The following is a 57671-nucleotide window of genomic DNA, read 5'->3' as shown; positions in this document are numbered from 1 at the left end:
CGGGCGACCCGATCTACGGTATCCGTTCCAGCCCAGGCGTGCGGCGGGAAAAGTGTCCGGGGCGCTGCCCCGGAGGAGGTGCCGCTCCCTGATGGTCACCCATCCGAACGCCAGTCGCGGCGGCCCCACTCTAGCAAGGGGGCAGAGTGGCGCGGGAGACGCGCCACTCTGACGAGGGCCGCTCGGGTCCGTGCGACGATCCCTCGGTCGGCGCCGGTGCGGGGCCGGTGAGGAGGGCGCCGCAGTGGCATCTCGACACGGCTCCGAGCGCATCGATGATCGGAGCGACAGCGAGCTCCTCGCGCTGGTCCGGAAGGGCCGCACGGACGCCGTGTCCGAGCTCTGGCGCCGGCACTCCGCGGCCGGCCGCACCGTGGCCCGGGCGTGGGCGAGCAGCTCCGATCCCGACGACCTGGTGTCGGAGGCGTTCCTCCGCGTCCTCCGGGCCGTCGAGAGCGGCGGCGGACCCGAGGGCGCCTTCCGCCCGTACTTCTTCACCGCCGTCCGCAACGTCGCGGGGTCCTGGGCCCGGCGGGGCAGGCACGAGCGGCCGTTCGACGAGGCCGACCGCGCCCTCCCCTCCGCGGGCCCCGATCCCGAGGCGCACGCCCTCGCCGCCCTCGAGCGGGACCTGGGCGCGCGCGCGTTCCGGACGCTGCCGCCGCGCTGGCAGGAGGTGCTCTGGTACACGGAGGTGGAGGGCCTGTCCCCCGCCGCCGCCGCGCCGCTGATGGGGCTGCGGCCCAACGCGGTCGCAGCGCTCGGGGTCCGGGCGCGGGAGGGGCTGCGCTCCGCGTGGATCCGGGAGCACGTGGCGGACGCTTCGGCGACGGGCGAGTGCGAGTGGGTGCTCGAGCGGGCGGGGACGCACGCGCGAGGACGCGTGCCGGCCCGCGACAGGCGCCGCATCGACCGGCACCTGGAGGGGTGTCTCGCCTGCCGCGAGGCGCTGTCGGAGGCCGAGAGCACCGCGCGCCGCCTCGCCTCGGTGCTGCTGCCGCTGACCGCCGGAGTGAGCGGTGCGGCCGCCTGGGCGGCGGGCGGAGGCTCCGGCGCGGCCGCCGGTCCGCTGCCGAGCGCGGTCCGGGCGTCGAGAGCTGTCCGGGCCTCGGGAGCGGGCAGCGGAACGGGAGTGGTCGTCGCCGCGTCCGCTGCGGCGGCACTCGCGGTCGCGGGAGTCGTCGGGACGGCACTGCTGCTGTCGGGGAGCGGGAACGGGGCGGTCGTGGCGGCGATGGACGCCGCCACCCGGGAGGACGAGGGCGGAACGGCCGAGACACCTGCGCCGACGGCGAGCGGAGGAGCGACGGCGAGCGGAGGAGCGACGGCGAGCGCCGACGGGTCGGAGACCGGCCCGTCGGCCGCGGACCGCGCGAGTGCAGGAGCGGACGGCGTTCCGGCGGGGCGGTCCAGCGACTCCGGCTCCGCTCCGAGGAGCACGGTGCCGGCCGGGGACGGAGGGAACGATGCCGGAGCGACGCGCGCGACCCTCGGGAGGACGGGACGCCCGCCGCAGCGGGAGTCGTCCCCCGATCCTGTCGGCGCACCGGCGTCGAGTGGGATCGAGGCGGACGCCTCACCGGCTCCTGCCGCGGACCCGGATCGCCCTGCCGCGATCGGCAGCGCGGCACCGGCGCCCTCCCCCGCCGTCACCGCGGCTCCGACACCCTCCGGGTCGCCGGGGGTCGCGACCGGGAGCTCCGCGCCGAGCCCGGTCGGCACCGGCCCGAGCCTGCCCTCCGGTCCGGTCCGGCCCTCCGTCCCGAACACGACTCCCGCACCGGGCACTCCGGCTCCGGCACCGGGCACTCCGACTCCGGTCGCGACCCGGGCGCCGAGCACATCCGGTCCGGTCGCGACTCCTGCGCCGAGCGCTCCGACACCGGTCGCGACTCCGGCTCCGGGCACTCCGGCTCCGGTCACCACTCCCGCACCGAGCACCCCGACACCGGCGCCGACGACTCCGCGGACCCCCGCGGCTCCCGACGGAACTCCGGCGCCCGCACCGACCGCGACACCTGCACCACCCGCCGCGGCCGCGCCGACCCTCGCACTCGACACCGACGGCCGGCTGCTGCCCGATGCCCGGGGCACCGCCGCGCCCGGCGCCGAGATGATCCTCGAGGACGCCTCCGACGGACGCCGCTGGGGATCCGCCACCGCCGACGCCGCCGGCTCCTGGACAGTGCCGGCGCTCCCCCTGCCCGCCGGCACGACCGCGGTGCTGGCGCGCACCGCCGCAGGAGTCAGCGCCCCCGAGACGGTCGACCTGCGCGCTCCGGTGCTCCTCGCCCGGGCCGCATCGAGCGGGGGCGCGGTCGGCGTGCTCGTGCTCGCCGATCCCGACGCGGACGGCCTCGACCTCCTGGTCGACGGCGAGCAGGTGCGATCCCTCGCTCCCGGTGCCCCCGTCCTCGCTGCGACCCTGCAGGTCGGCCCCGGGAGGCACGCGATCGGGGTCCGCTACTCCTCCCCGGCCGGGCGGACGGGACCCGTCGCCGCCGTGTCGGTCGACGCGGGCTGAGGCGCGCCGACCGCCCCGTGCCCCACCGTTATCCTGGGCGGATGCAGCCCGAACCCGCCGCGTCCGCGACTCCCCGGCCCGCCTCCGCGAGCACCCGTCCGACGGGCAGCGACGCCGCGTGGTCCGGCACCCGGCCCACGGGCAACCACTGGACCCTCACGTTCGCCTGCCCCGACCAGCCCGGCATCGTGCACGCCGTGTCCGGCGCCGTCGTCCAGGCCCGCGGCAACATCACCGAGAGCCAGCAGTTCTCGAGCGCCGACACCGGCCGCTTCTTCATGCGACTGCAGGTGGAGTCGCCGATCAGCCGCGAGGAGTTCGCGGCCGCGCTGCTGCCGATCACCGAGCACTACGGGATGACCTGGCGCCTCGATGTCGTCGGCCGACCGCTGCGCACCCTCGTCCTCGCCTCCACCGCCGCGCACTGCGTCAACGACCTGCTCTTCCGCCAGCGCGCCGGGCAGCTCGCGGTGGACATCCCGATGATCCTGTCCAACCACGGCAGCCTCCGCGACCTCGCCGAGTTCTACGGCGTGCCCTTCGAGTCGCGACCCGTGGTCTCGCCGGAGTCGAAGCGCGGGTTCGAGGAGCGCGTGCTGGAGGTCGTCGAGGAGCACGACGTCGAGCTCGTGGTCCTGGCGCGCTACATGCAGATCCTCTCCCCCGAGCTCTGCGCGCGCCTGGCCGGCCGCGCCATCAACATCCACCACTCGTTCCTGCCGGGCTTCAAGGGCGCGAACCCCTACAAGCAGGCGCACGCCCGCGGCGTCAAGCTGATCGGCGCGACCGCGCACTTCGTCACCAGCGATCTCGACGAGGGGCCGATCATCGAGCAGAACGTGGTGCGCGTGGACCACTCGCACTCGGTCGCCCAGCTCGTGGCGATCGGGCAGGACGAGGAGAGCCGCACGCTCACGCAGGCGGTCAAGTGGTTCGCGGAGGACCGGGTGCTCCTCGACGGGGCCCGCACCATCATCTTCCGCTGACCTCCGGCGGCTAGCATGGTCGGCGTGAATCGAGCAGGAGCGGACACCGCGGGCACCGACATCAGGATCGGCCCGAACGCGATCCTCCGCTTCCTCCTGGAGCTCGTCGCGCTGGCGACCTTCGCCCTCTGGGGCTTCGCGTCGTGGGACCTCCCGTGGAACATCGTCCTCGGCATCGGCGCTCCGGTGGTCGCCGCGCTGATCTGGGCGCTCTTCCTCTCGCCGCGCGCTGTCCTCGCGATCGACGTCTACGGCCGTTCGCTGATCGAGCTGCTCGTGATGGGCGCCGCCGCGCTGGCGTGGCTGGACCTCGGCCAGCCGGTCGTCGCGATCGTCTTCGGCGTCCTCGCCGTCGTCTCCGGCGTCATCGCGGGACGCCGCTCCCTCTGAGCCGGACGTCGGCCGCCCAGGCCGAGGAAGCGCTCGCCCGGAGCCGGGCACCGCTGTCGTCGAGCGGGCATCGCGGGCTCTGAGCGGAACCGACCGAGTCGGTGCGGGCACTGCCCCGAGCCCTGCCCCCGCGCGTGGCTCGCGCGCTCCTGATCCCGACCGCATCGCGAGCCGACCCGTCTCCGCCTCCCCTGCCCGGGAACGGCGAACGGCCGCCCCCGCCGCTCCAGGAGGAGCAGGGGGACGGCCGTTCGCGGCGGTCGCGGAGGACTACTCCGCGGCGCCCGCCTCACGCTGCGCCAGGGCGCGGCGTCGGAGGCCGGTGATCACAGCACCCGCACCGAGGAGGGCGAGGGCGGCGGCTCCGAGGAGACCACCGTCGAAGCCCGTCGACGGGAGGCCGCCGGCGCCGTGGCCGGGCGCGCCCGGTCCGGCGGTCGGCGTGGAGGTGGGCTCCCCCGGTCCGGCGGTGGGGCCGGCCGTCGGCGTCGCGGTCGGCTCCGGGGTGCCCGTGGGCTCCGGAGTCGCGGTCGGCGTCGGGGTGGAAGTGACCGCCTCGGTGACGTCGACGCTCACGAGCGTCGCGAGTCCCGAGTCGGTGTAGGCGACACGGCCGAGGTAGCGGGCCGGGCCCGCCAGGTTCGACCAGGAGACCGCGTACGCGATCGGCTCGCCCTGCACCGCGTCGACCACGGCGGGGTCGGCGCTCAGCGAGCCGAGACCGTTCTCCGGAGTGATGACGAAGCTGCGGAAGTCGAACGTGACGGTCGGGGACCCCGGAGCGGTCGAGTAGACATCGGCCTGGACCGTGTACTCGCCCGGGGCGGGGTCGGCGATGTCGACGCGCTCGTCGGCCGAGCCGGTCGCCGAGGTGAAGACCGTGTCGGTGCTCTCACTGGTGACGGTGAGGTCGAGGTCGGCCGCGTCGTCGAGCGAGTCGAGGTCGAAGCGGGCGAACTCGGCGCCCTCCGGCACGACGACGGTGGTCGTCAGCGACTTCCCCGTGGGGAGCGTCGCCGAGTGTCCGTCGGCGGCGGTGGCGTCCTCGGCGAGGACTCCCTCGGCGAGACCGCTCGCGGTGAGCGGCAGCGCGCCGGTGATGCCGGGCGTGACCGTCACCGTGCCGGTGCCGGTCGAGCCGGTGCCGGAGACCTCGTAGGGCGCGTCCAGGAGGACGGGGCGCACCGCGATCGGGCTGCGGACGTCGTGCTCCGCGCTCGCCCAGGTCAGGTAGCCGGTGGCGAACTGGTTGAGCGCCGCCGAGCCGGTGGTGAAGGAGACCGTGTACTCCGCCGTCTGGCCCGCACCCGTGAAGGAGAGGGTCGAGGGCGAGACGACGGTGTCGATGCCGGCGAGGCCGTCGACCGAGGCGGTGTAGGTGCCTGCGCCGGTCGAGGTGACCGTGCGGGTCACGGTCTGCGTGCCCGCGAGGGCGCCGATCGCGATCGAGGCCTGGTTGAGGTCGGACGGGTCGATCGCGGCGATCGGGTCGATCACCGGGTTCGAGGTGAAGACGTAGCCGGCGCCCTTGAGGAAGGCGATCCAGTCCTCGGTGCCGCTCTGGTAGAGCAGTCCGGGGTCGAGGAACGCGGCCGGGTCGACGTGTCCGGCACCCTGGGCGAAGACGTCCTCGGACGCGGCGCCCGACTGGTCGACGCTGTCGTAGGCGGAGGTCATCATGGCCGACTTCACCGCGGACGGCGTGGCCTTCGGGGTCGCGCCGAGGATCAGCGCGCCGAGGCCCGCCACGTGCGGCGACGACATCGAGGTGCCGGACTCGAACGCGAAGGCGGGGTCGTCGCCCTCGGCGTTGAAGCTGTCGGCCAGGATCGCGACGCCGGGCGCCGTGAGGTCGGGCTTCAGCACGTCGGCGCCGTCCGCCTCAGCGGGTCCGCGCGACGAGAAGCCGGCGACCTGCGGGACGGGGATGGAGGCACCGGACGAGTTGCCCTCGGAGAGGTTCACGGTCGCACCGGCGGTGCCGGCGTAGGTCGTGATCGCCTGGTAGGCCTGCGAGTCGATCTGGATGCTGGGGACCGAGTGGTCGTCGACGTGCAGGGCGTTCGGGGTCGGGTTGAGCAGCAGCATGCCGATGCCGCCGGCCCGCTCGACCTCGGCCGACTTGGAGACGCGCGCGGTGACGCCCGCGGTGCAGGCGACGACCTTGCCCTTCACCTTGTCGGGGTCGAGGGTGCCGGTCTCGCAGATGGCGGGGTTCTCGGTGCCCGAGCGGACGACGTCGGCGCTGTTCACCAGCGGTCCGGTGACGTCCTCGTGGACCGAGATGGATCCTCCGACGAACTTCTGGCCGTCACCGAGGGTGGCGGTGGCCGTGTAGGTCGGGATCGAGGACGCGGCGACCGTGGTGTACCAGGGCGACGCGTGGTCGAGCGTGGAGGCGCCCGCACCGGAGTTGCCGGCCGAGGCCGCGACGAAGACGCCGGCGGCGGCGGCGTTGAGGAACGCCTCGTCGATCGCGGTCAGGGTCGAGGTGGCCGAGCCGCCGCCGATGGAGAAGTTGATGACGTCGACGCCGTCCTTGGTCGCGGCGTCGATGGCCGCGAGGATGCCCGCTCCGGAGCAGAAGTCGTCGTCGTCGGTGCCCTCGTCGGGTCCGTTCCAGCAGACCTTGTACGCGGCGACCTTGGCGGCCGGGGCGACTCCGGAGATCTTCCCGTAGTCGTAGCCGTCGACGCTCGCCTCGACGCCGTTGTTGCCGGCTGCCGTGCTCGCGGTGTGCGAGCCGTGTCCGTCGGCGTCGCGCGGGGAGCGGTACTCGGGGTTGTCCGTCGAGCCGACCTCCTCGTCCGCGAGGAACCAGCGTGCGCCGATGAGCTTCTGGTTGCACTCGTCGCCGTCCCACTGCTCGGAGGCGGGGAGCCCCGGCGAGCAGGAGCCGACGAAGGTTCCGCCGTCCGACTTCACGAAGGAGGTGGTGGTGCCGTCCGTGTAGGGGGCCGCTCCGGGCGAGGTCGCCAGGGGCGCGCCCGCGAAGGAGGGGTTCTCGGGCGCGATGCCGGAGTCGATGACGCCGACGACGACGCCTTCGCCCGCCTTGTCGATGCCGCCCAGCTTCTGCCAGACGCCGTTCTCGCCCTCGAGGCCGAGGAAGTCGGTGGAGCGCTGCTGTCCGGTGTCGGGCACCGGGATGCCGGCGGCGGCCGCGGCGAGCGGCGAGGCCTGCGCGGCGCGGTCGACCTTCAGGTTCTCGACCTTGCGCACCTGGGCGACGTCGCGGCGGCTCGCGAGCTCGCCCGCCTGCTCGCCCGAGAGGGTCGCGGAGAAGCCGTTGAGGGCGACGGTGTAGTGGTAGCCGATGGCGGCGTCGACCGCGGAGGCGACGTCCTCCTGGCGCTGCTCCAGGTGGGCGGAGTAGTCCTCCACCGGAGCCGAGGCGGCCTGCAGCTGCGCACCGTCGACGGGCGCGGTGCGCGCGAAGCGGGCGTCGCTGCCCTGGTAGGTGGCCGCGGAGGGCTCGACGAGGGTGACGACGTAATCGCCGTCGTCGAAGCTCTGGCCGACGGAGAGCCCGCCGACGAGCGAGGCGCTGCCGGCGAGAGGGGCGGCACTGGCGCCGGTGGTGGCGAAGGCCGCGGTCGCGGCCACTCCGAGGACGGCGAGGCCCGCGAGGATGCGCCTCTCAGCGCGGCGGACGGGTGGTCGGTGGGACAGGTGGATCGGCAATCGATGTCCTTACTCACATTCGCTGGGAACCGGATCGGTTTCCACACAGAAACGACCCTACGAACTCGATTGCCCAGCTTTGTTACGAACAGGTAACGAAGTTGACGCCGAGGCGGCCCGCGGCAGTGGCACTCCCGCCCCCCGAGTGCTGATCTGCTGGCGTTGAGCCGGGTCGGCTCGACTCTTGGAACTCTTCGTTGCACGACTGAACGGAGTGATCTCATGGTTGTCACCTACGACCCCGTCCGCGAGCTGGACCGCCTCGCCACCGCCCTCCTCGGCTCCGGCCAGGGCCCCGCTGGATGCCGATCGACCTGTACCGGGACGGCGACCACGACGTCCTCACCGCCGACCTCCCCGGCATCGACCCGGGATCCGTCGACGTCGACGGTCAGCTCCTCACCATCCGCGCCCAGCGCACCGTCGCGAGCGGCGACGACGTCACCTGGATCACCCGGGAGCGCCAGTCGGCGACCTTCGTCCGCCAGCTGAGCCCCGGCCAGGGCGTCGACACCGAGCGCATCGCCGCGTCCTACGACAACGGCGTGCTCTCGGTGACCATCCCGGTCAGCGAGAAGGCGCGCCCCCGCCGCATCGAGGTCGTCTCGACCGCCCGCCCCGAGCAGGTGCGGATCGGCGAGGCGGCGGCCGAGTAGGACGACGACGGAGGGCCCGTCCGCGGTCGTGCGGGCGGGCCCTCCGCCTGCCCGCACGCCCTACGCTGGCCGGATGCGCGCCTCCTCCTCAGACACAGCCGTCGGCGTCCTGCTCCCCCGCGATCTCCCCGCCTCCGAGGTGCTCGGCTACGCCCGCCGCGCCGAGGAGCTCGGCTTCGACGAGCTCTGGGTGGTCGAGGACCTCGGCTTCCGCGGCGGCATCGCCCAGGCCGGCGCGGTGCTCGCCGCCACCGAGCGGATCGTCGTCGGCATCGGCATCCTGCCCGCCGCCGTCCGCACGGCGGCCTTCACCGCGATGGAGCTGGGCACCCTCGCCGAGCTGTTCCCCGGCCGCGTCCACGCCGGCATCGGGCACGGGATGCCGCACTGGATGCGCGGCCTCGGAGTCTGGCCGCGCAGCCCGCTCTCCCTGCTCGAGGAGCAGTTCGACGCGATCCGCTCGCTGCTCTCCGGCGAGCGCACCGACCGCTCCGGCCGCTACGTGCACGTGGACGCCCTCGTCCTGGAGTCGCCGCCCGCCGTCGTGCCGCCGCTGCTGGCCGGCGTCCGCGGACCGAAGTCGCTGGCGCTCGCCGGCCGGATCGCCGACGGGGCCGTCCTGGCCGAGCCCGTCACTCCGGAGTACCTCGCGGCGGCCCGCGGCCACCTCGGCGGCACCGGGCGGATCGTCGCCTACAACGTGGCCGCCGTGGACGACGACGCGGCCGCCGCGCGCGACGCGGTCCGGCCCGGACTCGAGTGGATCGGCGAGCCGGACTGGGCGCCGCACATCGAGCCGCTCCCCTTCGCCGAGGACTTCGCCCGCCTGCGGGCTGCGAGCGCCGACCGCGCCGCGTTCGTCCGCGACCTGCCCGACGCCTGGGTCGACCAGCTGGCCGTCGTGGGCACTCCCGAGGACGCTCGTCGCCGCATCGGGCTGCTGCACAAGGCCGGCGCCTCGAGCGTCGTGCTGATGCCGTCGGGGCCCGATCCGCTCCACGCGATGGAGGAGCTCGCCCGGGCGCTCTGACGCGCTCGGCCCCGACCCGGCGCCGCCCGCCGGGCCCGGAGACGCGTCCGGCCCGCAGGATCCGAGGATCGTGCGGGCCGGACGGTCTGCTGGAGCCGGAGGTCAGGCCGACATGCGGGCCTTCAGGTTCTCGTCGAGGGTGGCGAGGAACTCCTCGGTCGTCTGCCAGCCCTGCTCGGGGCCGACGAGCAGAGCGAGGTCCTTCGTCATCTTCCCGGACTCGACGGTCTTGATGACGACGTCCTCCAGGGTGAGCGAGAAGTCGATGAGCTCCTGGTTGCCGTCGAGCTTGCCGCGGTGCGCGAGGCCGCGCGTCCAGGCGTAGATCGAGGCGATCGGGTTGGTCGAGGTGGGCTTGCCGGCCTGGTGCTGGCGGTAGTGGCGCGTGACGGTGCCGTGCGCCGCCTCCGCCTCGACGACGCTGCCGTCGGGCGTGGAGAGCACGGAGGTCATCAGGCCCAGCGAGCCGAAGCCCTGCGCGACGGTGTCGGACTGGACGTCGCCGTCGTAGTTCTTGCAGGCCCAGACGTAGCCGCCCTCCCACTTCATGGCCGAGGCGACCATGTCGTCGATGAGGCGGTGCTCGTAGGTGAGTCCCGCGGCGTCGAAGCGCTCCTTGAACTCGGTCTCGAAGATCTCCTCGAAGATGTCCTTGAAGCGGCCGTCGTAGGCCTTGAGGATCGTGTTCTTGGTGGAGAGGTAGACCGGGTAGTTGCGCGAGAGGCCGTAGTTGAGCGACGAGCGGGCGAAGTCGCGGATCGACGCGTCCTGGTTGTACTGGACCTGCGCGATGCCGTCGTCCGGGGCCTTGTAGACCTCGAACCTCATCGGCTCGGAGCCGTCCTCGGGCGTGAACTCGACGGTCAGCGTGCCCTTGCCCTTGAAGACGAAGTCGGTGGCGCGGTACTGGTCGCCGAACGCGTGGCGGCCGATGATGATCGGCTTGTTCCAGCCGGGGACCAGGCGCGGGATGTTCGAGATGATGATGGGCTCGCGGAAGATCACGCCGCCGAGGATGTTGCGGATCGTGCCGTTGGGCGACTTCCACATCTTCTTCAGGCCGAACTCCTCGACGCGGGCCTCGTCAGGGGTGATGGTCGCGCACTTCACGCCGACGCCGTGCTTCTGGATGGCGTGCGCCGCGTCGATCGTGACCTGGTCGTCCGTCTCGTCGCGGTACTCGATGCCGAGGTCGTAGTACTCGAGGTTCACGTCGAGGTACGGGTGGATGAGGGTGTCCTTGATCTTCTGCCAGATGATGCGCGTCATCTCGTCGCCGTCGAGCTCGACGACCGTTCCCTCAACCTTGATCTTGGACATTGCTCTCCCATGGTGTCGATGACCCCGCACCTGTGCGGGACGGGCGGCTCTGCACCGCTCCGGATGGCCTCCGCCAGCCTACCCGAGGCCCGAACTGTCTCGATGTCGAGACACTTCTCCGCCGTCGGCCCGACGGCCCGTCCGCGTCGCCCGACAGGAGGATGCCCGCCGCCGCACGCCGCCGGTACAGTGACGGCATGAGTGACCTCCGCCTGGAAGAGCTGTCCGCCTCGAACATCTCCGCCGTCAACGGGCTGAGCCTCAAACCCGGCCAGGAGCAGTTCATCGCCCCGGTCTCCTACTCCGCCGCCGCCGCCGTGATCGACCCGGGCGCCTCCTGGCAGCGGGCCGTGATGGACGGCGACGAGCTCGTCGGCTTCATCCACGCGCACTTCGACCCCGAGGCGGCGGAGGAGTTCCGCAGCTGCATCTGGCGCATCAACATCGACGCGGCGAAGCAGGGCCGAGGCGTCGGAACCTTCGCGGTCCGCGCCACCGCGGACGAGGCCCGCGCCCGCGGCTTCGACACCCTCACGGTGATCTGGGAGTCCGGCGAGGACGGCCCCGAGCAGTTCTTCCGCTGGATCGGCTTCGAGGTCGTCGGCGAGACGCAGTACGGCGAGAACATCGGGGCGCTGACGCTCTGAGCGCGGAGGGTGCGCGGGGCGCGCGTGCTCGGGGGGACTCCGTCGCACCGGGGCCGACCACGGCGGTGCCGGACGCGCCGGAGCGTGCCGACTTCGTCTCCGCGGTCCTCGACGTGGTCGCCTCCATCCCGCCCGGGCAGGTGATGGCCTACGGCGAGATCGCCGCGCTCCTCGGCTCGCGTGCGTCGCGCGCGGTCGGCATGGTGATGGCCCGCTACGGCTCGGAGACGGCCTGGTGGCGCGTCGTGCGCTCCGGTGGCGCGCCTCCGCTCGGCCACGAGGAGCGCGCCCGCCGCGAGTACGAGCGCGAGGGCACGCCCCTCGTCGTCACTCCGACCGGCTACCGAGTAGACGTGCGCACCGCCCGCTGGCGCCCCTGATCCTCAGCGCTTCCCCGCGACTCCCGCCGCCGTCTCGTGCGATCTGCAGGCTCCAGTGCGATCTGCAGGAGTTCGCCGTGCCGTCTGCAGGCTCCGGTGCGATGTGCAGGAGTTCGCCGTGCCGTCTGCAGGCTCCGGGGCGATCTGCAGGAGTTCGCCGTGCCGTCTGCAGGCTCCCGTGCGATGTGCAGGCTCCGGGGCCGTCTGCAGGGGATCGCCGTGCCGTCTGCAGGAGATGCTCGACTTTCCGGCCGACTTCCGCGGCGGAATCGGCCTTCTTGCCGAAATCCCCTGCAGATCGCACCCAGCCCTGCAGACGGCACGGGTGCCTGCAGATCGCACGGGTGCCTGCAGACGGCACGAACGCCTGCAGACCGCACCCGCCCCGCGCCGTCCGACTAGACCAGCGAGTCCCGCCAGGCGGCGTGCAGGGTCGCGAAGCGGCCCTCGCCGGCGATGAGCGCCTCCGGGGTGCCGTCCTCGACGATGCGGCCGTGCTCCATCACCAGCACCCGGTCGGCGATCGCGACCGTCGAGAGGCGGTGCGCGATGATGACCGCCGTGCGGTCGGCCAGGAGCGTCTGCAGGCCCTGCTGCACCAGGCGCTCGCTCGGGATGTCGAGGGAGGAGGTCGCCTCGTCCAGGATCAGCACCGCCGGGTCGGCCAGGAACGCGCGGGCGAACGAGATCAGCTGGCGCTGACCGGCCGAGACGCGGCCGCCGCGCTTGTTCACGTCGGTGTCGTAGCCGTCCGGCAGCGCCTGGATGAACTCGTGCGCGCCGACCGCCTGCGCCGCCCGGACGATCTCGTCGTAGGACGCGGTCGGCCGCCCGATCGCGATGTTGTCGGCGACGGATCCGGAGAAGAGGTACGCCTCCTGGGTGACCATCACGATCGCGCGCCGCAGGTCCTTCGGGTGCAGCTGCCGCAGGTCCACGCCGTCGAGGGTCACCACGCCGTCGCTCGGGTCGTAGAAGCGCGAGATCAGCTTGGCGAGCGTCGTCTTGCCGGCGCCCGTGGACCCGACGAGGGCGATGGTCTGCCCCGCGGGGATGTCGAGGTCGAAGCGGGGCAGCACCTCGCGGTCGGCGGTGTAGGCGAAGCGGACGCCCTCGAAGCCGAGGCGGCCCCGCGCCTGGCGCAGGTCGACCGGGCGCGCCGGATCCGGGACGCTCGGCTCCTCGGCCAGCACGCCCGAGATCTTCTCGAGCGCGGCGGCCGCCGACTGGTAGGAGTTGTAGAACATCGCCATCTCCTGCACCGGGTCGAAGAAGCGCCGGGTGTAGAGCAGGACCGCCAGCAGCGCGCCGATCTCGAGCCCGCCGTCGAGCACGCGGACGCCGCCGATGAACAGCACCACGGCGACCGTGACGTTGCCGATCAGCACGAGCCCGGGGTCGAAGGTGCCGAACACCCCGAAGACGCGCTTGTAGGCGAGCCGGTACTGCTCGACGACCCCGCCGAACACGGACTCGTTGCGCTTCTGCGTGCGGAAGGTCTGCACGGCGCGGATGCCGGTCATCGACTCCACGAACTGCACGATCAGCCGCGACGAGGCGACGCGGGTGCCGCGGAACAGCGCCTGCGAGCGCTTCTGGAACCAGCGGGTGAGCAGCGCGAGCGGCACCAGGGCGCAGGCGAGCACGATGCCGCTCACGCCGTCCAGGGAGACGAGGGCGATCGCGACGAAGCCCATGTAGAGCCCGCCCTGCACCAGCTGGTTGATGCCGGAGTCGAGCAGCTCGCGGATGGAGTCGAGGTCGCTGGTCTGACGCGAGATGATCCGGCCGGAGGTGTAGTTCTCGTGGAACTCCAGGCTCAGCTTCTGGGTGTGCAGGAAGACCCGCTTGCGCAGGTCGATCAAGATCGCCTGGCTCACCCGCGCGGAGAGCACGGTGTACCAGGCGACCAGGAGCGCGCCGACGAGCCCGGTGAGGATGTACGCGCCGACCGTGACCGCCAGCGGGACCGCGTTCCCCGCGAGGACCGCGGGCAGGCCGTTGTCGATGCCCGCCGCGATCAGCGCCGGTCCGGCGACCTGGGCAGCGGTCGCGACGACGACCACGACCGCGGTGAGCACCAGCCGCAGCCGGAGCGGCCGCAGCAGGGAGCCGAGCAGCCGCAGCGAGCGCCGGCGCAGGGCCGCCGACTCCGCTCTGCTGAGGTCGTCGCGCTCCTCGGAGGAACCGAGCGTGCTCATGATCGCGTCTCCTGGTGGGTCGTCGTGGGGCGGGAGCCGATGCGCTCGGTCCCGGCGGGCCGGGTCAGCTCGTCCTCCTCGAGGCTCGAGATGACGAAGCGGTAGTGCGGGCTGCTCGCGAGCAGCTCGCTGTGGGTGCCGACCGCGGTGATGCGGCCCTCCTCCATCAGGGCCACGCGATCGGCGAGCGCCACCGTCGAGGGGCGGTGGGCGACGATGATCGCCGTGGTGTCGCCGAGCACGCGGCGCAGCCCGGCCTCGACGCGCGCCTCCGTGTCGACGTCGAGCGCCGAGAGCGGGTCGTCGAGGACGAGCACCGCCGGACGCGCGGCCACCGCGCGGGCGAGGGCGAGGCGCTGGCGCTGGCCGCCGGAGAGGCTCATCCCCTCCTCGCCGACCTTCGTGTCCAGGCCCTCGGGGAGGCGGTGGACGAAGTCGGCCTGCGCGATCTCGAGGGCCTCGAGCAGCTCCTCCTCGGTCGCATCGGGTCGGCCGAGGAGGACGTTCTCGCGCACGCTGGTGGAGAAGAGCGTCGCGTCCTCGAACGCCATGCCGATGTGCGTGCGCAGCTCGTCGCGGCGCAGGCGGCGGATGTCGACGCCGTCGAGCTCGATGGCTCCGCCGGTCACGTCGTACAGGCGCGGGAGCAGAGCGGTGAGCGTCGTCTTCCCGGAGCCGGTGATGCCGACCAGCGCCATCGTCTCGCCCGGCTCGACCTCGAGGTCGACGCCGTCGAGGAGATCGCGGTAGCGCTCGGGGGCGTCCTGGTAGCGGAAGTGGACGTCGCGGAAGCGCACCCGACCGCGCGGCTCGGCGATCGTCTCGGGGTCCTCCGGGTCGGTGATGGTGTTCCGGCTGTCCATCACCTCGAAGTAGCGGTCGACCGCGGTGCGGGTGTCGAAGGTCATCGAGAGGAGGAAGCCGATCGACTCGACCGGCCAGCGCAGCACGGTCGCGGTGGCGAAGAAGGCGAACAGCTCGCCGACGCTCAGCTGGCCGGCCGCGGCGAGCCAGACCCCGCCGAGCAGGCAGAGCGCGAACGCGATGTCCGGCACCAGCAGCAGGACGAGCCAGATCCCAGCGATGGCGCGGGCCTTGTCGATCTCGGTGCCGCGGAGCTTCTCGGCCTGGCCGGCGAAGTTCTCCAGCGCGTGCTGGTGGCGGCCGAAGGCCTTGAGGACGCGGATGCCGTGCACCGACTGCTCGACGGTCGTGGCGAGGTCGCCGGCCTGGTCCTGGCTGCGGCGCGCGATGCTCGAGTAGCGCTTCTCGAACGCGAACCCGTAGATCCAGACCGGGATCGAGCACACGACGAAGAGCACGCCGAGGATCGGGTTCCAGTAGACGAGGACCCCGAAGCCGACGACGATCGTCAGCGCATTGACCACGAGCAGGACGAAGCCGAAGGCGATCCAGCGGCGGATGAGGCTGAGGTCGCTCATCGCCCGCGACAGGAGCTGCCCGCTCTGCCAGCGGTCGTGGAACGAGACGGGGAGGTCCTGCAGCCGGCTGTAGAGCGACGAGCGCATGCGCGCCTCGATCCGCGTGCTGGGGGTGAGGACCATCCGGCGCCGCAGCGCGATGGCACCGGCCTCGACGACGCCGAGCACGAGGATGACGGCGACCGGCCCGATCAGCGGTCCGAGGTCGCCGGAGCCGACGGACGCCGCTCCGTCCCCCAGCGGCCCGTCGACGAGCTGCTGCAGGACGATCGGGATGACCAGCGACACCAGGCTCGCCACGAGCGCGACCGCGATGCCGCCGACCAGCCGGGGCAGGGAGTCGCCGACGAAGGGGACGAGGCGCAGCAGGGTCTGCAGCGTGCTCGGGCGCTTCTGCGCGGGAGCGCCGGGAGACGGGAGGGCGGGAGCGGACACGGCGGAGGGCTTTCGCGACGAGTGCGGAGCCTCTCCTGCCGGGTGAGCGGGGAGGCGGGAGGTGCCACCGGGCCGGAGAGCTCCGGGCAGCCTTGAAGGCTATACCCCGGCTCAGCGCTCCGTCCAGCGGCCGCCGCGATCCGGCGGCTCCCCCGCCTCGGCCGTCAGCGGACGCGGACCGAGAGGCAGGTGACGCAGCCCTCGAGCTTCTCGAACTCCGAGATGTCCACGGTGAGGACGCGGTAGCCCAGGCTCCGCAGCAGCTCGGCGCTCCGGGGAGCGGAGGCCGCCATCAGGAGGGTGTCGTCGTCGAGGACGACCACGTGGGCGCCCGGCTCCTCCGGCATCGGCAGGAAGGAGGGGAACAGGCGCGGCTCGTCGACGACCGGCTCCCAGCCGATGACCGTGCCGTCGGGCAGAGCGGTCACGGCGCTCTTGAGGTGCAGCACCTTCGTCAGCGGCACCGCGACGACGTCGTACCCGCGGGGGCGGAGGATCGTCCGCAGCTGGGCGACCCCCGCTGCGTCGGTGCGGCCTCCCCGGCCGACGTAGACCGTCGATCCGACCTTCAGCACGTCGCCGCCGTCGAGGGTGGCCGGCTCCTGGATGCGGTCGACCGTGAGGCCGAGGGCGCGGACGGCCTCCTCCGCACCCTCGGTCTCGTCGCGGCGGGACTCCGCTCCGGAGCGGGTGATCACGGCGTGGTCGCCGAACACGACGACCGCGTCCTCGAGGAAGACGGAGTCGGCGAGGCCGGGCGCCGGCGCGGCCTCGACCGTCTCCCAGCCGGCCCGCTCGAGCAGGTCGACGTACGCCTCCCACTGCTGCTGCGCGCGCTGCTGGTCGACGGGGACGCGTTCGAGGTGGGTGAGCTCGCCCGACGAGAGGTCGGCGGCCGGGGCCCGGACGATCGCGATGCGGCGGTCGGGGACGACGACGGCCGGCGCGTCCGTGGTGCGGAGGCGGTTCCAGAGCGCGCGGCCGACGCTCGCCGCCGAGACGGTGAACGCGAGCAGGAAGACGAGGTTGAGCCCGGCGAAGGTCTGGAAGATGGAGGCCCAGACGGCGCCCGTGACGGCCTCGCCGGTGGCGCTCGCCTGGACGAGCGTGCCGAACACGGCTCCGACCACGCCCGCGACGAGTCCGGCGAGGGCGGCGGTCCAGGTGCGGCCGAGCGTCCCCGCGACGGCGAGGGCGAGGACGACCACGAAGCCGAGCACGCTCGAGAGCAGGAAGTAGGCGTTGACCTGCGGGATGGAGCCGGGCTGCAGCTGGTTGCCGATGAAGAAGGCCAGCAGGTTGGCGAGGTGCGCCACGAGCGCGGTCGCCGCGGCGGCGAGCAGCGCGACGAGGATCCGGCGGCCCGTCCCGGGCGCGCGGCCCCGGTCAGGAGCGATCGCGGTCGCAGCGGTCGGGGTGTCGGGAGTGGACGCGGGCGTCGAGTCGGAAGGCACCCGGTGACCCTACGCGCCCCCGTCCGCGCCCCGCCTGTCGATCTCCTAGCAGCCGCCTAAGAGCCGCCCCCACGAGGCAGAGGGCTCAGCGTGGATCGCGTGCCCAGCGATTCCCGCGACCGGCGACGCGACCCGCTCCATGGAACGCACCCCGTCGCGAAGCCGACCGCGCCCCGCCGCGCAGGGAGCGGCCGGGAAGACGCCCACCGCACGGCAGAGCCGGTTCAGCGGGAATCGCGTGCCCAGCGATTCCCGCGACCCGCGACGCGACCCGCTCCATGGAACGCACCCCGTCGCGAAGCCGACCGCGCCCGGCCGCGCGGGGAGCGGCCGGGAAGACGCCCACCGCACGGCAGAGCCGGTTCAGCGGGAATCGCGTGCCCAGCGATTCCTGCGACCCGCGACGCGACCCGCTCCATGGAACGCACCCCGTCGCGAAGCCGACCGCGCCCGGCCGCGCGGGGAGCGGCCGGGAAGACAAGCACCCACTGAGTGACGGGCGCTTCGCGCCCGTCACTCAGTGAAAGAAGTGCCGCTCCCCCGTCGTGTACATCGTGACGCCGGCGCGGGCGGCCGCGTCGATGACCTCGGCGTCGCGGACGGAGCCGCCGGGCTGGACGACGGCCTTCACGCCGGCGGCGAGGAGCACCTCGAGGCCGTCGGCGAAGGGGAAGAACGCGTCGGAGGCGGCGACGGAGCCGGGGGCGCGGTCGCCGGCCCGGGTGACGGCGAGGTGGCAGGAGTCGACGCGGTTGACCTGGCCCATGCCGACGCCGACGGAGGCGCCGCCCTTGGCGAGGAGGATCGCGTTCGACTTGACGGCGCGGCACGCCTTCCACGCGAACTCGAGGTCGAGCATCGTGTCGGCGTCGGCGGGCTCGCCGGCGACGAGCTGCCAGCCGGAGCTCACCTCGCCGGGTCCGCCGACGAAGCGGTCCGGCTCCTGCAGCAGCAGGCCGCCGGAGATCTGCTTGAACTCGCGCTCGACGGGGGCGTAGAAGTCGGGGAGCTGCAAAAGGCGCAGGTTCTTCTTCGTCTTCAGCACCTCGAGCGCCTCGGGCTCGAAGCCGGGGGCGACGAGCACCTCGGTGAAGATCTCCTTCACCGTCTCGGCCATGGCGAGGGTGACGGGCCGGTTCGCGGCGATCACGCCTCCGAACGCGGACACCGGGTCGCACTCGTGGGCCCGGCGGTGGGCGGAGGCGATGGGGTCGATCGCCTTCGAGCTCGCGATCGCGATGCCGCAGGGGTTCGCGTGCTTGATGATCGCCACGGCGGGCAGCACGAAGTCGTAGGCCGCGCGGACGGCCGCGTCGGCGTCGACGTAGTTGTTGTAGGACATCTCCTTGCCGTGCAGCTGTGTCGCCTGCGCGATGCCGGTGCCGTCGGGCGAGACGTAGAGGGCCGCCTTCTGGTGCGAGTTCTCGCCGTAGCGGAGGACCTGCTGCAGGGTCCCGCGGATCTCGACGGAGCCCTCGACGCCCTCGGCCGCCTCCTGCCCGGCGAACCAGGCGGCGACGGCGGAGTCGTAGGAGGCCGTGTGCGCGAAGGCGCGGGCCGCCAGGGTGCGTCGCGCGGCCAGCGTCGTGCCACCGTCGGCGAGGGCGGTCGCGATCCCGGAGTAGTCGGCCGGGTCGACGACGATCGCGACGTTCGCGTGGTTCTTCGCGGAGGCGCGGACGAGGGCCGGGCCCCCGATGTCGATGTTCTCGACCACGGTCGCCGCGTCGGCGCCGCCTGCGACGGTCTCGCGGAACGGGTACAGGTTCACCACGACCAGCTCGAACGCGGCGATGTCGAGCTCCTCCAGCTGCTCGCGGTGCGAGGCGAGCCGCAGGTCGGCGAGGATGCCCGCGTGCACGGCCGGGTGCAGCGTCTTCACGCGGCCGTCGAGCGACTCGGGGAACCCGGTGACGGCCGAGACGTCGGTGACCTCGTGGCCGGCGCCGCGGAGGGTGGCGGCGGTCGAGCCGGTGGAGACGAGCTCGACGCCGGCCGCGGCGAGCGCCGCTCCGAGCTCGAGCAGGCCGGTCTTGTCGCTGACCGAGATGAGCGCCCGGCGGACGGGGACCCGGTCGCGGTCGTCGTAGCTGCTGGGGTCGTGGGCGGTGATGCTCATGCGCGGGCGAGCTCCTCGAGGTCGACGGTTCCGTGGGCGATGTCGAGCACCGTCTGCACCAGCAGGCGACGCTCGATGGTCTTGATGCGCTCGTGCAGCGCGTCCTCGCTCTCGCCGGGGAGCACGGCGAGGCTCTCCTGGGCGATGACCGGGCCCGTGTCGACGCCGGTGTCGATCACGTGCACGGTGACGCCGGTCTCGGTCGCGCCGGCGGCGAGGGCGTCGCGGACGGCGTGGGCGCCGGGGAAGAGGGGCAGCAGGGCGGGGTGGGTGTTGATCATCCGCGGGCTGAGCGCGTCGACCACGACGGGCGGCAGGATGCGCATGAAGCCCGCGCAGACGACGAGGTCGGGCTCCCACTCCTGGATGCGGTCGAGCAGGGCGGCGCCCCACTCGTCGCGGGAGGCGAAGTCGCGCGGCGCGACCGTGAAGGCGGGCACCCCGCGCTCCTCGGCGTGGCGGAAGCCCTCGGCGGCCGTGTCGCTGCCGACCGCGACGATGCGGGCGGGGAAGCCCTCGTCGCCGGTGGCGTCCAGCAGGGCGCGGAGGTTCGATCCGCCGCCGGAGAGGAGCACGACCAACTTCAGCACTGCGCAAGTCTAGGGGGACGCCTCCGCCGGCGTCAGCCGCGTCGGCTGCGGCCCGCGGCGAGGCCCAGGCCCGCGGCCAGAGCGAGCTCGAGCGCGGCGACCGCCCCGACCACCAGCGGGTCCGGGCCCACCTGCGCGAGTCGGCCCGGACCTGCGGCGCCCGCCGAGAACCAGGCGAGGAGCCCGAGCAGCAGGCCGCCGACCACGCCGATCCCGCCGGCCGCGGCGGCGCCCCAGCGCAGCAGCGGGCGGCCGTCGAGCACCTCGATCACGCTGCGGCGCAGCCGCCATCCCGCGGCGAACCCGGCGAGCAGCGGCACGAGCAGTCCGAGGAACCCGAAGGCCGAGTCCCCTGCGGGCAGTGCGGCGAGGACCGGGATCGACGGGATCGGTCCGAGCAGGGTCCCTGCCGCGCTCACGGACGAGCCGGTGCCGAGGGCGAAGCCCGGGCCGATCAGCCAGCTCGCCGCCCAGATCACCAGGTTCGGGAGGAACGCCAGCTGCCCGAGGGTGAGGGCCAGCCCGCCGAGCGCTTCGGCGCCGAGGCTCTCGTAGAGCGCGACGACCGAGGTGTAGTGCACGACCAGCAGCACGGCGACGAGCACCGCCGCCGCTCCGACCACTCCGGCCGCGGCGAGCGCTCCCCCGCGCAGTGAAGCGAGGACGAGCCCGGGCCCCGGCGCGGGGACGCGGTCGAGCGCGGAGGCGGCCAGCTCGCCGAGGGGGTCGGCCTCGTCGCTGCGGGCGGAGTGGAGCGCTGCTCCGACGAGCACCCCCAGCGCGAAGACGAGCGGCGGCAGCAGCGTCCCCTGCAAAGGATCGACGGCGGCGGCCGGGTCCGCGGACCCCAGGGAGACCAGGAGGGCGATCGCCAGGTAGGTCGCGATCGCGACGAGAACGCCGATGGCCCGGAACGGCGACTCCTGGGCGCGGCGGCCGGTGCGCGCACCGAGCAGCACGGTGAGGAGCGCGAACGCCAGCGGGGCGATCGTCACCGGGAAGGCGTCAGCGCCTCCGGGCAGCGCGACGGCGAGAGCGGAGTCGGGGGCCAGCGCCGCCTGCAGGTCGGCCCCGTGGCCGAGCAGCCAGGCGTCGGCGGCGACCCGCCAGAACACGCCGAAGTCGACCGTCGTGTCGTACTGCACGGCCCAGAGGACGGTCAGCGGGACGAGCGGGATCGCGATCCCGATCAGCGCCGACAGCGCGGCGTCGAAGGCGGCGAGGAGGGCGACGGTGATCCGGTTCATGGGCCTGACGAGCCTAGCGGCGGCGCGCTCGGAGGCGGGTCAGGGGCGCGCCGCCCGGCCCTCTAGTGTCGGAGCCATGACGCGGACCTCGGACGCACGGACGGAGCGCGGCCTGGACCGCCTCGTGAACTTCTCCGACGCCGTCGTCGCCATCGCCATCACGTTCCTCGTCCTCCCCCTGGTCGACGTGGTCGAGGAGGGACGCGCGGCGGATCTGGGGGCCCTGCTCACCGGGCACTACGGCACCCTCTCCGCCTTCTTCATCACGTTCGCCGTGATCGGGCGGCTCTGGACGGTCCACCACTCCGTCTTCGAGGGCGTGGCCCGCTACTCGCCCGCGCTCGTCGTCGCGAACTTCGTCTGGCTGGCCGCGGTCGTCCTGCTCCCCTTCGCGGCGAACCTGATCTCGAACGTGCTCGACACCGACGGCAGCGTCATCGCGCTCTACATCGGCACGATGATCGCGGCGAGCGCGGCGACCCTGGCGATGCAGCTCATCGTGCGCCGCGATCCTGATCTCCTGGCCCCGGGGGCGGAGCCGCGGCGCTCCCTCTCGAGATCGCTGATCGTGATCGGCGTCCTCCTCGCGGCCCTCGTGCTCGCCGTCGCGGTGCCGGCCGTCAACATGTTCGCGCTCCTGCTGCTCCTGCTCTCGGGTCCGATCGAGCGCCTGGTGCACCGCGGGCACCTCGGGGCACGAGCGGCCCACCGCCGGACGGAGCGCGGGCTCGACCGGCTCGTCAACTTCTCGGACGCGACCGCCGCCATCGCCATCACCGTCCTCGTCCTGCCGCTGGTGCAGCTGGCTCCCGAGATCGCCCGGGAGGGCGGCGGAGTCCCGGCGCTGCTCGCGGAGCACCTGGACTCGGTCCTCGCCTTCGCGCTCTCCTTCGCGATCATCGCCGTCTTCTGGATCCCCCATCACCGCGTCTTCGAGATCGCCGGGGACTACGACGGCGCTCTGGTGTGGCTGGACCTGCTCTGGCTGGCCGCGCTGGCGTTCTTCCCGTTCTCGACGAGCGCGCTGGCGCTCTTCCCGGACTCCCGGGCGACGATCGGGCTCTACATCGGCACGATGGCGGCGATGAGCGGAGCGCTGGTCCTGATCGAGCTGCGCCTCTCCCGGCACCCGGAGCTGAGGCGGCCCGGCGCGGGACCTCTGCCGCTCGCGCCCGCTCTGCTGCCCTTCGCGCTGCTCCTCGTCGCGCTGGCGCTGGCGCTGCTGATCCCGTCCGTCGGGCTCTGGTGGCTGCTCCTGCTCCTGCTGCAGCGGCCCGTCCTGGTGCTGCTCGCGCGGCGCTGATCCTCAGGCCCCGGGCGTCCAGCCCAGCTGCGGGGCGATGCGCTCGGCGACGGCGCGCAAAATGCGCCGGTGCGACTCCACTCCGCCGACCGCCGGGAGCGTCACCGTGAGCGCGTCCGCTTCGGCGAGCGCGGGATCCGCGGCGAGCGACGCGACGATCTGCTCCGGGCTCCCGCTGTGGAGGGGGCTGAAGCGCATCGGGGCGGCGATGATCGACCGGTCGGCCGTGCGGGGGCGGCCCTCGTCGTCCATCCGCGCGAGGTAGCCCTCGATGAAGGGGCGGTGCGCCTCCTCGTCGGCGGTGTCCAGCAGCGGCAGCACGATGCGGCCCGCCGTCACCCTCGATGTGCGCCCCGGGTGCGCGGCGGCGAAGGCCTCGCGGTAGGCGCGGATCTGCACGGCCTGCTGCTCGGCGAACGGCAGGCCCGTCTCCTCCGTGTTGAGCGTGGACACCTGCAGGTGCATGCCCTGCTCGCCCGCCCGGACCGCGGAGGACACCGTTCCCGCCCCGTACCAGAGCCGGTCGGCCAGGCCTGGAGCATGCGGCTGCTGGATGAGCGGAGCGCCGACCGGGACCGACATCAGCGCCGACTCCGCGACACCGAGCACGGCGCCCGAGAGCGCCTCGCGGAGCCGTGCGATGCGCTCCTGCGCCTCCTCGCGGAAGTCGCGCTCGGCCTGACCGAACACCCCGTCGAACACGGAGGCGAGGTGCGCGAAGCCGCTGCTGACACCGAGGTCGAGGCGTCCGCCCGAGAGCAGGTCCACGGTCGCGGCGTCCTCGGCGAGGCGCACGGGCGACTCGTACCGGGCGCCGATGACCGCGGTCCCGAGGCGGAGGCGGCGGGTCCGCTGGGAGGCGGCCGCGAAGAAGGTCAGCGGAGACGCCAGGTAGCGCTCGAAGTGCCGCACGCGGACCCAGCCGGTGCCGTAGCCGAGCTCCTCGGCGAGCTCGAGCAGGGCGAGCCCGTCCTCGAGGCTCCGCGCGGCGTCGCCCGGCTGCTCGGGGCCCTCCGGGTACGGCACGAAGGTCAGCAGGTCCAGTCCGAGGCGGCGGGTCACGCTGCGACGCTACTCCGGCCGGACCCGCCCCGACGACGGAACGGACGGCGCCGCCCGCCGGAGCAGGGGCGCCGTCCGTTCCGACGGTGGTGCGGGGAGGACGGGCGCTAGAGCGCCGCGTAGACCTCGCGGAGCAGGGCGGCCGTCTCGGACGGCGTCTTGCCGACCTTCACGCCCGCGGCCTCGAGGGCCTCCTTCTTGGCCTGCGCGGTCCCGGCCGAGCCGGAGACGATGGCGCCGGCGTGGCCCATCGTCTTGCCCTCGGGGGCGGTGAAGCCCGCGACGTAGCCGACGACGGGCTTCGTGACGTTCGCCTTGATGAAGTCCGCGGCGCGCTCCTCGGCGTCGCCGCCGATCTCGCCGATCATCACGATCGCCTTCGTCTCGGGGTCGGCCTCGAACGCGGCGAGCGCGTCGATGTGCGTCGTGCCGATGATCGGGTCGCCGCCGATGCCGATGGCGGTCGAGAAGCCGAGGTCGCGGAGCTCGTACATCATCTGGTAGGTCAGGGTGCCCGACTTGGAGACGAGACCGATGGGGCCCTTGCCGGTGATCGTCGCGGGCGTGATGCCCACGAGCGACTCGCCCGGCGTGATGATGCCGGGGCAGTTCGGGCCGATGATCCGGGTCTTGTTCCCCTTCTCCTGCGCGTACGCCCAGAACTCCGCGGAGTCCTGCACCGGGATGCCCTCGGTGATGACGACGAGGAGGCCGATCTCGGCGTCGATCGCCTCGATGACGGCGTCCTTCGAGAAGGCGGGCGGCACGAACGCGATGGAGACGTCGGCGCCGGTGGCCTCCATCGCCTCCTTCACGGTGCCGAAGACGGGGAGCTCGACGTCGCCGTGGGTGACGGTCGTGCCGGCCTTGCGGGCGTTGACGCCGCCGACCACGTTCGTGCCGGCCTTGAGCATCAGCGCGGTGTGCTTGGTGCCCTCGCCGCCGGTGATGCCCTGGACGATGACCTTGGAGTCCTTGGTGAGGAAGATCGACATGCTTGTTCTCTGATTCCTTGAGTCGTCGGGTCCGTTACGCGGCGGCGAGGGCGGCGGCCTTGTCGGCGCCCTCGTCCATGGTCGCGGCGAGCGTGATGAGCGGGTTGGCGGCGGCCTGGAGGATCGCGCGGCCCTCCTCGACCTTGTTGCCGTCGAGGCGGACGACGAGCGGCTTGGTGGCCGAGTCGCCGAGGATCTCGAGCGCCTGGAGGATGCCGTTGGCGACCGCGTCGCACGCGGTGATGCCGCCGAAGACGTTGACGAAGACGCTCTTGACCTGCTCGTCGCCGAGGATCACGTCGAGGCCGTTCGCCATCACCTGGGCGGAGGCTCCACCGCCGATGTCGAGGAAGTTGGCCGGCTTCACGCCGTTGTGCCTCTCTCCGGCGTAGGCGACGACGTCGAGGGTCGACATGACAAGGCCCGCGCCGTTGCCGATGATGCCGACCTCGCCGTCGAGCTTCACGTAGTTGAGGTCGTTCTCCTTGGCCTTCGCCTCGAGCGGGTCGGCGGCGTCCTTGTCCTCGAGCGCGGCGTGGTCCGCGTGGCGGAAGCCGGCGTTCTCGTCGAGCGAGACCTTGCCGTCGAGCGCGACGATGTCGCCCTCCTCGGTGAGCACGAGCGGGTTCACCTCGACGAGCGTGGCGTCCTCGCCGGTGTAGACGTCGTAGAGCTTCACCAGGACGGGCGCGACCTTGGCGATCAGCTCCTCCGGGAACTTCGCCGCGCGGGCGATCTCCTCGGCCTTGGCCTGGTCGATGCCCTGGCCGGGGACGACCTCGACGCGCGCGAGGGCGTCGGGGCGCTCGACGGCGAGCTGCTCGATCTCCATGCCGCCCTCGTAGGAGGTGAGCGAGAGGTAGGAGCGGTTGGCCCGGTCGAGCAGCACCGAGAAGTAGAACTCGCGGTCGATGCGCGCACCACCGGCGACCATGACGCGCTTGACGACGTGGCCCTTGATGTCGAGGCCGAGGATCGACTGCGCCGCGGCGAACGCGTCCTCGGGGGTCTTCGCGACCTTCACGCCGCCCGCCTTGCCGCGGCCGCCGATCTTGACCTGCGCCTTGACGACGGTGACGCCGCCGAGCTTCTCCGCCGCGGCGCGCACCTCCTCCGGCGTGTCGGCGACGATGCCCGGGAGCACGGGGACGCCGTACTTCTCGAACAGATCACGGGCCTGGTATTCGAAGAGATCCACGCTGCATTCCCATTCCGCGCCGAGCGCGCTTGCGTTTCGAGTTCGAGGTGGCCCGGACGACGCCGGAGTCTCGGCACTGTCCCTGGGCCGCGCCGAGTCTACTCCGCACCCGCCGGGGGCTTCCCGTGCGCCCGCTCCGCGCCCGTCGGACGCCCGCCGGGCGGCACCGGCTCCTCCTCCGCCCTCCGCTCCCGCGTAGCGTGGAGCCATGTCGTCGGCCTCCCGCACTCCGGACGTCTTCCGCGAGGGCGTGTTCCTGCTGGCGGGGGCGCGCGCGATCCTCCTCCAGATCGCGCACCCGGCGGTCGGGCAGGGCGTCGCCGACCACTCCGACTTCGTGCACCGGGCCGTGAACCGCCTGCACGGGACGCTCTCCTACCTCTACGTCCTCCACTACGGCACTCCGGAGGACGTCCGCGCCGTCCGCCGCCGGGTGAACAGGGCGCACGTGCCCGTCCGCGGCCCCGGGTACACCGCCTTCGACCCGGAGCTGCAGCGCTGGGTCGCCGCGACGCTCACCCAGTCGATGCTGCAGCTCTACGAGGGCGCCTTCGGCGCGCTGAGCGAGGAGGAGGCGGACGACATCGTGCGCCGCTCCGTCGTCGTCGGCGCCGCTCTGCAGATGCCCGCGGAGCTCTGGCCCGACTCCCGCACCGCGTTCGACGCCTACTGGGAGCGGGAGCTGGAGCGCCTCGAGGTCACGCCCGCCGCCTTCCGCGTCGCCCACGACCTCCTGGGCCCGAGCATCGCCGCCTGGTACCTGCGCCCGCTCGGCCCCTACCTCCGCCTGATGACCGCCGGCCTGCTCCCGGCGGCGCTCCGCGAGCCGTTCGGCTTCCGCTGGACCCCGCGGCAGGAGGCGCGGTTCGAGCGGGCGCTCTCGCGCACCTTCGCCGTCTACCGCCTCCTTCCCGCGAGCGTGAGGACGGCGCCCAGCCGCTTCTCCCTCGCCCGGGTCCGCCGCGACGCTCAGAAGCCGGCGACGACCTCCCAGCCCGCGTAGGCGGCGAGCTCCAGCCCGAGCGCCTGAGCGGCCGCCCGCGCCTCGTCGATCCCGCGCTCGTCGCGCACGTCGACGGTGACCGGCACGCTGTCGCCGAACCCCGCGATCTCGACCCGCGCGCTCGTCGGGCCGCTGTAGAGCGGCACGTGCGCGTCCGCGGTCCGGGAACCGACCACGCGCGAGCCGGTCGCCTCCGCGATCACCGCGAGGGCGAACGGAGCCGTCACCACCGCGTCCGTGTAGAGCGTCGCCTCGCCGCGCATCGCGCCTCCCGTCGTCCGACCCGCGGAACCGGGCCGCAGCAGTCCGACTGTAGGCAGCCGCCCGCGCCTCCCGCACCCCCTTCCGCTCGGCGCCGGGATGCGCACTCCCCGCCCGCCCGTGCTGAACATCCGGTGCGGATCGCTCGACGCGGCCCCCCGCCGGATCTACGGTGGATCACCCGGCATCCGCCGCGGCGGTCAACGACGACTGGAGCCTTGATGAGCATCACCGAACCCCGCACGGCCGAGGCCCCCGCCGCTCCCCCGTCCGCCGCCGGCTTCGGCACCCTCTCCGTCGCGGCCATCCTGGCGGAGGCGGCGCGGCGAACTCCCGACACGATCGCGATCCGCGTGGGCGAGCAGGCCGTCGACTACGCGACCCTCTGGCGGCAGACCCGGGCCTACGCAGGAGCCCTCCGCGCCCGGGGCATCGGCCCGGGCGACCGCGTGGCCCTTCTCGTCCCGAACGTCCCCGACTTCCCTCGCGGCTACTTCGCCGTCCTCGCGCTCGGCGCCGTGGTGGTCCCGGTGCACGCCCTGCTCAAGCACGACGAGATCGCCTACGTCCTCCGCGACTCCGGATCCGTCGCGCTCGTGTGCGCCGCCCCGCTGCTCGCCGAGGGGGCCGCAGGAGCGGACCTCGCCGGCGTCCCCGTGCTGAGCGTGATGGTGCCCGACGGCACGGCCTCGCCCCTTCCGCGCCTGGAGGACCTCGCCGCGGAGGCCTCGCCGATCGACGGCTACGTGCCCCGCTCCCCCTCCGACACGGCGACGATCCTCTACACCAGCGGCACCACCGGCCGCCCGAAGGGGGCGGAGGGGACGCACTTCGCGATCGTCTCGCAGTCGGACGTGCTGCTGATGAACACGTTCGACCTGCACCGCGGCGACGTGGTGCTCGGGGCGCTGCCGCTCTTCCACACGTTCGGGCAGGTCTGCGCGATGAACACGGCCTTCCGCACCGCCGCGACGGTCGTCCTGGTGCCGAAGTTCGACGGCGACGCCGCCCTCGAGGCGATGATCGCCCACGGCTGCACGGTGTTCGAGGGCGTGCCCACGATGTACGTCGCCCTGCTCGACGCCGCGACCCGGCGCGAGGACCGGCCGCCGCTGCGCTACGCGGTCTCGGGAGGCGCCGCCCTGCCCGTCGCCGTGATCGAGCGCTTCCGGGAGGTGTTCGGGGTCGAGATCTACGAGGGCTACGGACTCACCGAGACCTCCCCTGTCGCCACCTTCAATCACGTCGGAGTCCCGCCGCGGCCGGGCACGGTCGGCACGCCGATCTGGGGCGTCGAGGTCGAGGTCGCGCGCCCCGACGTGACCGACCGCGTCGAGCTGGTCCCCCGGGGCGAGCTCGGCGAGATCGTGGTGCGCGGGCACAACCTGATGAAGGGCTACCTCGGCAACCCGGCGGCGACCGCGGAGGCGGTGATCGACGGCTGGTTCCGCACCGGAGACCTGGGCACGAAGGACGAGGAGGACTACATCCGCATCCTCGACCGCACGAAGGACATGATCATCCGCAACGGCTACAACGTGTACCCGCGCGAGGTCGAGGAGGTGCTGATCGGGCACCCGGCCGTGCAGAACGCGGCGGTCTTCGGGATCCCGGACGAGCGCCACGGCCAGGAGGTGATGGCCGCGGTGATCCTCGCCCCGTCGGCGACCGCCACCGCCGAGGAGCTGATCGCCTACGCGAACGAGCACCTGGCCGCGTTCAAGTTCCCCCGCCGCGTCGAGTTCGTCGACGCGCTGCCCCTGGGACCCAGCGGCAAGGTCCTGAAGCGGGAGCTCGTCACGCGGTACGCCGGCTGACTCCTTCCGCGAGATGCCACGTGAGTACGCCCGCTACGGCGTGTCGCGTACTCACGTGGCATCTCGCAAGAGCTCTCGGGGGGGACCGCGCCGGTGTCGGATGCGGGCGTCCTCCCCGTTCTGGGGTATTGGACATCGAGTCCTAAGCGTCGAGGCTGGGGCGCTCCCGTCCGATCATGAGGAAGACCCGTGCCCCGCCGCTCCCTGCTCCCGCTGCCCACTGCCCGCCGAGGCACCGACCGCAGGCCGCTCCGCCTCGGCTCGCTCCGACTGACCCGGCTCCGGCTGACTCCGCTCCAGTGGATCGGGGCCGGAGCGACGGCGTTCGCCGCTCTCGTGGGTCTGCTCTCGGGAGGGTTCTGGTCGGCCGCGGTCCTCGTCGCCCTCATCGCGCTCATTACCGGCGTGTACGCGGTGGTCCTGGGTCGTCCGAGCTGGCTCGGGCTGTCGGGGGAGCGGCGCACTGGCGGGATCGTCGCGGCAGGCGCTCTCGCCGCACTGCTGATCTCGTCGAGCGCTTATGGTGCGACCGCCCCGACACCGCTCGCGGAGGCGCCTGTCGCGGCCACCACCGCGAGCGCGACGCCGGTTCCCGAGCGGACCGCCTCTCCGGCCCGCACCACCCTTCCGACGCCCACTCCGACTCCCACTCCCACGGTCGTCGTCACGACGACGACGGTCACCGAGACCTCCCCGGTCCCGCGCGGGAGCAGGAGCGAGGACGACCTTGCCGCCGATCTCGGGGTCGTGAGCGTCGTCCCGGGTGCAGACGGCGTCCTCACCCGCACCGTGGAGGTCGTCCAGCACGACGGCGTCGAGGTCTCGCGCTCGACGGTGTCGGAGACGATGACCACCGCTCCGATCGACGACGTCACTCGCACCGGCGTGCGCGTTCCGCCGCCTGCTCCGGCACCGGAACCGGAGGTCGAGGAGGCGGCGGGATGCGACCCGAACTACTCGGGCGCCTGCGTGCCGATCGACTCCGACGTCGACTGCGCCGGCGGATCCGGCAACGGCCCCTCGTACGTCTCCGGCCCCGTGACCGTGATCGGAAGCGACGTCTACGACCTCGATCGCGACGGCGACGGCATCGCCTGCGACTGAGCGGTCCCGCCGCGGCCGTTCCTCGAGCAGGTCCTCCTCGAGGAGCGGGTCGGACTCAGCCGAGCAGCGACCATACGGCGGAGGCGAGGACCGTGCCGACCACGGCCCCCGCGACGACCTGGGCGGGCGTGTGCGCGCCGAGGCGCACCCTCGACCAGAGCACCCACAGCACGATCGGCACGCTGACGAGGAGCGAGATCGGTCCGTACGCGATCAGCACGACGACCGCGCACGTGGCGACCACCGCCGCGTGCCCGGACAGCTTCCAGACCAGGTTGACCACGCCGACGGCGAGCACCACGGCCACCGTCACCACGCCGAACGTGGTCACCGCGGCGGGAGCGCCGAGCACGGCGAGCAGCACCAGGCCGACCGCGATCGACACCAGCGCCAGCGCGATCGGCAGAGCTCGCTCGCGCCGGTCCGGCACGTGGTGGTCGCCGTGGATCCGGCCGGTGCGCATCAGCAGGCGGATGACCAGGTAGGGCACCACGCCGACGAAGAGCGCCGCGAGCGCTCCCCAGGCGACGCCGAGCAGGGGCGGATCCGCGACGCGCGCGCCGACCACGACCGGCACGAGCACCGCGAGGACCGCCGGGGAGAACACCTCCGTCGCGAGCCGTGCGGCCGCCGAGCCGCCCGCCACCGGGCTAGATCTTCTCGATCGGCGCGACCTTGATCAGCAGCTTCTTCGCACCCACCTGGTCGAAGAGCACGTGCGCCACGCGCTTCGAGCCCTCGCCCGTCACCGCGTTCACGCGCCCCTCGCCGAAGTCGGTGTGCCGGATGCGGTCGCCCGCGATCAGCTCCAGGTCGCCGTTGTCGCGCACCATGCCGGTGATCCGGTTCGGGAACTCGCCCTTGGCCTTCGGCGCCGCGGCGAGCGCCTCCCGGAACTCGGTGTTCGAGCGCGACCGGCCGAAGCCGGGCCGCTGCGCGTTCAGGGCCCGGGGCTGCGTGCCGCCGCGCGAGGTCGCCGCACCGGGCGACTGGCGCCACTGGATCAGCTCGCCCGGGATCTCCTGCAGGAACCGGCTCGGCATCGCGACCGAGGTCTCGCCGTACTGCGCCCGGGTCATCGCGAGCGAGAGGTAGAGGCGCTTGCGGGCCCGGGTGATCCCCACGTAGAACAGCCGCCGCTCCTCGGCCGGTCCGCCGGGCTCGTTCGCCGAGATGCGGTGCGGGAGCAGGTCCTCCTCGATCCCGGTGAGGAACACTGCGTCGTACTCGAGGCCCTTCGCCGTGTGCAGGGTCATCAGCGAGACGGTGCCGGAGTCGTCGTCGAGGTCGTCGGCCGCGGCGACCAGCGAGACCTCGGTGAGGAAGTCGACCAGTCCGCCGTCCGGGTTGTTGCGGGCGAACTCCTTCGTGACGGCGACGAGCTCGTCGACGTTCTCGGCGCGTGCCTCGTCCTGCGGGTCGCGACTGGAACGGAGCATGTCGAGGTAGCCGCTGCGGGTGAGCAGCGCCGTCAGCACCTCGTGCACCTTCGCCTCGCCGCCCTCCCGCGCGGGGTCGAGCATCAGGGCGCACTCGTCGAGGAGGGTCGCGAGGTCGACGATCGCCTTCGTCACCTTCGGGCCCATCCCCAGCGAGCCGGCGTTGCGCATCGCCTCGCGCAGTGTCACCGCGTTGGTGTCGGCGAACGACTGCAGCTGCGCCTCCGTCGCGGGGCCGATGCCGCGCTTCGGGGTGTTCATGATGCGCCGCAGCGCGAGAACGTCGGCCGGGTTCGCCACCGTGATCAGGTACGCCAGGGCGTCCTTGATCTCGGCGCGCTCGTAGAACTTCGTGCCGCCCAGGATCCGGTAGGGCAGCGCGGAGCGGATGAAGATCTCCTCCAGTGCCCGGGTCTGGGCGTTGGTGCGGTAGAAGACCGCGATCTCGTCGTAGCCGGTGCCCGCAGCGTGCAGGCGTGCGATCTCGTCGACCACGAACTGCGCCTCGTCGTGACCCGAGTACCCGGTGTAGCCGACGATCTTCTCCCCGTCACCGCTGGAGGACCAGAGGTTCTTCGCGCGGCGGTCGAAGTTGTTCGAGATCACGGCGTTGGCCGCCGAGAGGATGTTCTGCGTCGAGCGGTAGTTCTGCTCGAGCAGGATCACCCGGCAGCCCGGGAAGTCGCGCTCGAACTCGACGATGTTGCGGATGTCGGCGCCGCGGAACGCGTAGATGGACTGGTCCGAGTCGCCGACGACGGTGAGCGAGGCCCCCGGGATCGAGCCGTCGGCCGTGACCGGCCCGCGGTAGGGACGGTCGAACCGCGCCGCCGCCATCGTCGCCGGCGGCACGGGCCGGGTCAGCTCGTGGATCAGCGAGTACTGGGCGTGGTTCGTGTCCTGGTACTCGTCGACCAGCACGTGGCGGAAGCGCCGCTGGTACTTCGCGGCGACGTGCGGGAAGGCGCGGAAGAGGTAGACGGTCTGCGCGATCAGGTCGTCGAAGTCGAACGCGTTCGCCCCCTCGAGGGCCCGCGAGTAGGCCCGGAAGACCTGGAGGAACATCTCCTCGTTGGGATCGCTGAGGTTCGCGGTCCGGGCGTAGGAGTCGACGTCGGCGAGCTCGTTCTTGAGCTTGGAGATCTTCGCGGAGGCGCTCGCGACGGTGATCCCGAGCGAGTCGGCCTCGAGGTCCTTCACGATGCGCTTGAGCAGCGCGCGCTGATCGCCCGAGTCGTAGATCGTGAACGACCTGGTCATGCCGAAGTTCTCGGCCTCTCGGCGCAGGATCCGCACGCACGCGGAGTGGAAGGTCGAGATCCACATCCCCTCGGCGCTCTGCCCCACCAGCTTCTCGACGCGCTCGCGCATCTCGGCCGCGGCCTTGTTGGTGAACGTGATCGCGAGGATCTGGCTCGGCCAGGCCTCGCCGTTGCCCAGGAGGCTCGCGATGCGCCGGGTGAGGACGCTGGTCTTGCCCGAGCCGGCCCCCGCGACGATGAGCAGCGCGTCTCCGCGGTACTCGACGGCCTCGCGCTGCTGGGGGTTCAGACCCGCGACGAGCTGCTCGTGCGCCGGGTCGGTGCGGGGCGCGTCCCCGGGGCCGCCGGGGGGACCGACGATGACCGGGGTGGCGCGGGAGTCGCTCGGATCGAAGAGGAAGCTCATGTCCCTCCGAGTGTAGATCGCCCCTCCGACACCGGGAGCGGTCAGGCGGTCCGCTGACGCGGCGCGGGCGAGGTGAGCGCCCCGCCGACGTCCAGTCCGCGCCACGCGAGGGAGAAGCCGAGCACGGCGAGCGCCGACGTCGACACCGCCAGGAGCTGCAGGAGGGCGAACGCGGTGAGGTCCTTGGTGTCGTCGGGGTAGTACTGGATGCCCTGGACGGCGAGCGCCGCGAGGAGCACCACCACGATCACGGAGCACACGAGGAGCAGGCGGTTCACGCCGCGCCGCGCGGGCCTCTTCGGCGCTCGGCCCACCTGGGCCCTGGTGGTCAGCCACGCGCAGGCGACGGAGGCGGAGGCCAGCGCGACGAGGTCGGCCCCCAGGACGTCGCTCGCCCGATGCCAGGACGCGGCCATCGTCAGGTTGCCGACCAGCACCACGACCGCGCCGCCCAGCGCGAGCACGACGGTCCGCGCCCGCCCGGGAACGACCATCGCCAGGGCGAAGACGACCGAGACGGCCGCCGCGGTGTGCCCGCTCGGGAAGCTGCCGCCGGTGTACCAGGAGTCGGTGTCGACCAGCTCGGGCCGCTCGAGGACCACGTTCTTGAGCAGCTGGGTGAGCCCGGCCGTGACGACGATCGAGCCGACGGAGGCGACGGCCAGCGCCGGGCGCCGCCGGATCAGCGCGATCGCCGCGACGAGCAGGGCGCCGACGACCATGGAGAGCGGGGTGACGTCCGCGAGCGCCCCGGCGGCGGCGCCGGTGGCCCGGCCGAAGACGAGGTCGGCGCCTCGGAGCCCCGAGTTCTCGACGCCCTGGCCCTGTGGGGTGAGCACGGCGAGCCAGTACACGGCGGCGACGCCGATCACGGCGAGGACGGCGGTGGTGATCCAGCGGCGGGTGATGCGCTCACGGGTGGACACGGGGCCTCCTCTCGAGGGTCGGGCGGGCGGTGGTGAGCCGATGATGCCAGCGCAGCCTCCGCGTCCGCTCGGCACGCGCCGGAGGAGCGCCCGATCGCCGGACCGGTCAGCCGCGGAGCAGGCGCTCCTGCTCGGCAGCCCGCGCCTCGATCGCCAGATCGGGCTGGTCGGCGAAGACGCCGTCGACTCCCGAGCGGAGGATCATCGCGAACTCCTCCTGCCAGCCGCCGTACTCCGCCGGGTCCTTCCCGCGCCGGTGCACCTTCTCGAGGAAGCGGTTCTCCGCGCGCAGCGTCCAGCAGTAGACCTCGAGCCCGGCCGCGTGGGCGTGCTCGACGAGCGGACCGGTCCCCGTCGCCCGGCCGGCCGCGTCCCGGGAGAAGAGCATGCTCTTGTCGACGCTGATGCCGTCGACCACGCCGGCGAGGTTCCGCAGTCCCGCGGGCGTGGTGAAGGCGGAGTAGGGGGCCGCGTCGGAGCCGTGGGCGGCCACGAGGTCGGGCGGGGCGCCGCGCGACTCGAGCAGGTAGATCCGGCGGGTGTCGACACCGCTCACCCCGAGCCGCTCCAGGACGGTCTTCTCGAAGCTCTCGATCGTGAGCCGCGGATCACGCGGACCCCAGCCCGCGGCGGCGAGCTCCTCGCGCAGCAGCACGTCCAGCGGCAGCCCGATCCCGGCGAAGTGCGTCGCGTGCTTGATCTCGGCGACGAGCCCCGGCGGAGCGAGCGGATCGTCCTCCGCCGCCCGGTCCAGCAGCGCCAGCAGCTCGCTGAAGCGCAGCAGCGGGAACTGCCCGTCGAACGTGGCGCTGGAGCCGCGCACGGCCGGCAGCCGCTCGCGGGCCCGCAGCTCCGACAGCTCGTCCCAGGTGAAGTCCTCGGTGAACCAGCCGGTGATGTCGCGGCCGTCGATCCGCTTCGTGGTGCGACGCGCGGCGAACTCCGGGCGCTTCTCGACGTCCGTCGTGCCGGAGATCTCGTTCTCGTGGCGCAGGACGAGCACGCCGTCGCGGGTCGCCACCAGATCGGGCTCCAGCGCATCGGCGCCCAGCGCGATCGCCAGCTCGTAGGCGGAGCGGGTGTGCTCCGGCCGGTAGCCGCTCGCTCCGCGGTGGCCGATGACGAGCGGTGACTGGCGCGCGGGCATGCCGCGATCCTACGGGCGGCACTGCGCGGCTCGCAGCGGAGTCGAGGTCCGCTCGAAGAGAACAGCCAGACTCTGAGAGGTGCTCTCAGATATGGTGGTGTCCATCGTCGCAGTCCTCTCGGATCCGCGGCGCACCCCGCACCCACAGCGACTCAGATCCGCGAGTTCCCTCGGAGACCAGCGCACCTGAGAGAAGAGGAACCATGGCAAGCAACAATCCGGCCTTCGGACGCCCGGAGTTCAGCAACCGCGGCTACGCCGGCCGCGTGCAGGACCTCCCGGACGTCTCCCCCGGCACGCTCGACCAGATGTACTCCCGTCCGGCCGCCGGCTCCGTCGAGACCGACCGGATGACCGTCGAGGACACCCTCGCCAAGACCGCCCTCGCCTTCGTCGTGCTCCTCGCGGGTGCGGCCGTCGGCTGGTTCGTCCCGGGTCTGATGCTCCCCGCCGTGCTCGTCGCACTGGTGCTGGGCATCGTCAACGCCTTCAAGAAGCAGCCGTCGCCCGCCCTGATCCTCGGCTACGCCGCGACCCAGGGCATCGCGGTCGGTGCGATCTCGAGATTCTTCGAGAGCGCGTACGCCGGAGCGGTCGTCCAGGCCCTCATGGCGACCGTCATCGTGATCGGCGTCACCCTGGCGCTGTTCATGAACGGCAAGATCCGCACCTCGCCGAAGCTCAACAAGATCTTCTTCATCGGCATGATCAGCTACGCGGTGTTCTCGCTGGTGAACCTGGGCCTCGGCCTCTTCGGCGTCGGCGGCGGCTTCGGTCTCCGCACCGGCTTCATCGGCATCGTGATCGGCCTCATCGCCGTCGCGCTCGCCACGTACTCGCTCGTGATGGACTTCGAGTTCATCCAGCAGGGCGTGCGCAACCGCCTCCCCCGCATCTACGGCTGGACCGGCGCCTACGGCATCCTGGTCACCGTCGTCTGGATGTACCTGGAGCTGCTGCGCCTCGTCGCGATCTTCCGCGAGTAGCACGGCGCACCACGTCCGACGGGCGCTCGACCTCCGGGTCGGGCGCCCGTCGTCGTTAACGGCCCCCGCCGTTCCCGGTGCTCTGCCGGGAGCGCCTGGCACGATGGAGCGATGAGCGCCGCAGACTCCCGGATCGTCGGCCTGGACGTCGCACGCGGCCTGGCCGTTCTGGGCATGTTCGCCGCCCACCTCGCCCCCGTCGCGAGCGAGATGCTCTGGAACGGCCGCAGCTCCGTCCTCTTCGCCGTGCTGGCGGGAGTGTCGATCGGGCTGATGACGGGCGGTGCGCAGCGCTCCTCGCGGCCCTGGCACGACACGGGGTCGATCCTGCTCCGCGGGCTGTACCTGCTCGTCATCGGCGTCGCCCTGACGCTGCTCGGGACGCCGATCGCGGTGATCCTCCCGCACTACGGAGTGATGTTCCTCGTCGCGGCGCTGCTGCTCTTCCTGCCGCGGGCGGTCCTCGCCGTGCTGGTCGCGGTCGCCGCGATCGCCGGGCCCCTCGCGGTCGACGCGCTGACGAGCGCCGGCGGCTCCTGGCTCTCGACCCTGTCGCCCGACGAGGCGCTCCTGGCCGCGCAGCCCCTCACCTGGCTCACCCAGTACTACCCGGTGCCGTCGTGGGTGGCGTACGTGGTCCTCGGCCTCCTGATCGCGCGCTGCGACATCCGGTCCGCGACCACCCAGCGCTGGGTCGTCGTCTGCGGCGCCGTCTCGGCCGTGCTCGGCTACGGCGGCGGGCTGCTGCTCGGGGGGCCGGAGGCGGTGGAGGCGCACGCCAGCACCACCGCCGAGCTGCTCGGGGCGGGCGGGGTCGCCTGCGTCGTCCTCGGCGCGCTGACGGCTCTGCTGCAGCGGCTGCCGCTCCTGGCGCGTGCGGCGACTCCGATCGCGGCCGTCGGTGCGATGCCGTTGACGATCTACTCGCTGCAGCTCGTGGCGCTGGCGGTGTACCTCGTCCCGTTCGAGCCGTTCGACTTCGAGGCGTGGCGCAGCTGGGCGCTGCTCGGCGTCTTCGTGGTCGGCTCGATCGTCGCCGCTCTCCTCTGGCGGCGGCTCGTGGGGCAGGGCCCGCTGGAGTGGCTGCTCGCGCGCGCGTCGCTGCGGCCTCGGGGTCCGCGTGCGGCGCTGGGTTAGGGTGGCCGGATGATCACGCGTCGCGAGGCCGCTCAGCGCCTCGACATCCCCCTCGAGATGGCGACGCGGCACGGTATCCCCACCCGCCTGTCGGAGGAGGAGCTCACTGCCCTCGAGCAGGATCCGCCCGCCTGGCTCGTCCAGTCGCGGGCGAACCGCACGGGCAGGCGCCCCGTGTGGGTGACTCTCGACTGCGCCGTCTGCGGCCGCTCCGAGGCCGCCCGCCCGAAGAAGTGGTGGCCCGAGTTCACGTTCCTCGTCTGCGAGGACCATTCCCCCGCCTCCTGGCCGCACCACCCCGAGGGCCACCGCCGCGACGAGTACGACGGCATCGGCACCCGCTTCATCGGCGTCCTCGACACCCCCGCCTGACCCGCGCTCGCGCGCCGGCCGCCTGCGCCTGCACCGGGAACGGCCCCGCAGGGGCTCGTTCCCCACCACCCGCACCCCGGGAACGGCCCCGCAGGGGCTCGCTCCCCCACACCCTCCCCACAACGAGGAACGGCCCCCTCGAAGGGAGCCGTTCCTGACGTTCCGCGGGTCTCCGCGCGGCCAGCTGCAAGGCGGAGAAGGGCGCGATACCGGAGGTATCGCAACCGCCGACAACGCCGCAGATGACCGTGCGGAGACCCGCGGAATCACTCCCACTCGATGGTGCCGGGGGGCTTGGAGGTCACATCCAGCACCACCCGGTTCACGCCGCTCACCTCATTGGTGATGCGGTTGGAGATGCGGGCGAGGAGGTCGTAGGGCAGGCGGGTCCAGTCGGCGGTCATCGCGTCCTCGGAGGAGACGGGACGCAGGACGATCGGGTGGCCGTAGGTGCGGCCGTCGCCCTGGACGCCGACCGAGCGGACGTCGGCGAGGAGGACGACGGGGCACTGCCAGATCTCGGTGTCGAGGCCGGCGGCGGTGAGCTCGGCGCGGACGATGGCGTCGGCGTCCTGCAGCAGATCGAGCCGCTCCTGGGTGACCTCGCCGACGATGCGGATGCCCAGGCCGGGGCCGGGGAAGGGCTGGCGGCCGACGATGGCCTCGGGGAGGCCGAGCTCGCGGCCGATCGCGCGGACCTCGTCCTTGAAGAGGGTGCGGAGCGGCTCGACGAGCGCGAACTGCAGGTCCTCGGGGAGTCCGCCGACGTTGTGGTGGGACTTGATGTTGGCGGTGCCGGTGCCGCCGCCGGATTCGACGACGTCGGGGTAGAGCGTGCCCTGGACGAGGAAGTCGATCGTCTCGCCCTCGCCCTGCGCTTCGAGCACGAGCGCTTCGGCGGCGGCCTCGAAGGTGCGGATGAACTCGCGGCCGATGATCTTGCGCTTCTGCTCCGGGTCGCTGACGCCGGCGAGCGCGTCGAGGAACTGCTCGCGCGCGTCGACGGTGACCAGGCGGACGCCGGTCGCGGCGACGTAGTCCTCCTCGACCTGGCGGCGCTCGTCCTTGCGGAGGAGTCCGTGGTCGACGAAGACGCAGGTGAGCTGGTCGCCGATGGCGCGGTGCACGATCGCGGCGGCGACGGCGGAGTCGACTCCGCCGGACAGGCCGCAGATGACGCGGCCGGTGCCGACCTGCTCGCGGATCACGGCGACCTGGTCGTCGATCACGTTGGAGGAGTTCCAGTCGGCCGGGATGCCCGCGGCGCGGTGGAGGAAGTTCTCGATCACGGCCTGGCCGTAGGCGGAGTGCTTGACCTCGGGGTGCCACTGCACGCCGTAGAGGCGGCGCTCGTCGTTGCCGAAGGCGGCGACCGGGGTGGAGCTCGTGGAGGCGAGGACCTCGAAGCCCGCGGGCGCCTGTGCGACCGAGTCGCCGTGGCTCATCCACACCGTCTGGTCGGCGGGCTGCTCGCCGAGGAGCACGCCGCCGTCGGTCGAGAGGGCGGCGTCGGTCGCTCCGTACTCGCGCAGCCCCGTGTTGGCGACCTCGCCGCCGAGCGTCTTCGCCATCACCTGGAAGCCGTAGCAGATGCCCAGGACCGGGACGCCGAGGTCGAAGATCGCGGGATCGAGCTGCGGAGCGCCCTCCTCGTACACGCTGGAGGGGCCGCCCGAGAGGATGATGCCGACGGGCGACTTCGCGGCGATCTCGGCGGCCGTGGCGTTCGAGGGCACGATCTCGGAGTAGACGTTCGCCTCGCGGACCCGGCGGGCGATCAGCTGCGCGTACTGCGCGCCGAAGTCGACGACGAGGACGGGCTGCGCGGCCAGGTGCGGCTGGGGAGCGGTGGGCTGCTCGCTAATGGGGGGCCTCCACGGAGTCGGTCGGGGTCTTCGGGTCGGTGCCGGCGGTCCGGCGCTCGAGGTACTGCTCGACCTCGCGGGCGATGCGGGTCTCGACGAAGAAGGAGAGGGTGGGCACCACGCCGCCGAGCGCGATGAGCACGAAGCGCGTGAACGGCCAGCGCATGAGGCTCCACAGGCGGAAGTCGGCGAAGAGGTAGACGACGTAGAACCAGCCGTGCGCGATCAGGATGCCGGTGGACAGGTTCGCCCCGGTGCCGCTGGACTTGAACTCGCCTCCGGGCACCTCGTACATCGGAGCGAAGTGCAGGACGCCCTGCTGGCCGAAGGCGAACAGCTCGAGGTGGAAGACGTACTTGAGCAGCATCTCCGCGCAGAGCAGGAGCAGCATCACGCCGGTGATGATCGAGGTCACCCGGTAGAAGCGCAGTGCGCTCCGGATCGCAGGGAACTGCGCGGGCTTGGGCTCGAGGGGCATGGCGACCAGTTTACGGTGCGGGGGCGGGGGCCTCGGCCCGGTCGCCCAGGTCGGCGCGGGCGCGCTCCTCGGCGTCGAGCGCCTCCTCCGCCTCGCGCTCCCACGCGTCCTTGACGAGGCGGAACCAGAGGTAGAGGGCGAAGCCGGCGAAGACGACCCACTCGATCGCGTAGAAGACGTTGAGCCAGTTCAGCGAGACGTCGCTCACGCGCGCCGGGGAGTCGATGGCCTCGAGGCCGGCGACCGGCTCGTCGACGACCACGTAGCCCTCGTAGACGTCCTGCGGCGGATCCGGCCAGCGGTTGATCAGCGCCGGGACGGAGAGCGCGGTGAGGGTCGCGGGATCCAGGCCCTCCGCCGGCGCCTCCGCGGCCTCGTTGGCCACGAGGCGGCCGGTGAAGGAGGAGGGCGCCTGCTCGCTCCCGCTGTTCAGCGCGTCCGCGACGGACTGCGCCTGCGCCTCGTCCTGCGTCCAGCCGTAGGCGAGCACGAGGTCGGCGTCGGCGGTGCGCGTGCGGGCGATGACCCACCAGCCCGGCTGCTCGCCGTTCAGGCGGCCGCCGAGGATCTCGGCCCCGCCCGGCACGAGGACGGACGAGCCGTCCACGCGCTGGCCGTCGGCGGTCGCCGTGATCGAGCGGGAGGGGGTCGCGACCTCGCCGAGCGGGAGCGTCGTCTCCGACACTCCGGAGTCGGGAGCCGCGGCCTCGACCGCGCGGCCGACCTGCCACTGCCCGAGGGCGGCGAAGAGCCCGGCGATCAGGAGCGCGAGCGCCAGCGCGGCGATCCAGCGCGGGCGCCGGGCCACCTGCCCGACCGTGCTCTGCGTCATTCGTCCCTCGTCCGCCGTCGATCCGCGCGGTGTCCCGCGAGCCGGATCGAGCCTAACCCGTGAGTGTGGGAGCTCCGTGGGATCAGTAGTCGGGCTCCCTCGGGCGGCGGGGCCGGGCGTCGTCGGCGCCGTCGGACTGCTGCATCGCCTGGTCGATGAGCGCCTGGCGCATCGGATCGGGGAACTCGTCGTCGAGCTCGTCCGGCTCCGCGGGGCGCCTTGGAGGAGCGGGGGCCTCCTCCGCGGCGACGGCGGGCGCGGCCATCGCCGCCTCCACGAGCGCGAAGTCCTCCTCGTCCATCGCCGTGGCCGCTGCAGGCGCCGGGCGGTGCCTCCGCCGCGAGAGGAACGCGCCGATGCTCTCGGAGCGCGAGGCGAGGATCGGCCCGACGATGGCCATGATCAGCACGTAGAGGCCGGCGAAGGGCTGGATCCGCTCGTCGAGCCCCGCCGAGAGCGAGAGCGTCGCCAGGATGAGCGCGAACTCGCCCCGGTTGTGCAGGATGAACGCCGCGTTCAGGCCGGCGCGCGGTCCGAGCTTGTTGAGCCAGGCGACGAACTGCCCCGCGCCGAGGTTGAGGAAGATGGTCATCACCGCGGCGATGAGCACCGGCACCACGACGCTCGGGAACGCGCCGGGATCCAGCCCGAGACCGAAGTTGACGAAGAAGAAGGCGCCGAACACGTCGCGCAGCGGGATCGCGATGTGCTCGACCCTCGACCGGAACCGCGTCGCACCGATGACCAGTCCGATCAGGAACGCGCCGATGGCGTCCGTCACTCCGAGGACCTCGCCGATGCCGCCGAACAGGATGGCGAGTCCGAAGAACAGGATCGTGAACAGCTCGTCGTCGCGGGTGCGGAAGAAGCGGGAGACGACCTTCCCGCCCCAGCGGGCGATCGCGAACATCACCACGAGGAACGCGAACGCGATGACGAGCTTGAGCACCACCGGCCACGGCTCCGTCTCCCCCGAGAGCACGACGGACACGATCGCCAGGTACACCGCGATGAAGATGTCCTCGACGACCGTGACGCCCAGGATCATCGGCGTCTCGGGGTTCGCCAGGCGCTTGAGCTCGATCAGCAGCTTGGTGACGATCGCGCTCGAGCTCGTCGCCGTGATGCCCGCGATGATCAGCGCCTCGCGGCTGCCCCAGCCCAGCGCGAAGCCGAAGCCCAGGCCGACGGCCATGTTGACCGCGATGTAGGAGCCTCCGGAGAGGATCAGGCGGCCGGCGTTCCCGAAGAACTCGTCCTGGTCGAACTCCAGACCGAGGTTGAACAGCAGCAGGATCAGTCCGAAGACCGCGGTCAGCTCGATGTAGCTCGACTCGAAGTCGAGCGGGAAGAGGTGGAAGTTCGGACTCGCGAGGAGCCCGACGACCATGTAGATCGGGATGGCCGGGAGCCCGATCGTCCTCCCCAGCCGGCCGAGGACGTAGGCGACGACGAACAGGACGCCGAGGACGATGAGGTCTTCGCCGTGGTGCATCCTCAGGCTCCGGGCGGGGCGTCGACCGTCTTGGCGAAGCTGCCGGTGCGGAAGAACGCGAACGCCTTGGCGACCTTCTCGGGGCTGCCGGCGACCACGAGGGTGTCGCCGGGGAAGACGCGGAAGTCGGGGGCCGGCGCCGGGTTGGCGGCGTCGCCCCGGACCACGGCGACGACGGTCAGCCCGACGATCCCGCGGTCGGCCGGCTTGCCGAGCTGCTGTCCGGCGATGTGGTCGTCGTAGTCGACGGTGAACCAGTCGATCGAGAGGCCCGGGATCTGGTCGAGCGCGGTCAGCGACTCCGTGATCTGCGTGCCGCCGAGCAGCTCGGCGAGCGTGTGCGCCTCGTCGTCGCTCAGGCGGAGGGACACCTTGGCGCCGTCCTGGTCGCCCTCGGCGAACGTGATCAGGTCGCTGTGGCCGGAGCGGTGGGCGATGACGCCGACCTTGCCGCCGTCGGCCGTCAGGAAGGTGTGCAGAACGCCGACACCGGGCAGTTTGACCCTGCGGACCTCGACCATGCGTGCTCCCTCCGCGCCGTGCGGCGCTCCCACTCGGGACTTCCAGCTTAGGCGCGCTGCGGACCCTCCGGCCGAGGGAACCCCGACCCGTCGAGGGAGCCCGCAGTTCCTGGCGGTCTCGACGGTCCGGGGTTCCCTCGCTGTCCACAGGGGGTGGAGGGGAGTTTCCACAGACGGGGAAGGCGGAGGGGAGCAGGGGCGGCGAGGAGGCGAGAGTGGGGGGATGAGTGCGGTGAGGATCTTCCGGGACGAGGCGTGCGGCCGGTCGGACGAGTTCGTGCGGCTGCGCCGCGGAGTGTACGTGCGGGCGGGCGAGTGGGCGGAGGCCTCGGTGGACGAGAGGCAGCGGGCGCGGATCGACGCAGTGGCCGCGACCTGGACCGCGCCCTTCTTCCTCCGCGAGTCGGCGGCTGCGGTCTGGGGACTCCCCCTGGTCGAGCCGCTCGCGGAGACCGTCCACGTCGAGGGGGCGACGGACGTGGGCAGCCGGACGCGCAACGGCGTCGCCGAGCACCGGGGCGCGCGTCTGCCCTCGCTCGCGCTGATCGACGGTCTCGCCGTCTCGGACCTCGCGCAGACCGTCTTCGATCTGGCGCGGTTCTCCTCCTTCCGGCGCGCCGTCGTCGCGGCCGACCACGCCCTCCGCCTCGTCGACGAGGGCGGCTCGCCCCTGCTCACGCGTGAGGAGCTCCTGCGCCGGCACGCGGAGCTGCCCCCGGGCTCCCGGGGCCGCACGACGAGCGCCGCCGTGATCGCCTTCGCCGATCCCGCCTCCGAGACTCCGCTCGAGTCGATCAGCCGAGTAGCGGTGCACGTCGGCGGGCTGCCCGCGCCGGTACTCCAGCATCCTGTGCGCGACCAGGACGGGCTCGCCGGGATCGTCGACTTCTTCTTCGAGGAGGCGAGCGTGATCGGCGAAGCGGACGGCGACCACAAGTACACCGACCCGGCGTTCCTCCGGGGGCGCTCGCCTGAGCAGATGCTGCTGGCCGAGAAGCGCCGCGAGGACCGGCTCCGCGCCCGGGTCCGCAGCGTCGTCCGCTGGGGCTGGCGCGAAGCCTACGAGGTCCGCCCCCTGCTCGTCCGGCTGGCCCGCGCAGGCGTCCGACGCGTCGAGGGAACCCCCAACCGTCGAGGGAGCCGGCTGTTCACGGCGGCCTCGACGGTCCGGGGTTCCCTCGGTCGGTGAGCGTCAGCTCGGCTGGTACGGAGCGACGACGACCTCGACCCGCTGGAACTCCTTGAGGTCGGAGTAGCCGGTCGTCGCCATCGAGCGGCGCAGGGCGCCGATGAGGTTCGCCGTGCCGTCGGCGCCGGTGGCCGGGCCGTAGAGGACCTGCTCGAGGGTGCCGACGGTGCCGACCTCGACGCGCCGACCGCGCGGCAGCTGCGGGTGGTGCGCCTCCGCGCCCCAGTGCCAGCCGCCGCCCGGAGCGTCGGTCGCACGGGCCAGCGCCGAGCCGAGCATCACGGCGTCCGCGCCCACGGCGACGGCCTTCACGATGTCGCCGGAGGTGCCGAGGCCGCCGTCCGCGATGACGTGCACATAGCGTCCGCCCGACTCGTCGAGGTAGTCGCGGCGAGCGCCGGCGACATCGGCGACCGCGGTCGCCATCGGAGCCTGGATGCCGAGCGTCGTGCGGGTGGTGGAGGCGGCACCGCCGCCGAACCCGACGAGGACGCCCGCGGCGCCCGTGCGCATGAGGTGCAGCGCCGCGGTGTACGTGGAGGCGCCGCCGACGATGACGGGGACGTCGAGCTCGTAGATGAACTTCTTGAGGTTCAGCGGCTCGGTGTCGCGCGAGACGTGCTCGGCCGAGACGGTCGTGCCGCGGATGACGAACACGTCGACCCCGGCGTCGACGACGGTCTGGTAGAGCTCCGCGGTCCGCTGGGGCGACAGTGCACCGGCGACGGTCACGCCCGCGGCGCGGATCTCGGCCAGGCGCGCGGTCACCAGCTCGGGGCGGATCGGAGCGGAGTAGATCTCCTGCATCCGCTGCGTCGCGGTCTCGGCCGGAAGCCGGCGGATCTCCTCGAGCAGCGGCTCCGGGTCCTCGTACCGCGTCCACAGGCCCTCGAGGTCGAGGACGCCCAGCGCCCCCAGATGCCCGAGCCGGATCGCCGTCGCCGGCGACACCACCGAGTCCATCGGCGCGGCGAGGATCGGCGTCGCGAACTGGTACGCGTCGATCGACCACTTCACCGACACGACCTCGGGGTCGCGCGTCCGGCGGCTCGGGACGACGGCGATGTCGTCGAAGGCGTACGCGCGGCGGGCGCGCTTGGCGCGCCCGATCTCGATCTCCATGAGGCCGAGTTTACTGTGGCTCGCTCCTCGCTCCGCTCGTCGCTCGCCCGCAGTCGGCTCGAGCGGGTGGTCACGTTCCGCAGAGCGTCCTCCGTCCGCGCTACGACGATCCGCTGGCACGCGGATCGCCGGTCACCGCCGAGCGGTGTCAGCTGCGGCTCGCTCCTCGCTCCGCTCGTCGCTCGCCCACGGTCGGCTCGAACAGGTGGACGCGATCCGCAGAGCGGGCCGCGACCGCGCCACGACGATCCGCTGACACGCGGATCCCCGGTTCGCGCTTCCACCGTGCTCCAGAGCCCCGATCGCTCGCCCACGGTCGGCACGAGCGGGTGGACGCGATCCGCAGAGCGGGTCGGCTCTGTCGCACGAGCACGTGAACTCCGCACGGCCGCTACGACGATCCACTGGAACGCGGAACGCCGTTCCCGGCTCCGTCGCGCACTCGCGCGGTACGGGCGGCGACCACTCCCCCGCACTCGTAGGTGCGGAAGCCCTCCCCCGCAGTCGCGGCGGCGCCCCGCGCCGCTCGCGCTGCGCCCCCCGGCTCGCCAGACGGACTACGGTGCTCGTCTCCCGGAGGGAGGCGGCGGATCGGGACCGCGGCCCCTCCGGCGTGGTGGGCGTACGGGCCGCAGGCCCGTCGGGCAGAGGGGCCGCGATCCCGATCCGCCGCCGGCCCCACCAGAAGCCCTCAGCGCCGGTAGTTCGGCGCCTCCACCACCATCTGCACATCGTGAGGGTGCGACTCCTTCAGCCCGGCCGCCGTGATGCGCACGAACTTCCCGCGCTCCTTCAGCTCGGGGATGGTGCGCGCTCCGACGTAGAACATCGACTGGCGCAGTCCGCCGGCGAGCTGGTAGGCCACGTTCGCGAGCGGGCCGCGGTAGGGCACCTGGCCCTCGATGCCCTCGGCGATCAGCTTGTCGTCGGTGGGAACGTCGGACTGGAAGTAGCGGTCCTTCGAGTAGGAGGTCCGCTCGCCGCGGGTCTGCAGGGCGCCGAGGGAGCCCATTCCGCGGTAGGTCTTGAACTGCTTGCCGTTCTGGAACACGAGGTCGCCGGGGCTCTCCTCGCAGCCCGCGAGGAGGGAGCCGAGCATCACGGTGTCGGCGCCGGCGACGAGCGCCTTGGCGATGTCGCCGGAGTACTGGAGGCCGCCGTCGGCGATCACGGGGACGCCGGACTCGCGCGCGGCGAGGGACGCCTCGTAGACCGCGGTGACCTGCGGGACGCCGACGCCGGCGACGACGCGGGTGGTGCAGATCGAGCCGGGGCCGACGCCGACCTTGATCGCGTCGGCGCCCGCGTCGACGAGGGCCTGCGCCCCGGAGCGGGTCGCGACGTTGCCCCCGATGACGTCGACGCCGGCGAACGCCGCATCGGACTTCAGGCGGCGGATGATGTCGAGCACGCCGGCGGAGTCGCCGTTGGCGGTATCGACGACGATCACGTCGACGCCCGCGTCGAGCAGGGCGGTGGCGCGCTGCCAGGCGTCGCCGAAGAAGCCGATCGCGGCGCCGACCCGCAGGCGGCCCTCGTCGTCCTTCGTGGCGTTCGGGTACTGCTCCGACTTGTCGAAGTCCTTGACCGTGATGAGACCGGCGAGCTTGCCCTGCGCGTCGACGAGCGGCAGCTTCTCGATCTTGTGCTGCGCGAAGAGGGCGATGACCTCGCTGTCGGGTATGCCGACGCGGCCCGTGATCAGGCCGGTGCTGGTCATCACGTCGCGGACGAGCGTGGTCGCCTTCTCGAACGGCGAGACGAAGCGCATGTCGCGGTTGGTGATGATGCCCACGAGCACGCCGGTGGAGTCGACGACGGGGAGGCCGCTGATCCGGTACTGGCCGCAGAGGTCGTCGACCTGCGCGACGGTGGCGTCCGGGGTGGTCGTGACGGGGTTCGAGACCATTCCCGACTCGCTCCGCTTCACCCGGTCGACCTGGTCGGCCTGGTCGGCGATGGAGAGGTTGCGGTGCAGGACGCCGAGTCCGCCCTGGCGGGCCATCGCGATCGCCATGCGCGCCTCGGTGACGGTGTCCATCGCCGCGGAGAGCAGCGGGGTCGCCACGCTGATGCGCTTGGTGAGGCGGGAGGCCGTGTCGGCCTCGCTCGGGATGACGTCGGTGTGCCCCGGGAGGAGCATGACGTCGTCGTAGGTGAGTCCGAGGAATCCGAAGGGATCCGGCTGGTCCATCAATGCCCCTTAGCAGGTCGAGTGCGGGAGCCCGGAGAGGACGGGAGGAGTCCGCTCACGAGCGCCACGGTTGTTCGATCTTAAGCGCCGCGGGGCCCGCGGTATTCCTCGACGCTGCGGCCGACGGGCCTCGGATGGGCGCTGGAGCGCTCTCCTCTCCCTCATAATGTCGTCACGCGTAAGTGCGGACGGTGAAACACCGCCGACACATGCGGAACGTATGGTCAACCAACGTTGTTTGACGACGGCGATTCGGGCGTGCCCGGAGACCCCATCCGTCTGTGCACCCTGACGAGAGGTAGACGTCTTGCTCACAGCCAGCCGTTCGATGCGCCGCCAGCGCTCGACGACCCTGCATCCGACGGACCGGGAGGCGCCCCGTGGATAGGAGACGCCCGAGGCTCCGAGACCGCCTCCTGGCCCTGGGGCTGCTCGCCGCGACCCTCACCGGGATCGCCGCGGCGGCCCCCGCCGCACTCGCCGCCACCACCGCCGACCAGTCGATCATCGCCTGGGTCCGCGTGCAGGGGACGAACGAGAACCTGACGGGGGTGACCGTCGAGATCGGCGGTGACGCCTCCGCGACCGTGACCACCGGCGAGGACGGCCGGGCCACGTTCCCCCTCGACGCCGCGGGCACCTACACGGTGACCGTCGACGAGGAGTCGCTGCCCGCCGACAAGGGCTACCCCGCCGCGGGTCAGAACCCGAAGCAGGTGAAGATCGTCGCCTCGCAGAATCAGATCGTGAACTTCATCGTCTCGACGGCCAACCCGAAGGGCTCCGGGGCGACCGTCCCGGTCCCGACGGACTCCGCCGCTCCGACGAGCCCCGCGACCGAGGGCACGACCGGCAACGACGCGACGAACCCCGACGGGACGTCCAACGCGGTGAACCAGCCGGTGTCGGCCGACACGTTCTGGATCATCTTCTGGCCGAAGGTCGTCACCGGCCTGATCTTCGGGCTCCTGATCGCCCTCGCGGCGATCGGAGCCTCTCTGATCTACGGCGTGACCGGCCTGAACAACTTCGCTCACGGCGAGCTGGTCACCTTCGGTGCGCTGATGGCGTACCTCTTCTCCGGGGTCTTCGGACTCCCGGCGCTGCTGGCCATCCCGATCGCGGTGATCCTCGGCGGGGCCTTCGGCTTCGTCCAGGACGGGCTGCTCTGGAAGCCGTTGCGGAAGAAGGGCATCCAGCTCATCCCGCTGATGATCGTGACGATCGGCCTCTCGCTGGCCCTGCGCTACGTGTTCGTCTTCTTCTTCGGGGCCGACCGCCTCTCGCTCCCCAACAGCACCGCTCCGTTCTTCACGGTGCCGGAGCTCGGGATCAGCCTGAAGTTCACCGACATCGTCGGCGCCGTCGTCGGCGTCGTCTGCATCGTCGCCGTGGCCTACGTCCTCACGAAGACGAAGATCGGCAAGGCGATGCGGGCGGTCTCGGACAACCGCGCCCTCGCCTCCGCCTCGGGCATCAACGTCGAGCGCGTCATCCGCGTCGTCTGGGTGATGTCGGGCGCTCTCGCCGCACTGGCGGGCGTCTACATCGGCTACTACCAGTCGCTGCGCTGGGACACGGGAGCGTCGATCCTGCTGCTGATCTTCGCGGCGATCACGCTCGGCGGACTCGGCTCCGCCTACGGCGCGCTGGTCGGCTCGCTCATCATCGGACTGATGATGAACATCTCGACGATCTGGATCCCGGAGAACCTCAAGTACGTGGCTCCGCTCGTTCTCATGATCATCATCCTCCTGGTCAGGCCGCAGGGAATCCTGGGCCGCAAGGAACGGATCGGCTAGGACACCATGAACCTCAACTTCATCTGGCTGGCGATCGGGCAGATCGTCGATCCCACTGTCGCCGCGTATGCGCTGGCGACCATCGGCCTGGTCATCCACTTCGGATTCACGGGGCTGCTCAACTTCGGACAGGCCGGCTTCATGGCGGTGGGCGGCTACGCCTTCGCCATCACCTCGGTCAAGTTCGAGTGGCCCGTCTGGGGCTCCTTCCTCGCGACGATCGTCGCGGCGACCGTCTTCGCGCTCATCCTGGGCATCCCGACGCTCCGGCTGCGGGCCGACTACCTCTCGATCGTCACGATCGCGGCGGCGGAGATCATCCGGCTCTCGGTCAAGACCCCCGAGTTCTCGGCGATCACCGGCGGCTCGGAGGGCATCAACGGCGCCGCGAAGGCGTTCAACGACCTCAACCCGCTCCCCGAGGGCCGCTGGGGCATCGGCGTGCTCACCTACAGCCAGGACCAGTGGTGGGTGCGGATCGTCGGCTGGGGCCTCGTGCTCCTGGCCTGCCTCCTGGTGTTCCTCCTGATGCGCAGCCCCTGGGGCCGCGTCATCAAGGGCATCCGCGAGGACGAGGACGCCGTGCGCTCGCTCGGCAAGAACGTCTTCTCGTACAAGATCCAGGCGCTCATCCTGGGCGGAGTGCTCGGAGGCCTCGCAGGAGCGCTGTTCATCCTCCCCCGCTCGCTCCAGCCCGACAACTACGGCACCCAGCTCACGTTCTTCCTCTACACGATCATGCTGCTGGGCGGCGCTGCGACGGTCTTCGGACCCGTCGTCGGCTCGATCATCTTCTGGGTCGTCCTCGGTCTGACCGACGGACTGCTCACGCTCGGGATCGACACCGGGGTCCTCAACAACGACCTCATCCGCCTCACCACCGTGCAGACCGGACCCATCCGGTTCATCGTGGTGGGGGTAGCCCTCATGCTCCTGGTGATCTTCAGACCCCAGGGGATCTTCGGCAAGAAGAAGGATCTGCACTTTGCCTAAGACGCCGGTCTCGGACATCACCGAGGAAGCAATCGTCCCCGGGGTCAGGAAGAAGGACCCCATCGTCGTCGCCGACAACGTCAGCCGCCGCTTCGGCGGACTGACCGCTGTCGACGTCGAGCACCTCGAGATCCCCCGCGGATCCATCACTGCCCTGATCGGCCCGAACGGGGCCGGCAAGACCACGTTCTTCAACCTGCTGACGGGCTTCGACAAGCCCAACACCGGCAAGTGGAACTTCAAGGGCAAGAACCTCGCCAACGTCCCGGCCTACCGGGTGTCGCGGATGGGCATGGTGCGCACGTTCCAGCTCACCAAGGCGCTCGGCGGCATGACGGTGCTCGAGAACATGCTGCTCGGCGCGAAGGGGCAGAAGGGCGAGAACATCTTCACCTCGCTCATCCGCCCGCTGTGGTCGAAGGAGGAGGACTCGATCGAGCAGCGCGCGATCCGCCTGCTCGAGAAGTTCAAGCTGGACACCAAGCGGGACGACTACGCGTCGAGCCTGTCGGGCGGCCAGAAGAAGCTGCTCGAGATGGCGCGGGCGCTGATGTCGGAGCCCGAGCTCGTCATGCTCGACGAGCCGATGGCCGGCGTGAATCCGGCGCTGACGCAGTCGCTCCTGGGCCACATCGTGAATCTGAAGGACGAGGGCATGACCGTGCTCTTCGTCGAGCACGACATGCACATGGTCAACACGATCGCCGACTGGGTGATCGTGATGGCCGAGGGCAAGGTCGTCGCCGAGGGCCCGCCCTCGACCGTGATGAACGACCCGGCCGTCATCGACGCGTACCTGGGCGCTCACCACGACACCGACCTGGGCACGATCGAGGGCCAGCTCGAGATCGCCGAGGAGATGGACTCCGACCTCGTCCGCGAGGACGTGGAGCTGCAGGCGGAGCAGGCCGGCATCCCGACGCCCGGCCACGACGCTCCGGCCGCCGCTCCGGCCTCCGCGCCGACGAGCGTCGCCCCGACGACCGACGCCCCGGCCGTCGAATTCGAGAAGGACGAGAGATGACCGCCGACACGACGACTCCGAACACCCTCGAGACGCACGACCTGCACGCGGGCTACGTGCCGGGGGTCAACATCCTCAACGGCTCCAACGTCTACGTGAAGCGCGGCGAGCTCGTCGGGATCATCGGCCCGAACGGCGCCGGCAAGTCGACGCTGCTGAAGGCGATGTTCGGCCTGGTCAACATCCGCCAGGGCACCGTCGTGCTGAACGGCGAGGACATCACCGGCCTCAAGGCCGACAAACTGGTGTCCAAGGGCGTGGGCTTCGTGCCGCAGAACAACAACGTCTTCCCGTCGCTCACCATCGAGGAGAACCTCGAGATGGGCATGTACCAGAAGCCGAAGCTGTACAAGGAGCGGCTCGAGTTCGTCACGGAGCTCTTCCCGGAGCTCAGCAAGCGGCTCAAGCAGCGCTCGGGGTCGCTCTCGGGCGGTGAGCGCCAGATGGTGGCGATGTCGCGGGCTCTGATGATGGACCCGTCGATGCTGCTGCTCGACGAGCCCAGCGCGGGCCTGTCCCCGATGCGGCAGGACGAGACCTTCGTCAACGTGCAGAGGATCAACCGCGCGGGTGTCTCGATCATGATCGTCGAGCAGAACGCGCGGCGGGCGCTGCAGATCTGCGACCGCGGCTACGTCCTCGACCAGGGCCGCGACGCCTACGAGGGCGCGGGCCGGGAGCTGATGAACGACCCCAAGGTCATCGAGCTCTACCTGGGCACGCTCGCGACGACCAACGAGGTCACCACGAGCACCCCGACCGTCGGCGGCTGACTCCGCCGCGAAGGGCCCGTCGTCTCCGGACGGCGGGCCCTTCGTCGTTCCCCGGGGGGCGGAGCGGCTCGGAGGGCCGGCGCGGCCCCACGGGGAGGTCGAACGGCCCCGGACGGAGGCCGGTTCGGCCCGGAGAGTCGGAGGGGCCCGCCCGGGGAGGCGGGCGGTCCGGTCCCCGGAGACGCGGCCGCACGGAGTGCGCGCGGGAGGAGTCGGTCGGGCCGCTCCCCGGCCGCGGACGGGCCTCCAGCGGTCTCTCCGTGGCACGCGTCGCACCCCGGGACGTCAGCGGGACGGCGGGTCGGCGACCTCGCCTCCTGTCCGCGGAACGAGGGCACGACAGCGAGAGTCTCTCCGCAACCGCGACCCCCACGAGGGGGACGGGAAATCGCCCCTCCTGCCGTAGTTTTGGGGACACGGGACAGCCCTGCAGGGGCATGTCCCGGTCCCCTCTCCCCCGGTAGGGACCGCGATCGGCCGCCGATCTCCTCCCCTCCCCGCAGCGCCTCGAGCGCCGCGTCGTCCGCCTCGAAGGAGCCGACCATGAAGAGCTACACCCCCGCCCCTGTGGAACTCGGAGCCGGCTTCGGCACAGGTGCGATCGGCGACTACGAGCGCTGGCGCGTCGTCGGCGTCTACGCCCAGGTCGTCATCGCCGAGACCACGGGAGGCAAGCGCCGCAACTACAGCCGCTCCTTCGTCACGTACCGTCTCGCGCAGGAGGCGGAGCTGCTCCGCGCCTCCTAGGCTCTCCGCGGCACTCGGAGCGCGCGTCGTCCCTCGGAGGGCGCGCGCTTCTGCGTTCCCGCTCGACGTCGTCGCTCCCGCCCGCGGTCCGTCACGGCGCTCCTCGAGGCCGAGAGAGGCGCTCGGAGGCGCCCACTGCCCGCCGGGGCTCCTCCTCCCCTGGAGTGGCCGCCTCGACGCCGCGTGAGGCCCTGGACGCCGCGGAGCCGTTCGTCCGCGCCCGGACAGCGGTCGCCTCCGCAACGGCCGCCCCGCCTCGCTGCGCCCGTCCGCGCGACCGGTGCGTCTCCGCCTCTGCGCTCCGGGAACGGCGGAGGGGCCCGGTCCGAAGACCGAGCCCCTCAGGGATGCGGCAGGAGCCGCGTCACCGCGTCGTCAGTTCAGCGAACCCTCGACGGTCTCCTCGAAGGAGGTGGTGTTGCCCGTGCCGTACTTGTAGATCGAGACCGAGGCCTCGCTGGTGTCGCCGTTCTCGTCGAACGAGATCGGGCCGGAGAGGCCGTCGTAGTCGACGTCCTCGCCGTCGGCGATGAGCTTCGCGCAGTCGGCGAAGGTCGTGCACTTGGTGCCGCCCTCGGAGACCGACATGAGGTTGTCGCGGATGGTCGCGCCGTCCGTCGCCTTGCCCTGGAGCGCGGCGAGAGCGGTCAGGACCGTGGCGTCGTACGACTCCGGCGCGTAGCTGAACACGGTCAGCGCGTCGTTGCCCTGCGACTCGACGAGCGACTGCAGCTTGCTCTGGAAGTCCTCGGACGCCTGGACGCCGGGGTTGGTGAACTGCGCGCCGGCGATGTCGACGTTGGTGTCGGACTCGCCGATGACGCCGTAGTTGCCGTCCGTGCCGTAGAGCTTCGAGAAGTCGAAGCCCTTCGCCGAGAGCTGCTCCGCGATGGTCTTGATCTCGTCGAACGAGATGACGACCAGCGCGTCGGGGTTCGGGGCGAGGACCGAGGTCAGCGCCGAGTTGAAGTCGGTCGAGGCCGGCTCGAAGATCTCCTCGGCCGCGACGGATGCTCCGCCCGCCTCGAGGGTCTCCTTGATGTTCTTCTCGAGGCCGGTGCCGTACGCGTCGTTCATGTACAGGATCGAGACGTTGGTCTTGCCGTCGCCGAGGATCTTGTTGCCGAGGATGCGGCCCTGGAGCACGTCCGAGGGAGCGGTGCGCCAGTAGTAGCCGTCGTCGTCGTAGGTCGTGAAGTCCGGCGAGGTGTTGGCCGGCGAGATCTGGACGACGCCCGCCTGGGTCACCTGGTCGATGAAGGTCTTCGAGACGCCCGAGGACGCCGCGCCGATGATGGCGGAGACGTTGTCGGCGATGAGGGACGTGGCCGACTGCGTCGCGATGTCGGTCGTGGTGTCGCCCGAGTCCTTCTGCTCCACGTCGATGGTGATGCCGGCCTTGGCGTCGTTGATGTCGACGACCGCCTGGTCGACGCCCGCGATCTCGGGCGGGCCGAGGACGGCGAGGGTGCCGGTCTGGGGGAGGATCGTGCCGATCTTCAGGGACAGGTCGCCCGAGCCGCTGTCGCCGCCCGATCCGCTGTCGCCGCCGCCGGCACAGCCGGCGAGGACGAGAGCGCTGGCGCCCAGAATGGCGACGCCGCCGAGGGTTGCCCGGAGGGACCGCGCGCGGGCCGAGCCGGCCTTCGCGTAAACGCCCATGTTGCTCCTTGAGAGGTGTGTGTCAGTGGGAGCGGCGCCGGTGGCAACCGCTCGGCCAACCTAACCTTCGAAGCAGCCGTGAACAATACAGGGGTGTTACCAATACGTTTCGCGACCGGATCGTTACCATTCCGCCGTCGCACCGCGTCAGGACGACGCGTTCCGCAGATCAGACGGAGGAACGGCGCCGTCTGCGCTCCGCGGCGACGAGGTCGCCTGAGAAGATCGCCAGGGCGGCCCACACCAGCGCGAAGCCGATCCAGCGCTCGAGCGGCATCTCCTCGTGCAGGACGAAGGCCCCGACGAGGAACTGCAGGAACGGCGTCAGGTACTGCACGAAGCCGACGATCGAGAGCGGGAGGCGCCGGGCGGCGCCCGCGAACAGGAGCAGCGGGACGGCCGTGACGATGCCGGCCGAGGCGAGGATCAGGGCGTGTCCCGTCCCCTCCGTCGTCAGGGTCAGACCCACCGTGGAGCCCACGACCGCCAGCTGCACGACGGCGAGCGGCGTCAGCCACAGCGTCTCGAGCGTCAGCCCGCCGACCGCGTCCACAGTGCCTCCGACGCGGCTCTTCACCAGGCCGTAGAGGCCGAACGAGAAGGCGAGGGCGAGCGAGATCCACGGGAAGGATCCGTAGCCCACCGCGATGACCAGCACCGCGACCGCGCTGACGCCCATCGCGGCCCACTGCAGGGGCCGCAGGCGCTCGCGCAGCACCAGGACACCCAGCAGCACCGTGACCAGCGGATTCATGAAGTAGCCCAGAGCCGCCTCGATGACGTGGCCCGTGGTCGTGGCGATCACGTAGACCTGCCAGTTGACGTAGATGAGCACGCCCGCGATCGCCATCACGCCGAGCAGGCGGGGGCGGCGCAGCAGCGCGCCGAAGGAGCGCCAGCCGCGGAGGACCGTGAGCAGGATCACGCAGAACACGAGCGAGAAGAGCACCCGGAAGGCGACGATCTCGAACGGCGAGGCCGGCGCCATCGCGATGAAGTAGAGGGGCATCGCGCCCCAGAGCAGGTAGGCCGAGAACGCGAACAGCAGCCCCGTGCCGGACATCCCGCCCGGGCGCCCGGAGGCGCCGAGAGCCTCCACTCCTTCGCCGAGAGGCACGTCCGAGGGGGACGGCGAGACGGACTCGGCGGGGGTGCGGGAGCTGGTCACTCCCCCGATGCTACGCAGGCACGGGGCGGGGGGACGGTCCTGTACCGGGCGGATCAGGCCACTGGTCGCGAGGAGGACCGGGAACGACGGAAGGGCCCGCCGACCGAGGTCGACGGGCCCTTCCGAGGGATGCTGCCTAGCGGACGACGACCGCGAGGACGTCGCGAGCGGAGAGGACCAGCAGGTCCTCGCCACCGAACTTGACCTCGGTTCCGCCGTACTTGGAGTAGATCACCTTGTCGCCGACGGCGACGTCGAGCGGCACGCGGTTGCCGTTGTCGTCGATGCGACCGGGTCCGACGGCGACGACCTCGCCCTCCTGCGGCTTCTCCTTGGCGGTATCGGGGATGACGAGACCGGAAGCGGTCACCTGCTCCGCCTCGACCTGCTTGATGACGATGCGATCTTCGAGCGGCTTGATGGACACCGACACGGTTGACCTCTTTCTTGACGACGATGTGGGCGGAACGCGGTTCTGGCACACACGCTCCGAGAGTGCTAGATCCATCGTAGGGGCTCCGCTGGCACTCGTGCAATCAGAGTGCCAAGCGGGGCGGCGGACCCGCCGGGAGGCCGTGGCCTACCATGGCCGGATGCGACGCGACGAGCTGGTCGAGCTCCTCTCCCCCGAGGGCCTCCGGCTCCTCGACTCCCTCGACGGCTACCGGTCGGACGATCTGGTCCGGGCCGTGGCACGCCTCCGGGCGGCCGGCCACTCCCCCGTCCTCGTCGCCGCGGTGCTGACCCAGGCGAGGCTCCGGCAGAAGGCGGAGGCGAAGTTCGGCGAGTTCGCCCGCTCGATGCTCTTCACGGACGCGGGACTCGAGCAGGCGACGCGATTGCGCGTCGCCGCACTGCACGCCGGCCGGTTCGCCGCCGCGGGAGCGGCGCGCGTCGCCGACCTCGGCAGCGGTATCGGGGGCGACGCCCTCGCCCTGGCCGCGATCGACCTGGCGGTCACCGCCGTCGAGGCCGACGAGGTCACCGCGACCCTGGCCAGCTTCAACCTCGCCCCGTTCCCCGCGGCGAGCGCCGTGCACTCGACGGCCGAGGCCTTCGACCTCGACGGCTTCGACGCCGTCTACCTCGACCCCGCGCGCCGCACGGCCGGCCACCGCGAGACCCGTCGGCTCGACGATCCGGACGACTACTCCCCCTCGCTCGACTTCGCGTTCGGCCTCGCCGAGCACCTCCCGGTGGGCGTGAAGGTGGGCCCGGGCTTCGACCGAGATCGCCTCCCCCGGGACGCCGAGGCGCAGTGGGTCTCGGTCGACGGCGAGCTGGTCGAGACCGGGCTCTGGTTCGGTGCTCTGGCGCGACCGGGCGTGCGCCGCTCCGCCCTGCTGCTCGGAGCGGCCGGCTCCTCCGAGCTCACCGCGGCGGGTGACAGCGAGGACGAGGAGGTCGGCCCGCTCGGCGCGTTCGTCCACGAGCCCGACGGCTCGGCGATCCGGGCGCGCCTCCTGGGCGAGCTCGCGCGCTCCAGCGGCTCGCGGATGCTCTCGCCCGGCATCGCCTACCTGACGGGCGACGAGGCGGCCACCTCGCCCTTCCTCCGCAGCTTCCGGGTCCTCGCCGAGCTGCCGCTGGACGAGCGCACGCTGGCGAAGGAGCTGCGCACCCGCGGCGTCGGCGTGCTCGAGATCAAGAAGCGCGGAGTGGACATCGACCCCGCCCGCTTCCGCAAGCGCCTGGGCCTGTCCGGCACCGGCAGCGCGGTGCTGATCCTGACGCGGATCGCCGGGCGCCACCGCGCCCTGCTGGCGGAGCGCGTCGAGCGGCCCGCGCCGGCTCAGTAGCCGGAGGTGCCGGCGGCGAGGGCCACCACGACGAAGACGAGGAAGACCGCCAGGTAGATCAGCGAGACGGCGATGCCGACGAACCCGGTGATGATCGCGGTCAGCGCGAAGCCGCGCGCGGCCGGCTCGCGCCGGCGTCCGAGGAAGCCGAGGACGACGGCCGGAGCCGACAGCAGGAAGCCGAAGCCCGCGGCGAAGAGCGTGATGACCAGGCCGACGATGCCGAGGATCATCCCGACGAGGCTCAGCGTGCGCGGGACGACGGGCGCCGGTGCGGCCGCGTAGGCGGCGGGGTGGCCGGGCGCGGAGGGATACGCGGGCGCCGAGGGGTACGCGGGCGGGGGCGGCGGCGACCCGTAGGCCGGCGGAGCGGAGTCGGCGAGCGGCGCGGACGGCAGCGAGGGCAGCCCCGTCGAGGTGCCGACGATCGCGCTGCTGGTCTCGGGCGGGCACACCTCGCTCCTGCACGTGCGGGATCTGGTGT

47 protein-coding genes and 1 pseudogene are annotated in these 57671 nt (G+C 72.2%); 21 read left to right on the top strand and 27 right to left on the bottom strand.

Annotated features, from left to right (window positions below; all coding sequences use genetic code 11):
* Positions 1-244 precede the first annotated feature (244 nt).
* The 3 genes from C5D44_RS10705 to C5D44_RS10695 are packed head-to-tail and all read left to right on the top strand — an operon-like array spanning position 245 to position 3900.
* Positions 245-2524: a sigma-70 family RNA polymerase sigma factor gene (locus C5D44_RS10705; RefSeq protein ID WP_181118493.1), complete on the top strand. Its 2280-nt coding sequence runs from the start codon at positions 245-247 to the stop codon at positions 2522-2524.
* A 41-nt stretch (positions 2525-2565) separates the two neighbouring features.
* A complete protein-coding gene (gene purU, locus C5D44_RS10700; protein ID WP_104276945.1) occupies positions 2566-3510 on the top strand; it encodes a formyltetrahydrofolate deformylase in 945 nt (314 codons plus the stop codon).
* Between the two features lie 24 nt (positions 3511-3534).
* Positions 3535-3900 (top strand): YrdB family protein, encoded by a 366-nt coding sequence (locus C5D44_RS10695; RefSeq protein ID WP_104276971.1) that lies wholly within the window; start codon positions 3535-3537, stop codon positions 3898-3900.
* Between the two features lie 270 nt (positions 3901-4170).
* On the opposite strand, the gene C5D44_RS10690 is transcribed toward C5D44_RS10695, so the two are convergent.
* On the bottom strand, positions 4171-7584 hold the full coding sequence (locus C5D44_RS10690; protein WP_104281647.1) for a S8 family serine peptidase: 3414 nt from the start codon (positions 7582-7584) through the stop codon (positions 4171-4173).
* 222 nt (positions 7585-7806) lie between these two features.
* On the opposite strand from C5D44_RS10690, the pseudogene C5D44_RS10685 reads away from it, so the two are divergent.
* Positions 7807-8240, top strand: a pseudogene (locus tag C5D44_RS10685) (Hsp20/alpha crystallin family protein).
* Between the two features lie 73 nt (positions 8241-8313).
* Positions 8314-9270, top strand: coding sequence for an LLM class flavin-dependent oxidoreductase (locus C5D44_RS10680; RefSeq protein ID WP_104281646.1), 957 nt, complete (start codon positions 8314-8316; stop codon positions 9268-9270).
* A gap of 102 nt (positions 9271-9372) precedes the next feature.
* On the opposite strand, the gene C5D44_RS10675 is transcribed toward C5D44_RS10680, so the two are convergent.
* On the bottom strand, positions 9373-10590 hold the full coding sequence (locus tag C5D44_RS10675; protein ID WP_104224939.1) for an NADP-dependent isocitrate dehydrogenase: 1218 nt from the start codon (positions 10588-10590) through the stop codon (positions 9373-9375).
* Positions 10591-10787: 197 nt separating this feature from the next.
* On the opposite strand from C5D44_RS10675, the gene C5D44_RS10670 reads away from it, so the two are divergent.
* Both C5D44_RS10670 and C5D44_RS10665 read left to right on the top strand, forming a co-directional pair.
* Complete coding sequence (locus C5D44_RS10670) at positions 10788-11237, top strand: GNAT family N-acetyltransferase (protein ID WP_104224946.1); 450 nt, start codon at positions 10788-10790, stop codon at positions 11235-11237.
* A 65-nt stretch (positions 11238-11302) separates the two neighbouring features.
* Positions 11303-11617: an MGMT family protein gene (locus C5D44_RS10665; RefSeq protein WP_104281645.1), complete on the top strand. Its 315-nt coding sequence runs from the start codon at positions 11303-11305 to the stop codon at positions 11615-11617.
* 398 nt (positions 11618-12015) lie between these two features.
* On the opposite strand, the gene C5D44_RS10660 is transcribed toward C5D44_RS10665, so the two are convergent.
* From C5D44_RS10660 to C5D44_RS10635, 6 genes are all read right to left on the bottom strand, one after another.
* Complete coding sequence (locus C5D44_RS10660; RefSeq protein WP_104276940.1) at positions 12016-13818, bottom strand: ABC transporter ATP-binding protein; 1803 nt, start codon at positions 13816-13818, stop codon at positions 12016-12018.
* The gene (locus tag C5D44_RS10655) at positions 13815-15695 is read right to left on the bottom strand and encodes an ABC transporter ATP-binding protein (protein WP_104281644.1); all 1881 of its coding nucleotides are present in this window, start codon (positions 15693-15695) and stop codon (positions 13815-13817) included. Before C5D44_RS10655 ends, C5D44_RS10660 begins: the two co-directional genes overlap by 4 nt.
* A 164-nt stretch (positions 15696-15859) precedes the next feature.
* Positions 15860-17149, bottom strand: coding sequence for a dimethylargininase (ddaH, locus tag C5D44_RS18645; RefSeq protein ID WP_308471646.1), 1290 nt, complete (start codon positions 17147-17149; stop codon positions 15860-15862).
* A gap of 517 nt (positions 17150-17666) precedes the next feature.
* The gene (gene purH, locus C5D44_RS10645) at positions 17667-19268 is read right to left on the bottom strand and encodes a bifunctional phosphoribosylaminoimidazolecarboxamide formyltransferase/IMP cyclohydrolase (RefSeq protein WP_104281643.1); all 1602 of its coding nucleotides are present in this window, start codon (positions 19266-19268) and stop codon (positions 17667-17669) included.
* Positions 19265-19858, bottom strand: a complete 594-nt coding sequence (gene purN / locus C5D44_RS10640; protein WP_104276936.1) for a phosphoribosylglycinamide formyltransferase — start codon at positions 19856-19858, stop codon at positions 19265-19267. The genes purH and purN overlap by 4 nt, the downstream gene beginning before the upstream one ends.
* A gap of 32 nt (positions 19859-19890) precedes the next feature.
* Positions 19891-21105, bottom strand: coding sequence for a DUF6350 family protein (locus tag C5D44_RS10635; protein WP_104281642.1), 1215 nt, complete (start codon positions 21103-21105; stop codon positions 19891-19893).
* Positions 21106-21181: 76 nt separating this feature from the next.
* Between C5D44_RS10635 and C5D44_RS10630 the strand changes: the two genes are divergently transcribed.
* Positions 21182-22408, top strand: a complete 1227-nt coding sequence (locus tag C5D44_RS10630) for a TMEM175 family protein (protein WP_181118492.1) — start codon at positions 21182-21184, stop codon at positions 22406-22408.
* Between the two features lie 3 nt (positions 22409-22411).
* Here C5D44_RS10630 and C5D44_RS10625 read toward each other — a convergent pair whose 3' ends face one another.
* The 3 genes from C5D44_RS10625 to sucC all read right to left on the bottom strand — a co-directional run bounded on the left by C5D44_RS10625 (position 22412) and on the right by sucC (position 25663).
* Complete coding sequence (locus C5D44_RS10625) at positions 22412-23470, bottom strand: LLM class flavin-dependent oxidoreductase (RefSeq protein ID WP_104281640.1); 1059 nt, start codon at positions 23468-23470, stop codon at positions 22412-22414.
* 107 nt (positions 23471-23577) lie between these two features.
* Positions 23578-24465: a succinate--CoA ligase subunit alpha gene (gene sucD, locus C5D44_RS10620; RefSeq protein ID WP_104224929.1), complete on the bottom strand. Its 888-nt coding sequence runs from the start codon at positions 24463-24465 to the stop codon at positions 23578-23580.
* Between the two features lie 34 nt (positions 24466-24499).
* Positions 24500-25663 carry an ADP-forming succinate--CoA ligase subunit beta gene (gene sucC / locus C5D44_RS10615; protein ID WP_104276932.1) on the bottom strand — a complete coding sequence of 388 codons (1164 nt, stop codon included), beginning with the start codon at positions 25661-25663 and terminating at the stop codon, positions 24500-24502.
* A 208-nt stretch (positions 25664-25871) separates the two neighbouring features.
* Between sucC and C5D44_RS10610 the strand changes: the two genes are divergently transcribed.
* Complete coding sequence (locus tag C5D44_RS10610) at positions 25872-26666, top strand: oxygenase MpaB family protein (protein ID WP_104281639.1); 795 nt, start codon at positions 25872-25874, stop codon at positions 26664-26666.
* On the opposite strand, the gene C5D44_RS10605 is transcribed toward C5D44_RS10610, so the two are convergent.
* A complete protein-coding gene (locus C5D44_RS10605) occupies positions 26633-26929 on the bottom strand; it encodes a hypothetical protein (protein WP_104276930.1) in 297 nt (98 codons plus the stop codon). The two genes, C5D44_RS10610 and C5D44_RS10605, sit on opposite strands and share 34 nt — an antisense overlap.
* 219 nt (positions 26930-27148) lie before the next feature.
* Here C5D44_RS10605 and C5D44_RS10600 point away from each other — a divergent pair, with 219 nt between their 5' ends.
* Positions 27149-28744, top strand: a complete 1596-nt coding sequence (locus tag C5D44_RS10600) for a long-chain fatty acid--CoA ligase (protein ID WP_104281638.1) — start codon at positions 27149-27151, stop codon at positions 28742-28744.
* A 189-nt stretch (positions 28745-28933) separates the two neighbouring features.
* On the top strand, positions 28934-29848 hold the full coding sequence (locus C5D44_RS10595) for a G5 domain-containing protein (RefSeq protein WP_146088031.1): 915 nt from the start codon (positions 28934-28936) through the stop codon (positions 29846-29848).
* A gap of 55 nt (positions 29849-29903) precedes the next feature.
* Here the strand turns inward: C5D44_RS10595 and C5D44_RS10590 are convergent, their stop codons facing one another.
* The 4 genes from C5D44_RS10590 to C5D44_RS10575 form a co-directional block, all read right to left on the bottom strand.
* Positions 29904-30494: a phosphatase PAP2 family protein gene (locus C5D44_RS10590; protein WP_104281637.1), complete on the bottom strand. Its 591-nt coding sequence runs from the start codon at positions 30492-30494 to the stop codon at positions 29904-29906.
* Positions 30495-30498: 4 nt separating this feature from the next.
* A complete protein-coding gene (locus C5D44_RS10585) occupies positions 30499-32955 on the bottom strand; it encodes an ATP-dependent helicase (protein ID WP_104281636.1) in 2457 nt (818 codons plus the stop codon).
* Positions 32956-32996: 41 nt separating this feature from the next.
* The gene (locus tag C5D44_RS10580; RefSeq protein ID WP_104276926.1) at positions 32997-33881 is read right to left on the bottom strand and encodes a phosphatase PAP2 family protein; all 885 of its coding nucleotides are present in this window, start codon (positions 33879-33881) and stop codon (positions 32997-32999) included.
* A gap of 106 nt (positions 33882-33987) precedes the next feature.
* Entirely contained in the window at positions 33988-35028 is a 1041-nt protein-coding gene (locus C5D44_RS10575) for a glycerophosphodiester phosphodiesterase family protein (RefSeq protein ID WP_104281635.1), read from the bottom strand.
* 203 nt (positions 35029-35231) lie between these two features.
* Between C5D44_RS10575 and C5D44_RS10570 the strand changes: the two genes are divergently transcribed.
* From C5D44_RS10570 to C5D44_RS10560, 3 genes are all read left to right on the top strand, one after another.
* Complete coding sequence (locus C5D44_RS10570) at positions 35232-36014, top strand: Bax inhibitor-1/YccA family protein (RefSeq protein ID WP_104276924.1); 783 nt, start codon at positions 35232-35234, stop codon at positions 36012-36014.
* Positions 36015-36125: 111 nt separating this feature from the next.
* Positions 36126-37151 carry a DUF418 domain-containing protein gene (locus C5D44_RS10565; protein WP_104281634.1) on the top strand — a complete coding sequence of 342 codons (1026 nt, stop codon included), beginning with the start codon at positions 36126-36128 and terminating at the stop codon, positions 37149-37151.
* A 9-nt stretch (positions 37152-37160) separates the two neighbouring features.
* Positions 37161-37523: a DUF5997 family protein gene (locus C5D44_RS10560; protein WP_104276922.1), complete on the top strand. Its 363-nt coding sequence runs from the start codon at positions 37161-37163 to the stop codon at positions 37521-37523.
* 266 nt (positions 37524-37789) lie between these two features.
* Here C5D44_RS10560 and guaA read toward each other — a convergent pair whose 3' ends face one another.
* The 5 genes from guaA to C5D44_RS10535 all read right to left on the bottom strand — a co-directional run bounded on the left by guaA (position 37790) and on the right by C5D44_RS10535 (position 42714).
* Entirely contained in the window at positions 37790-39355 is a 1566-nt protein-coding gene (guaA, locus tag C5D44_RS10555) for a glutamine-hydrolyzing GMP synthase (protein WP_104281633.1), read from the bottom strand.
* 28 nt (positions 39356-39383) lie between these two features.
* Positions 39384-39866: a DUF3817 domain-containing protein gene (locus C5D44_RS10550; RefSeq protein WP_104274234.1), complete on the bottom strand. Its 483-nt coding sequence runs from the start codon at positions 39864-39866 to the stop codon at positions 39384-39386.
* A gap of 10 nt (positions 39867-39876) precedes the next feature.
* Positions 39877-40698 carry an SURF1 family cytochrome oxidase biogenesis protein gene (locus tag C5D44_RS10545; RefSeq protein ID WP_104281632.1) on the bottom strand — a complete coding sequence of 274 codons (822 nt, stop codon included), beginning with the start codon at positions 40696-40698 and terminating at the stop codon, positions 39877-39879.
* A gap of 82 nt (positions 40699-40780) precedes the next feature.
* The gene (locus C5D44_RS10540) at positions 40781-42193 is read right to left on the bottom strand and encodes a cation:proton antiporter (RefSeq protein ID WP_104281631.1); all 1413 of its coding nucleotides are present in this window, start codon (positions 42191-42193) and stop codon (positions 40781-40783) included.
* A gap of 2 nt (positions 42194-42195) precedes the next feature.
* Positions 42196-42714: a cation:proton antiporter regulatory subunit gene (locus C5D44_RS10535; RefSeq protein ID WP_068256939.1), complete on the bottom strand. Its 519-nt coding sequence runs from the start codon at positions 42712-42714 to the stop codon at positions 42196-42198.
* Positions 42715-42937: 223 nt separating this feature from the next.
* Between C5D44_RS10535 and C5D44_RS10530 the strand changes: the two genes are divergently transcribed.
* Positions 42938-43903: a hypothetical protein gene (locus C5D44_RS10530; RefSeq protein ID WP_104281630.1), complete on the top strand. Its 966-nt coding sequence runs from the start codon at positions 42938-42940 to the stop codon at positions 43901-43903.
* 3 nt (positions 43904-43906) lie between these two features.
* On the opposite strand, the gene C5D44_RS10525 is transcribed toward C5D44_RS10530, so the two are convergent.
* Entirely contained in the window at positions 43907-45025 is a 1119-nt protein-coding gene (locus C5D44_RS10525; RefSeq protein ID WP_104224734.1) for a GuaB3 family IMP dehydrogenase-related protein, read from the bottom strand.
* Between the two features lie 691 nt (positions 45026-45716).
* On the bottom strand, positions 45717-47219 hold the full coding sequence (gene guaB, locus C5D44_RS10520; protein WP_104276917.1) for an IMP dehydrogenase: 1503 nt from the start codon (positions 47217-47219) through the stop codon (positions 45717-45719).
* A 380-nt stretch (positions 47220-47599) separates the two neighbouring features.
* Between guaB and C5D44_RS10515 the strand changes: the two genes are divergently transcribed.
* The 5 genes from C5D44_RS10515 (at position 47600) to C5D44_RS10495 (ending at position 52558) form a co-directional block, all read left to right on the top strand.
* Positions 47600-49021 carry a branched-chain amino acid ABC transporter permease gene (locus tag C5D44_RS10515; protein WP_104224732.1) on the top strand — a complete coding sequence of 474 codons (1422 nt, stop codon included), beginning with the start codon at positions 47600-47602 and terminating at the stop codon, positions 49019-49021.
* A 6-nt stretch (positions 49022-49027) separates the two neighbouring features.
* Positions 49028-50014, top strand: a complete 987-nt coding sequence (locus C5D44_RS10510) for a branched-chain amino acid ABC transporter permease (protein WP_104224731.1) — start codon at positions 49028-49030, stop codon at positions 50012-50014.
* Positions 50007-51038: an ABC transporter ATP-binding protein gene (locus C5D44_RS10505; RefSeq protein WP_104281629.1), complete on the top strand. Its 1032-nt coding sequence runs from the start codon at positions 50007-50009 to the stop codon at positions 51036-51038. The genes C5D44_RS10510 and C5D44_RS10505 overlap by 8 nt, the downstream gene beginning before the upstream one ends.
* Positions 51035-51811, top strand: a complete 777-nt coding sequence (locus tag C5D44_RS10500) for an ABC transporter ATP-binding protein (protein WP_104276915.1) — start codon at positions 51035-51037, stop codon at positions 51809-51811. Before C5D44_RS10505 ends, C5D44_RS10500 begins: the two co-directional genes overlap by 4 nt.
* A 543-nt stretch (positions 51812-52354) precedes the next feature.
* Positions 52355-52558 carry a hypothetical protein gene (locus C5D44_RS10495; RefSeq protein ID WP_104234164.1) on the top strand — a complete coding sequence of 68 codons (204 nt, stop codon included), beginning with the start codon at positions 52355-52357 and terminating at the stop codon, positions 52556-52558.
* Positions 52559-52933: 375 nt separating this feature from the next.
* Here the strand turns inward: C5D44_RS10495 and C5D44_RS10490 are convergent, their stop codons facing one another.
* From C5D44_RS10490 to groES, 3 genes are all read right to left on the bottom strand, one after another.
* The gene (locus C5D44_RS10490) at positions 52934-54220 is read right to left on the bottom strand and encodes an ABC transporter substrate-binding protein (protein ID WP_104276914.1); all 1287 of its coding nucleotides are present in this window, start codon (positions 54218-54220) and stop codon (positions 52934-52936) included.
* A 169-nt stretch (positions 54221-54389) separates the two neighbouring features.
* Positions 54390-55283, bottom strand: coding sequence for an EamA family transporter RarD (rarD, locus tag C5D44_RS10485; RefSeq protein ID WP_104224726.1), 894 nt, complete (start codon positions 55281-55283; stop codon positions 54390-54392).
* A 241-nt stretch (positions 55284-55524) separates the two neighbouring features.
* Positions 55525-55821, bottom strand: a complete 297-nt coding sequence (groES, locus tag C5D44_RS10480) for a co-chaperone GroES (RefSeq protein WP_097167691.1) — start codon at positions 55819-55821, stop codon at positions 55525-55527.
* A gap of 160 nt (positions 55822-55981) precedes the next feature.
* Between groES and C5D44_RS10475 the strand changes: the two genes are divergently transcribed.
* Positions 55982-57187 (top strand): SAM-dependent methyltransferase, encoded by a 1206-nt coding sequence (locus C5D44_RS10475; protein ID WP_104281628.1) that lies wholly within the window; start codon positions 55982-55984, stop codon positions 57185-57187.
* On the opposite strand, the gene C5D44_RS18090 is transcribed toward C5D44_RS10475, so the two are convergent.
* Positions 57181-57671 (bottom strand): DUF4190 domain-containing protein (locus C5D44_RS18090; RefSeq protein ID WP_258067948.1); only part of this gene is annotated, 491 nt, incomplete at its 5' end. The two genes, C5D44_RS10475 and C5D44_RS18090, sit on opposite strands and share 7 nt — an antisense overlap.

It is taken from the genome of Rathayibacter sp. AY1B5 (assembly GCF_002932795.1).
Lineage (GTDB): Bacteria > Actinomycetota > Actinomycetes > Actinomycetales > Microbacteriaceae > Rathayibacter.
The sequence above is the reverse complement of the archived record's forward strand: the minus strand, read 5'-3'. Positions and strand labels throughout refer to the sequence as shown.

Bases quoted from the DNA above. Each gene is read 5' to 3' on its own strand.
- C5D44_RS10560 (WP_104276922.1), top strand. From the start codon at position 37,161: ATGATCACGCGTCGCGAGGCCGCTCAGCGCCTCGACATCCCCCTCGAG.
- C5D44_RS10610 (WP_104281639.1), top strand. From the start codon at position 25,872: ATGTCGTCGGCCTCCCGCACTCCGGACGTCTTCCGCGAGGGCGTGTTC.
- sucD (WP_104224929.1), bottom strand. From the start codon at position 24,465: ATGTCGATCTTCCTCACCAAGGACTCCAAGGTCATCGTCCAGGGCATC.
- C5D44_RS10510 (WP_104224731.1), top strand. From the start codon at position 49,028: ATGAACCTCAACTTCATCTGGCTGGCGATCGGGCAGATCGTCGATCCC.
- C5D44_RS10670 (WP_104224946.1), top strand. From the start codon at position 10,788: ATGAGTGACCTCCGCCTGGAAGAGCTGTCCGCCTCGAACATCTCCGCC.
- C5D44_RS10565 (WP_104281634.1), top strand. From the start codon at position 36,126: ATGAGCGCCGCAGACTCCCGGATCGTCGGCCTGGACGTCGCACGCGGC.
- C5D44_RS10570 (WP_104276924.1), top strand. From the start codon at position 35,232: ATGGCAAGCAACAATCCGGCCTTCGGACGCCCGGAGTTCAGCAACCGC.
- C5D44_RS10500 (WP_104276915.1), top strand. From the start codon at position 51,035: ATGACCGCCGACACGACGACTCCGAACACCCTCGAGACGCACGACCTG.
- purH (WP_104281643.1), bottom strand. From the start codon at position 19,268: ATGAGCATCACCGCCCACGACCCCAGCAGCTACGACGACCGCGACCGG.
- C5D44_RS10490 (WP_104276914.1), bottom strand. From the start codon at position 54,220: ATGGGCGTTTACGCGAAGGCCGGCTCGGCCCGCGCGCGGTCCCTCCGG.
- C5D44_RS10495 (WP_104234164.1), top strand. From the start codon at position 52,355: ATGAAGAGCTACACCCCCGCCCCTGTGGAACTCGGAGCCGGCTTCGGC.
- C5D44_RS10545 (WP_104281632.1), bottom strand. From the start codon at position 40,698: ATGACGCAGAGCACGGTCGGGCAGGTGGCCCGGCGCCCGCGCTGGATC.
- C5D44_RS10680 (WP_104281646.1), top strand. From the start codon at position 8,314: ATGCGCGCCTCCTCCTCAGACACAGCCGTCGGCGTCCTGCTCCCCCGC.
- C5D44_RS10475 (WP_104281628.1), top strand. From the start codon at position 55,982: ATGCGACGCGACGAGCTGGTCGAGCTCCTCTCCCCCGAGGGCCTCCGG.
- C5D44_RS10540 (WP_104281631.1), bottom strand. From the start codon at position 42,193: ATGCACCACGGCGAAGACCTCATCGTCCTCGGCGTCCTGTTCGTCGTC.
- C5D44_RS10675 (WP_104224939.1), bottom strand. From the start codon at position 10,590: ATGTCCAAGATCAAGGTTGAGGGAACGGTCGTCGAGCTCGACGGCGAC.
- C5D44_RS10530 (WP_104281630.1), top strand. From the start codon at position 42,938: ATGAGTGCGGTGAGGATCTTCCGGGACGAGGCGTGCGGCCGGTCGGAC.
- C5D44_RS10525 (WP_104224734.1), bottom strand. From the start codon at position 45,025: ATGGAGATCGAGATCGGGCGCGCCAAGCGCGCCCGCCGCGCGTACGCC.
- C5D44_RS10550 (WP_104274234.1), bottom strand. From the start codon at position 39,866: ATGCCCCTCGAGCCCAAGCCCGCGCAGTTCCCTGCGATCCGGAGCGCA.
- C5D44_RS10660 (WP_104276940.1), bottom strand. From the start codon at position 13,818: ATGAGCACGCTCGGTTCCTCCGAGGAGCGCGACGACCTCAGCAGAGCG.
- C5D44_RS10635 (WP_104281642.1), bottom strand. From the start codon at position 21,105: ATGAACCGGATCACCGTCGCCCTCCTCGCCGCCTTCGACGCCGCGCTG.
- C5D44_RS10585 (WP_104281636.1), bottom strand. From the start codon at position 32,955: ATGAGCTTCCTCTTCGATCCGAGCGACTCCCGCGCCACCCCGGTCATC.
- guaB (WP_104276917.1), bottom strand. From the start codon at position 47,219: ATGGACCAGCCGGATCCCTTCGGATTCCTCGGACTCACCTACGACGAC.
- purU (WP_104276945.1), top strand. From the start codon at position 2,566: ATGCAGCCCGAACCCGCCGCGTCCGCGACTCCCCGGCCCGCCTCCGCG.
- rarD (WP_104224726.1), bottom strand. From the start codon at position 55,283: ATGTCCGGCACGGGGCTGCTGTTCGCGTTCTCGGCCTACCTGCTCTGG.
- C5D44_RS10600 (WP_104281638.1), top strand. From the start codon at position 27,149: ATGAGCATCACCGAACCCCGCACGGCCGAGGCCCCCGCCGCTCCCCCG.
- C5D44_RS10575 (WP_104281635.1), bottom strand. From the start codon at position 35,028: ATGCCCGCGCGCCAGTCACCGCTCGTCATCGGCCACCGCGGAGCGAGC.
- C5D44_RS10535 (WP_068256939.1), bottom strand. From the start codon at position 42,714: ATGGTCGAGGTCCGCAGGGTCAAACTGCCCGGTGTCGGCGTTCTGCAC.
- C5D44_RS10630 (WP_181118492.1), top strand. From the start codon at position 21,182: ATGACGCGGACCTCGGACGCACGGACGGAGCGCGGCCTGGACCGCCTC.
- C5D44_RS10605 (WP_104276930.1), bottom strand. From the start codon at position 26,929: ATGCGCGGCGAGGCGACGCTCTACACGGACGCGGTGGTGACGGCTCCG.